We start from the raw sequence: 55,383 nt of genomic DNA, 5'->3' as shown, positions 1-55,383 counted from the left end.
CGCTGGATCAGGTGACGCCGATCGCGCGCCTCGCCGGCGAGCCCGAGGCGATCGTGGTCGCCGCAGCGTCGCCCTTCCGGACGATCGGCGACTTCCTGAAGGCCTTCAAGGACAATCCCGGCGCGCTCGCCGTCGCCGGCGGCTCCACGGGCGGGGCGGACCAGATCACCGCGGCGCTGCTGGCCGAGGCGGTCGGCGCCGACCCGCGGGCCGTCGACTACGTCGCCTTTTCCGGCGGCGGCGAGGTGCTGGCGGCCATCCTCGCAGGGGAGGCGGCGGCCGGGATTTCCGGTGCAGGCGACTTCGCGAAGGAGGTCGCGGCGGGCCGGCTGCGGCTCCTTGCCGTTACCGGCGAACGGCGTGCCGGCGGCATCGACGCGCCGACGCTGAAGGAGGCGGGCGTCGACGTGACGATGCGCAACTGGCGCATGGTCGCCGCCGCTCCCGGCCTCGACGAGGCGCAGGTGGCGCGGATCGCCGCCGACGTGAAGGCGATGGCCGCGAGCGCAAGCTGGAAGGAGGCGCTTCGGCGCAACGGCTGGGACGACGCCTATCTCGACGGCGATGCCTTCCGCGCCGAACTCACGCGGACCATGGCCGAAACGCAGCGGGTGCTGATCGGGATCGGCACCCTCCAGCCGTGAAGAAACAACGAGCCGGTGCGCTCCGGCGGCGCGATCGGCATTGACTTGCGCCCGCCCCGCCGCCGATGGTCCGCCCGCGAGTCCGGGCATGGGGCGAACCTGGATTGCGATCGGAGAAATGCGCGAACCGCCTCCCGGCTCGCCGACGGCCGGACGGTGGAAGTGCGCTCGGGGACAAGGTTGAGCGAATGGATTTTCTGACCGTCGACTCGCTGACGGCGCTGCTGCAGATCGTGATGATCGATCTGGTGCTCGCCGGCGACAACGCCATCGTCATCGGTCTCGCGGCGGCCGGCCTGCCGAAGGAGCAGCGCGCGCGGGCGATCCTCGTCGGCATCATCGCCGCGACGGTGCTGCGCATCGTCTTCGCCGCGACCACGCAATGGCTGCTCGGCTTCGGCGGCGCGCTTCTCGTCGCCGGCGGCCTGCTGCTCCTCTACGTTTGCTGGAAGATGTGGCGCGAGCTGCGCCAGCCGCAGCACGACCCCGACGCCGAGATCGCGGAAGCCGAAGGCCGTGCGGGACGTAAAACTCTTGGCCAGGCGGTCTGGCAGATCGTCGTCGCGGACGTGTCGATGTCGCTCGACAACGTGCTCGCGGTCGCGGGCGCGGCCGGCGAGCACCTCTGGGTGCTGATCGTCGGCCTGGTCCTGTCGATCGGGCTGATGGGTCTGGCCGCCAGCCTCATCGCCGGGCTGCTCCAGCGCTATCGCTGGATCGCCTATGTGGGCCTCGCGATCATCCTCTACGTCGCGGTGAAGATGCTGCTCGAAGGGGTCGAGCAGCTTCGGCCGGGAACCTTCGCCTTCCTGCACTGAGGCGGGGAAGGGGGGCGGCCGCGCCGGGGGGCGGTTCAGCGCGAGCCGATGCCGTCCCAGTCGCGGCGCGCGATGCCGACGGCGCGGAGCGCCCGGTCGGACGGGCGGCGTCCGGCCTCCGCCGCGCTGGCGCAGTCGCGTGCGCCGGCCAGCGTCGTCGCGATTGCGGCGAGGGCGGAGCGGAAGGATCGGGTGGGGCCGGCGGCGGTCATCTGCGTCTCCATGTTTCGATACTTGAGATCGGGCTGCGTGCCGGCTGGTTGAAGGCCCGATCCGGCAGGGCTTCCATGCGCGGCGCTCATGCCTGCCGCAGCAGTGGCATTTTCCGTGCAGAGGTTTATGCGTGGCGCCGAATCGAGGCGAGGCGGGCGCGAGGGTCGGCATGGTGGAGAAGACGGTCGAGGTGGTGCGCGGCGACACGCCCGGCACCGAATGGCGGCTGCCTGTCCTGCGCTTCCGCGCCACGGGCGGCGGCGCGCCTTCCGCCTATCTGCAGGCGGCGCTGCACGCGAACGAGCTGCCGGGCGTCGTCGCCCTGCACCGGCTGGTGCCGATGCTGGCCGAGGCGGAACGCGACGGTCGGCTCCTCGGCGACGTCACCGTCGTGCCGCACGCCAATCCCATCGCCGCCGGCGAGCACCTCTTCTCGGAGCATATGGGCCGCTTCTCGTTCCACTCCCGCACGAACTACAACCGCGACTTCCCGCTCCTGGATACGACCGACACGTCGGGTCTTCCCGGCGACGACGCGCCGGTCGCCGCCGAGAAGCGCCTGAAGGCCCGGCTCCTCAAGCTCGCCCTCGGTGCCGACCTCGTGCTCGACCTCCACTGCGACGACGAATCCCTGAACTACATCTACGTGCCTGCGCCCTTCTGGCCGCATATGCGGGACCTCGCCGCCTCGCTCGGCTCTGAAGCGGTGCTGGCGTGGCGGGACTCGTCGGACGGCGCCTTCGAGGAGGCCGCCTATGCGCCCTACCGCGCGCTGCCGGACGACGATCCCGACTGGCGCCGTCTCGCCGTGACGACGGTCGAGTTGCGCGGGCGCGCCGACGTTTCGCCGGAGCTGGCCGAAGCCGACGCGCTCGGCCTCTACCGCTTCCTCGTCGCCCGCGGCACGATCCGCGACGAAGGCGTCGAGCCGCCGGCCGAATGGCCGGGCGAGGCGACGCCGCTCGACAATGTCGAGATGATCCGCGCGCCGGTGGGCGGCGCGATCCTCTTTCACGCGCGGCCGGGGGACCGGGTGGAGGAAGGGCAACTCGTCGCGACCGTCATCGCCAGCCCCGGCGAGGCGGAGGGCGAGGTCGCCGTCACCGCGCCGCAGGCCGGCCTGATCCTCACCCGGCGCAGCCAGCGCTCCACTCGGGTCGGGGAGGATCTGATGAAGCTCCTCGGTTCGCGCCCTTCCGCGACCGTCAAGAAGCCGGGGGCGCTGGAGTCCTGACGATGCAGAAGATCCTCGTTCTCAACGGCCCGAACCTCAACCTCCTCGGCACGCGCGAGCCCGGCGTCTACGGCACGAAGTCGCTCGCCGACATCGAGGCCGACCTTCGCGCCCGTTTCGACGGTCGCGCCGCGATCGACTTCCGGCAGACCAATCGCGAAGGCCAGCTCGTCGACTGGATCCAGGAAGCCGGCCTGTCGGATGTGCCGGTGGCGCTGAATGCCGGCGCCTACACCCACACCTCGATCGCCATCCGCGATGCCATCGCCGGGGCGAAGGCCATCGTGGTCGAGGTGCATCTGTCGAACATCCACGCGCGCGAGGATTTCCGCCACCGTTCGTTCATCGCCGGCGTCTGCCGCGGGGTCGTCGCGGGCTTCGGACCGCTGTCCTACGCCTTGGCGGTCGAGGCGCTTCTCGTGGATTAAGGGAACGATTTCCTAGGAACCCGACGCACAGGCCCAAATGAGTGAATTTTTCGTCAATTGGCCAAAAAAATTTTTCACGAAGCTTAAGCGATTGTTTCAACGCCGGATGTCCAAGCTCGCCGCTTTCCCGCCGCAATTTCGACCTTGTCCGGACTCGAAGTCGGTCCAGCTTCGCCTCCGTGGGGTTTAGCGAAAAGGGGAATTCGCGATGCAAGAATCGCTAACGAGCATCCTTGCCGACTACCTGACCGGCCGCATTTCGACGGTGGAAGCGTTGAAGCGTTCCCACTGCCAAGCCGTCGACGATCTGGTGCGCGCGGCGCGCATCGAAGGCGACGAAATCTCCCGATTTGCGGTCATCCGCGACCGTGAGCGCCTGCGTCGGGTCGTCCGGAATTAAGTCCTCGCTTACCTTCCTTTGCCACAAGTTCCGCTTGCCAGTTTTTGCAAAGGAGCAACCATGAGCGACGACGTATCCACAGCCTCGGGCGGCCGGATCCGGTCCTTCATCGAGCGGATCGAGCAGCTCGACCAGGAGATCGCCGATCTCAACGAAGGCAAGAAGGAAGTCTTCGCCGAGGCGAAGGGCGAGGGCTTTGACGTGAAGATCCTCAAGGAGATCATCAAGCTGCGCAAGCAGGACCAGGACGAGCGCGACGAGCACGACACGCTGCTCGACCTCTATATGAAGGCGATGGCCGACAGCGAGGAACCGCTCGCCAAGGCGGCCTGACGACTGCATCGAAACGCAATTCGGAAGGTGGCCCCGCCGGTTCGGCGGGGCCTTTTCTTTTCGCGCCCGCCGAACCCCGCCGTTGACGCAAAGCCCGAGCGAAACTAACCCTCGAAACGAGCCCAAGGGGGAAGTGGCGATGAGTGATTCCAAAGCCGATATCGGCGTGATCGGCATGGGCACGATGGGGGCGATGCTGGCCCTGAACATCGCGGAGGAAGGGTTCGCCACTGCGCTCTTCAACCGCACCACGTCGAAGGCGTTCGGGGTCCGCGACGACAACCCGGACCTCGCCGCCAACCTCCACCCGGAGGAAACGCTGGAAGGCTTCGTCGCCTCGCTGAAGATCCCGCGCGTCGTCCTGATCATGGTGAATGCCGGTAAGCCGGTGGACGAGCAGATCGAGCACCTGAAACCGCTGCTCGACGCAGGCGACATCGTGATCGACGGCGGCAACGCCGACTTCAACGACACGGTTCGCCGCAACCGGGCGATGGAGGGTTCGGGCATCCATTTCGTCGGCATGGGCGTGTCGGGCGGCGAGCAGGGCGCGCGGCACGGGCCCTCGATCATGGTCGGCGGCGACAAGGCGGTCTGGGAGCGCCTGCAGCCGATCCTCGAGCCGGTCGCGGCGAAATACGACGGCGTTCCCTGCGTCGCCTGGCTCGGCACCGACGGGGCCGGGCATTTCGTCAAGACCATCCACAACGGCATCGAATATGCCGACATGCAGATGATCGCCGAAATCTACGGCATCCTGCGCGATGGCGCCGGCATGGCCGCCCCCGATATGGCCAAGGTCTTCGCCGACTGGAACACGCGGGGCCTCTCCTCCTACCTAATCGAGATCACCGCGACGGTGCTGGCCGAGACGGACGAGGAGACCGGCAAGCCACTGGTCGACGTCATCGTCGACGAAGCCGGCCAGAAGGGCACCGGCCGCTGGTCGGTGATCGAGGCGCAGAAGCTCGGCATCGGCGCGACGACGCTGGAATCCGCCGTCTCGGCGCGGGGCGTCTCCTCGCGGCGCGAGGAGCGGGCGGAGGTCGAGAAGATTTACGCCGACGCGAAGACCCACCTGCCGGCCTCGACCTTCAAGGCGGATGCCGAAGGCTTGACCGAACTGGAGGAGGCGCTGGAAACGGCGAAGATCATCGCCTACGCGCAGGGCTACGCCATCATGGCGGCGGCCAGCCTCGAATGGAAATGGGACCTGCCGCTCGGCGTCATCGCGCGCATCTGGCGCGCCGGCTGCATCATCCGCTCGAGCTTCCTCGACGACATCGCCAAGGCTTACGAGACGGGCGAGACGGTGATCAACCTCCTGCAGACGCCGACCTTCTCGGGACGCGTGTCGAAGGGGCAGGCTGCGCTGCGCCGCGTCGTCTCGAAAGCCGCGCTCGCCGGCGTTCCGGTGCCGGCGCTGGCGGCGGCCCTATCCTATTTCGACGACTACCGCCGGGCCCGCGGCACGGCGAACCTCGTCCAGGGCCAGCGCGACCTTTTCGGCGCCCACACCTACCATCGCTTCGACAAGCAAGGCCCGCAGCACCACATCTGGCCGGCGGTCTGAACCGCTTCTACTCGCCGCCGTCGATGCCGAATACGGCCTGCGCCGCCCGGATGCCCTTCAACTCGAAGCGGCCGAGCGGCACGGCCGGCACGCCGCACTGGCGGGCGAAACTCTCCGACAGGACGAGGTTGCGCCCGAGCCGGTCGCAGAGCTGCTCGATCCGGCTGGCGAGGTTCACCGCCGCGCCGATCACGGTGAAGTCCAGCCGCCGCGCCGCGCCGACATTGCCGTAGAACACCTCGCCGACATGGAGGGCGATGTCGAGGTCGATCGCCGGCCGGCCGGTCGCGGCACGCAGGCGGTTCAGCTCGGCCGTCGCGACGAGCGCGTGGTGTGCGGCGCGCAGCGCCCGGCCGCAGGCGGCCGTGCCGTCGCCGTCGAGCGGAAACACCGCGAGGAGCCCGTCGCCGAGGAACTTCAGGATTTCGCCGCCATGCTCGGCGATCGGCGCGTCGAGCACGTCGAAATGCTCGTTCAGGAGGCCGACCACCATTTCGGCCGGATGCGCTTCGGAGAGCTCCGTGAAACCCTTCAGGTCGGCGAAGAGGATCGCCGCCTCGATCGCCTCTCCCTCGTTCCGGTGCACCGCGCCGGCGAGGACGCGCTCGCTGGTGCGCGGACCCACATAGACCCGCAGCATCTCGGACGAGATTTCCGAAAGCAGGATGCGATAGACCGCGAGGGCGATCGTCGGGAGCAGTGCGTCGATGACGGCATGGTCCTCGGACGAGAAGCCGTTGGAGCGGCGGGTGGCGAAGCTGAGTGCCATGCCGTTGATGTACGGCTCGTTCGGGAAGGCGAAGAGCCGCAGCGCGTAGTGGCTGAGGCCGTCCGCCGCCAGGGTCGCGAGCAACGGAAAGTCGGCGAGTCCTTCGCCGCCGCCGAGGTTCCAGTTCGCCTGCATGAGGTCGTTCTCGCGGGCGTAGTAGATCGGCGACTTCCGGAACTCCGCCTCGCCTTCCGGACCGTAGGCGGAGAAATCCTGCCGGACCGCGCCGTCGCTGGTCCAGGTGACGCTGGCTCCCCTCGTGTTCGGATCCAGCGTCGGCACGCCGATCGACAGGCGGTCGAGCGGCACGAGGCCGGCGATGCGCGATCCGAGGCCGGCGAGGAAAGCCTCCGGCTCGGTTGCCGACAGGCCCTGGCTCACGATCCAGGCGAGGATGTCCGGCAGCGTCGGCCGCGCCGCGGCGGCGCTCATTCCCGCAGCCGCTCGGCGTGCCAGGCCAAGTGGTCCGGCATGAAGGTCGAGACGAAGTTGTAGGAGTGGTCGTAGCCTTCGCGCATGTTGAGCGTCAGCGGAATGCCGGCCTTGGCGCAGGCGTCCTTCAGGAGCCAGGGACGCAGGCCGTCGTCGAGATTCGAGTCCTTGTCGCCCTGATCGACCAGAAACTCGCGGAAGCGGTGGCCGTCCTCGATCAGGAGCGTCGCGTCGTAGGCGCGGTGCGCCTTCGGGTTGCGGCCGAGATATTTCTCGAAGGCCGGCCGCGACCAGCCCGCCGTGGTCGGCTGCACGATCGGCGCGAAGGCCGAGGCGCTGCGGAACCGGTCCGGGTGCTTCAGCGCGATGGTCAGCGCGCCGTGGCCGCCCATCGAGTGGCCGGTGATCGCCTGCCGTGTCATGTCGGCCGGAAAATTGACGGCGACCAGCGCCGGAAGTTCGTCGGTCAGGTAGGAATACATCCGGTAGTTCCGGTCGTAGGGCCGCTCCGTCGCGTCGAGATAGAAGCCGGCACCCGAGCCGAACCGCCAGTCTTCATCGTCCGGCACGCCCTGCCCGCGTGGCGACGTGTCCGGCAGAACGACGATCAGGCCGAGTTCGGCGGCGGCGCGGCGGTACTCGGCCTTGTCCATCGCGTTCTGATGGGTACAGGTCAGGCCGGACAGGAACCAGACCACCGGCAGCTTGCGCTCCGCGCCGCCCGGCGGCACGAAGACCGCGAAGGTCATCGCCGTGTCGGTGACGCGCGACTGGTGGCGATAGACGCCCTGCACGCCGCCATGCGCCTTCGCGGTGGAGAGTGTTTCCATCGGTTCTCTTTCGGAAGGGGAAGGGATGCGTCGGAAGATTCAGGGGTGATCGCCGCCCTGCCGGGCGATCCATTCGCGCAGGGCGCCGTTGACGCGCGTCTGCCAGCCGCGCCCGCTGGCACGCAGCGCCGCGACGACATCCTCGTCGAGGCGGAGCGTCACGCGCCGCTTCGGGTGCTCGGCCGGCGGACGGCCACGACGGATCAGCCTGCCCCCTTCGTAGAGGTCGGCACGCTCGAACATCTCGTCCGTCCATTCCGGCGCATCGTCGGGATCAACCCAGGTGGCTCCGGACTCTTCGTGCTTCCCGCTCATGGCAATGCCTCATCGAGATCACGTGGCGAGTGTCGCCTCGCGGCGTCCACACGACCATCACGATCCGCCCTGCGAGAGTTCCGTAAGTCTGAAACCGTATCTCGCCGTAGTCGAACCGCTCGTCGCGTAGATTCAGCGTCAGCCCGGCGAAGACCTCGGCCGCATCGGCGAAATCGAGGCCGCGCTCGGCGAGTATGCGGTCGCGCTTGGCAGGATCGAAGCTGATCTGCACGGATTATATGTGCCGACAACAATTCCCGAGCAAGGAGTCCCGAAGCCCGGTGCCCTAGAACGTGACGACGGATCGGATCGACTTGCCCTCGTGCATGAGGTCGAAGGCGGTGTTGATCTCACCCAGCGGCATGACGTGGGTGATGAGGTCGTCGATGTTGATCTTGCCTTCCATGTACCAGTCGACGATCTTCGGCACGTCGGTGCGCCCCCGCGCGCCGCCGAAGGCCGTGCCGCGCCAGACCCGCCCCGTGACGAGCTGGAAGGGCCGCGTCGCGATCTCGCGGCCGGCTTCCGCGACGCCGATGATGATCGACTCGCCCCAGCCGCGATGGCAGCACTCCAGCGCCTGACGCATGACATTCGTGTTGCCGGTCGCGTCGAACGAGAAGTCCGCGCCGCCGCCGGTGAGGTCGACGATCGCCTGCACCACCTTGTCCGAACCCACCTCGTTCGGGTTGATGAAGTCGGTCATGCCGAACTTCCGCGCCATCTCGGCCTTCGCCGGGTTCAGATCGACGCCGATGATCTTGTCGGCCCCGACCATCCGGGCACCCTGGATGACGTTGAGACCGATGCCGCCGAGGCCGAACACCACGACGTTGGCGCCGGGCCAGACCTTCGCCGTATAGATCACCGCGCCGATGCCGGTGGTGACGCCGCAGCCGATGTAGCAGATCTTGTCGAACGGCGCGTCCTCGCGGACCTTGGCGAGCGCGATCTCGGGCAGGACGGTGAAGTTTGAGAAGGTCGAGCAGCCCATGTAGTGGAACACGGTGTCCGTGGAGCAGCGGAAGCGGCTCGTGCCGTCCGGCATGACGCCCTGGCCCTGCGTCGCGCGGATCGCGGTGCAGAGGTTGGTGCGCCGCGACAGGCAGCTTTTGCAGTTGCGGCATTCGGGCGTGTAGAGCGGGATGACGTGGTCGCCGGGCTTCAGCGTCGTGACGCCTGCGCCGACTTCGCGCACGATGCCGGCGCCCTCGTGGCCGAGGATCGCCGGGAACTTGCCCTCCGAATCCAGGCCGGACAGCGTGTAGGCGTCCGTGTGGCAGACGCCCGTCGCCATCACCTCCACCAGAACCTCGCCCGGCTTCGGACCCTCGATCTCGATGGTCTCGATCGTCAGCGGCTTCTTCGCCTCCCAGGCGACGGCGGCACGAGACTGCACGGCTCAGGTCCTTCCCATACGATGAACGGCTCCGGCCGACTTCATGGACGCGGCAGGGCCGGCGCGCAAGGGCCGATCAGCGGACCTCCTTCTCCGCCGCGGCGAGGCCCCATTGCAGGAGCTCTCGCGCCTTCTCGGTGCTCGCCGCCTCGACGTAGCAGCGCAGTTCCGGCGCGTTGCCGGAGGCGCGGAAATGCACGGTCGAGCCGTCCGCGAGAACCGAGCGCACGCCGTCGAGCGCGTCGACCTCCGCCACCACGCCGGCCGGCGCGAGGAAGCTCGCGCGCCAGGCCGCGTCGTTCGCGAGCCGGTCGAGGAACGGGCCGCTCCGGTCGGCCGGCACGTCCTGCAGGCGGTGCGCCGCCGCGTGCCCCGCCTCCAGGCCGTCGACCAGCGCGCCGAGCGAAGCGCCTTTCGCCCTTGCTTCGGCCAGCACGGAAAGGATCGGGAGCATGGCGTCGCGCGTCGGCAGCGCGTCGAGTTGCTGGCCGTCGCGCTCGATCGGCGAATAGAGCAGGAAGCCGCCGTTCGCCTCGAAGCCGGCGATGTCGGTCGCGCCGCGCGCGGCCGCTTCCACCATGCCGGCGATCACGAAAGGCGAGCCGACCTTCGTCCTCACCACCCGGCTCGCGACGCCGGACGTGTCGACGGCGGCGCTGGATGTCACCGGCGTCACGATCGTGCGAAGGCCGAGATGGCGGGCCGTCAGGAGGCCCAGCACGTCGCCGCGCAGGATATGTCCGTGCTCGTCGGCGACGAGCGGGCGGTCGGCGTCGCCGTCCGCCGAGACGAAGGCGTCGAACTCGCCGGAGGCCGCCCACTCGGCGATCTGCCGGACGTCTTCCGGCCGGTGCGCCTCCGTGTCGACGGGTATGAAGCTGTCGGCGCGGCCGAGCGGCGCCGCCGTTCCACCCAAGGCTTCGATGAGATCGACGAGCACGTCGCGCATGACGGTGGAATGCTGGTAGACGCCGATACGGAGGCCCGAAAGCGCATCGCCGCCGAAGAAGTCCGCGTAGCGACGGCGATAGGGCTCCAGCGCATCGAGCGTCCTCGCCGCGGACGTCGCGTCGGTTCGTGCCGGCGATGCCCGCTCGATCTCGGCGAAGCAAGCGAGGATGCCGGCCTCGTCGTCCTTCCCGATCTCGCCTTCGGCCCGGTAGAATTTCAGCCCGTTGCGGTCGTCCGGGATGTGGCTGCCCGTCACCATGATCGCGGGGGCTTGCGCCTTCATGGCGGCCAGCGCCAGCGCCGGAGTCGGCAGCGCGCCGCAATCGACCGCCTCGACGCCGGCGGCTTGCGCCGCGGCGATGCAGTCGGCCGCAATCTGCGGGCTGGACGAGCGGAGGTCCCGCCCGACGAAGACGGCGTCCGGCCGATCGAGGTGCGCGAGGAAGGCACTCGCCCAGCGGAAGCTCGGTTCCCCGACGAGATCGGTGACAAGGCCGCGCAGCCCGCTGGTGCCGAATTTCAGCGACGACATCGGTTTCCAGCCTCCTTGTAGGTTCGGACGGGCGGCGGCGAAGACAAGCTTGCCCGGCTCCCTATCTCATCACCCGGCCGAAACGGGAAGGGGAAGTCGGGACATGAGCGAGACGCACCGCATCGCGGCGGAGGGCATCACGGTCGAGATCGCGGCCGAGGGTGCGGAACTGCAGAGCGTCAGGGATGCGGCCGGGGCGGAACTTCTCTGGCAGGCGGGCGAGGAGTGGCCGCGCCGCGCGCCGGTGCTGTTTCCGATCGTCGGGCGATTGGCGAACGACACGCTGCACGCGAAAGGCCGTGGCTATCGTCTGACCCAGCACGGCTTCGCCCGCGACAGCCGTTTCGAATGGACGGAGCGCGCCGACCGGCGGGCCGTCCTCCGGCTGGAAGGCGGCGAGGCGGCTGGCGCAGCGTTTCCCTATCCGTTCCGCTTCGAGCAGATCTATGCGGTCGCCGGCTCGACGCTGACCGTGACCTCGCGCGTCACCAATCCTGGCGACGAAGTGCTGCCCTGCGGGGTCGGCGCGCATCCGGGCTTCGCCTGGCCGCTGGCGGAGGGCGTGCCGAAGGACAGCCACGTCCTCGTCTTCGATCGGCCGGAAACCGGACCGGTGCTGTCGGTCGAGGGCGGGCTGCTCGCCGCGCCGAAACCTTCGACGCCGTTCGAGGGCGACCGGCTGCCGCTGCGCGAGGAACTTTTCGCCAAGGACGCGCTCGTCTTGCCGGACGTGCAGAGCCGCAGCGTGCGCTTCGCCGCCCTCCGCCGCGACGGCGGGGAGGTCAAGGCGATCACCCTTGCCTGGGACGGCTACAAGGACCTCGGCATCTGGTCGAAGCCGAGCGGCGCGCCGTTCCTGTGCATCGAGCCGTGGTTCTCGATGGCGAGCCAGGTCGGCTGGGACGGCGACTTCGCCGAGAAGCCCGGCATCCTGCATGTGCCGCCGGGCGAAAGCCGCGAGTTCGTCTGGCGCGTCACCGTTTGAGGCGGATGGCGAGCGCGAGGTCGGTGCTGAAGGGAGGCGTCCGGAAGGTCAGGATACCGTTTTCCGCCGTCTCCGACTCGAACTCCGTCGTCGCGCCGCCTTTCGTGTCGAAGGCGGCAACCGAATAGCGGCCGGGACGCTGGTGGCGGAGCGCCAGCCGAACGGGGGAGGCGACGCCCGGGAACAGGCGGCCGTCCTTCCCGATCGGTCCCGTCTGAAGGAGCCAGACCACGGCCTGGTCCTCGTCGCCGCAGCCGAAGGCGGCGACCCCTACGTCGGCGACCTCGACCCTCCCGCCGAGAGGCGCGCGTCGAAAGCGCCGCCAGTCGACGAGACCGCAGAACCGCGCGAGCATCTTTTGCGCGTCGTGCATGCCGGCTGTCAGGCGATGCGGGTGGCGATAGGGCCAGCGCATGCCGCTGCCCGCACCGCCGGATGCCAGATGCGCCCAGCTCATATGGCGGAAGTATTCGTCGTCGAACGGTTCCGTCAGGGTTCGCCGCCGATCGTTGAACGTGTGGATCGGGCCGCTTTCCGAATCGAGGAACGGTCGGCCGTCGCGGATTTCCCCGAGCGCGCGCGTCACGAGCCGTCCGACGGCGAGCGCTGACGCGACCGTGTCCTTCGGCGCGTCGATCGTGCCCGGCTCGTAGAGATGCGTCGTGGCGAAGTCGAGGTCCGGGTGGCGGAAGGCGAGGTCGGCGAGCGCTGCGCCGTGCAGCCCGTCGAGATGCGGGCCGAAGACCGAAACCGAGAGCGGATGCGAGCGGCCGTAAAGCTGCATCTCGAGCCCTCGGACATGCGTCGCGACGTCGTGGACGAAATCGGCGAGCCCGGCTTCCTCGCCGCCGTTCAGGTCGGGATGGATCTCGTTCATGAGATCCCAGCCGAACAGCGCGGCGCTGCCGCCCCAGCGGCGGATCGCGAACTCGAAGCGCGCCTTGGTGAGGCGGCGCGCTTCCGGCGAAGTCAAAAGCTCGCGCAGGCTGGCTAGCGGGCCGCCCTGCCGGCACGACCAGGGATGGTGGGCGAAGCGCCGGCCCATCCAGAACGTGTCGAACGGCGTCAGGAGGATGCGGATCGAGTGGCGCTCGCAGAGCGCGAAGAGGTCGTCCCAGAGCCGCACCATCGCCGGCACCGGCGAACCGGCCGGGCGCTCGAAATAGCGATGCCAGCCTTGCGAGTATTCCAGCATCAGCCGCAGGCTGGTGACGCCGTTGGCGCGAAGCATCGCGAGATGGCGGTCGACGCCGCCGGGATCGCGGCGATGGAACAGGCCGGCGAGGTCGATCCAGTCGACGGCCTCGTTGTGCCCGACCGGCGTCCACGGCCGTCCGTCCTCGGTCTCGAAATAAGGCGCGCCGCCGGAAACCCGCACCCATGGCAAAGGACCCGCCGGGCGGCCGGCGGGTCCTTGTGTTGCAGGCGGTTCCGAAAGGGGCGGAACCGGCTGCGATCCGTCGGCGGTCACTGCGCCGTCAGGCGATCCTCGACGGCATGCGCGGTCGTGCCGAAGCTGCGGAGCATCGCCGGGCGCATCCGCGTCATCTCGTCGATCCGCTTGAAGGTCGCGAGCGCCTGACCCACCACCTGGTCCATGTTGTAGTAGCGGTAGGTCGCGAGCCGGCCGACAAAATGGACGTCCGGATCGTCCTTCGCGAGCATCTGGTACTTGCGGAACATCTCCTGGTTCTCGTCGCGTGGGATCGGATAGTACGGATCGCCTTCGGCCGAGGGGTATTCGTAGGTCAGGCTGGTCTTCGGGTGCGACTGCCCGGTCAGGTGCTTGTATTCGGTGATCCGGGTGTAGACCTCGGTCTGCGGATAGTTCACCGTCGCGACGCCCTGGTGCCATTCCTTGTCGAGCGTCACATGCTCGAAGCGGAGCGAGCGGTAGGGCAGGCGGCCGAAGCGGTAGTCGTAGTATTCGTCGATCGGCCCGGTGAAGATCAGCTGCCGGAAATCGACCTGATCGCGGATGTCGACGAAGTCGACGCCGGTCCGCACCACGATGTTCGGATGGTCGAGCATGCGCTCGAACATCTTCGTATAGCCGTGGAGCGGCATCGCCTGGAACTTGTCGGTGAAGTAGCGGTCGTCGGTGTTGGTGCGGGTCGGAACGCGCGCCGTCACCGACTTGTCGAGCTCGGACGGGTCGACGCCCCATTGCTTGCGCGTGTAGCCGCGGAAGAACTTCTCGTAGAGCTCGCGCCCGACGACGCTCACCACCACGTCCTCGGACGTGCGGATCCTTGCCACCGGCTCGGCGCGGGTCGCGAGGAAGGCCGCGGCCTCCTCCTCCGTCGCGAGCGACAGGCCGTAGAGTTCGTTCAGCGTCGTCCGGTTGATCGGGATCGGGACTTCTCTGCCGTCCACGACACCGAGCACGCGGTGCTCGTACGGACGCCATTCGGTGAAGGCGGAAAGGTAGTCGAAGACGCTTTCCGAATTGGTGTGGAAGATGTGCGGGCCGTACTGGTGGATCAGCACGCCCGCCTCGTTCGGGCAGTCGTACGCGTTGCCCGCGATGTGCGGACGGCGGTCGATCACCAGGACGCGCGCGTCGTGCTGCGTCGCCAGACGTTCGGCCAGGACGCTGCCGGCGAAGCCGGCGCCTACGATGAGCCAGTCGTACACGGTGGCGGTATCCTTACGCAGCGCTGGAGGTCAGCGCGGTGCGGGCGGAGCCGACCTTGCCGATTTCGCGGTTCATCGCATCCCAGGTCATGTCCCAGGACGTGGTGGAAAGATGCTCGTCGACCCGGGCCAGCCAGCTATCGCGCGGCATCGCCTCCAGCCGGTCGATCGCCCTCACGAACTCTTCCGGCGTTGCCGCGATCTCCACGAGCCCCTTCTCGCCGTAGGGCCGCACCACGTCGGTGATCGCCGTCGAGACCACCGGCACGCTGGCCGCGAGGAATTCCGGCGTCTTGGTCGGGCTGATGAAGCGGGTCGACTCGTTCAGCGCGAACGGCATGAAGCCGTAGTCCCAGTTCGCCAGATAGGCCGGAAGCTCGCCGTAGCTCTTGCCGCCGATCCAGTGGATGTTGTCGGCCTTCGGCAGCGTCGCCGGGTCGATCTTCACGACCGGGCCGAGCATCACGAAGTGGAGGTCGGGGCGCAGCGCGGCGGCTTGCCGCACGTATTCGATGTCCATCCGTTCGTCCACGACGCCGAAGAAGCCGACGCGCGGATGCGGGATGCCGGCCTGATCCGCCGGGTCGGGCAGACCTTCGCGGGCCGCAGCGAAATGGTGCTTGTCGATGCTGCTCGGAAAGGCGTGGATGTTGCCGTGCCGGTTCCGCTTCGCCTCGAACAGGCTGTGGCCGCCGGTGAACACGACGTCGGCCCGCGCCAGAAGCCGCTTCTCCAGGTCGAGCAGTTCGGGCGGCGCGCCGAGGAAGGCCGACAGCTCGTCCATGTTGTCGAACACGACGACGTCCGCCTTCGATCCGTCGTTCAGCGCGAAGGGCATGGAGGAATAGTACCAGTAGATGGAGAAGTCCGCCGGGTGCTGCGCGATCAGTGTCTCGATCAGGCGCTGCTGCCCGGAAACCACCGCCTCGTGCGGGGTACCGTGCGGAAAGGCTGGCACGCCGACCACGATGCCTTTCGGACGGCTGCTGAGCCGCATCTCGGGCTCGGCGACGTCGACGAAGATCGGCTCTTCGATGAAAACGACCTGATAGCTGTCCGCCGCGCGGGAAAGGAGGTGCTGAGGCCGCTGGTAAACGAAGTCCCAACGCAGGTGCGAGAAGCACACCAGCAGCGGCTTTGGAGAGTTGGAGGTGTGGGAGTGGAATTCAGTCTGTGTCGAATCAATCTCGACGGCCATGCACCCTCTCAGGCTGAAGATCGCTCGCGTCCCTTACGCGTCAATCCAACTATGCCTCGGAACGTTCCCTGCAAGTTTTTTGTGCTGCACAATTTTCGATTGGGTGGCTGGCATTCCCTTCCTCCCGCATCACCTTCGCCTTCGTTCAGATCACGTTCATGCCTGAGCGACCATTCCCTGGCGAACCGACACGCGAGACGATGATGCTTCCGAGCTTCTTCATGGGCGGCTTCGAATGCTCGACCCATCGCCGCGACGACGGGCGGCGGCTCGACCTCCTCCGCTCGTCCCGGCACGACGATCTGGCGCTCGAGGACTACCGGCTGCTGGTGCGGCACGGCATCCGCGCCGCGCGCGACGGGTTGCGCTGGTATCTGATCGAGCCCGCGCCCGGCCGCTACGACTGGACGAGCGCCGTTCCGATGGTCCGCGCCGCGAAGGCCGCCGGCGTCACCGTGGTCTGGGACCTCTGCCACTACGGCTGGCCCGACGACATCGACATCTGGTCGCCGGAATTCGTCGAGCGCTTCGCCGCCTTCTCGGCCGCGGCGGCCGGGATGATCCGGGAGGAAAGCGGCGCGCCCGGCTGGTTCTGCCCGGTGAACGAGATCTCCTACTGGGCCTGGGCGGGCGCGCATGTCGGCATGATGAACCCGGCCGTCACGGGCCGCGCCGGCGAGCTGAAGCGCCAGCTCGTGCGCGCCGCGATCGCCGCCATCGACGCGATCCGCCGGACGCAGCCCGACGCGCGCTTCCTGTTCGCCGAGCCGGCGATCCACGTCGACGGCGGGTCCGGGCCGTTGGAACATCGCGAAGCGGCGGAGAACTACCGCCTGTCGCAGTTCGAGGCCTACGACATGCTGACCGGCCGCATGGCGCCCGAACTCGGCGGCACGCCGGAGCATCTCGACGTCGTTGGCATCAACTTCTACCCCGACAATCAATGGTATCTCGGCGGCTCGACGATCCCGCTCGGCCACCATGCCTACAAGCCTTTCCGCCGCATGCTGCGCGAGACCTTCGAGCGCTACGGCCGGCCCGTCGTCGTGTCCGAGACCGGCGCCGAAGGCACGGCCCGGCCCGCCTGGCTACACTATGTCGCGGCGGAAGTGCGGGCGGCGCTGGCCGAGGGCGTGCCGGTGGAGGCCATCTGCCTCTACCCGGTCCTCGACTGCCAGGGCTGGCAGAACGAGCGCGTCTGCCCGGTCGGCCTCCTGTCCGAGGCGGACGACGGCGGCACACGAGTGGCCGATCCCGCCTTTGCGGCGGAGCTCGCCTACCAGCAGACGATCCTACCGAAACCGGTCGCCGCCAACGACGCGGCGCTCCCCTCCGCCGCCGTGGGCCGGATCGCCTGACGCCATGACGGACGCCACCGCCGCCATCGACTTCGAGACTTCGCCCGCGACCGACAGCCGGCCGCATCGCGCCGACGTGCCGCGCTTCCTGCGCTCGCCGGTCGTGTTCATCCTCCATTACCTGAAGAACCGGCGCTGGCTGTTCGGCAGCCTTTTCGCCGTGGCGCTCGCGGCGTCGAGCTGCTCGGTCGTGGTGCAATACGGCATGAAGCTCTTGGTGGACGCGATCTCGGGCTCGACCCCGAACCCCTCCGCCGCCTGGACCGCGCTCGCCTTCTTCATCGTCCTCATCGGCATGGAAAGCTTGCTCTGGCGCTCGAGCGGCTGGCTGGCGGCGAAAACCACGATCAGCGTCGGCGTCGATGTTCGGCTCGACCTCCTCGACTACATGATCGGCCATCCGGTCCGTTATTTCCAGGACAACCTCGCGGGCGCGCTCGGGCACCGCGTCACCGCGACGGCCGGCGCCTTCGGCATCCTGGTGAACCGCACCGTCTGGGACATCGCGCCGCCGGTGATCAGCTTCGTCGGCGCCTTCATCATCTTCGCCACCTTCGACATCTGGATGTCGCTGACCCTGGCGGCGTTCGCGCTCGCCGTCACGGCGGGGCTGATCCTGTTCGGCTTCGGCGGCCGCGAGCTCCACCGTGCCTATGCCGAGCAGTCCGGCCATGTCGGCGGCGAACTGATCGACGTCATCACCAATGTCTGGGCCGTCAAGGCCTTCTCTGCCCGGGACCGCGAGCGCTCGCGCCTCGCCCATGCCTTCTCGCGCGAGGCCGTCGCCCAGCGCACGAGCTGGATGTTCACCGAGAAGAGCCGCGTCCTCCACGACATCATGCTGCTCGTCATGGCCGGCTCGATGCTGGTCTGGTCGATGCTGCTCTGGCAGCGCGGCTCGATCACCTCCGGCGACGTCGTGGTGGTCAGCGCCTTGACCTTCCGCATCCTCCACGGCTCGCGCGACCTCGCGATGGCGCTCGTCGACATGACGCAGCACTTCTCCTATCTCGGCGAGACGCTGCGCATCATCGGCCAGCCGCACGAGATCGCCGACGCGCCGGAAGCCGCCCCGATCGTGCCGCACGAAGGCGAGGTCGAGTTCCTCGATGTCGCCTTCGCCTACGGCGAGGGGCGGAAGGTGCTGCGGGACTTCACCTTGAGCATTCCCGCCGGCCAGAAGGTCGGCATCGTCGGCCCGTCCGGTGCCGGCAAGTCGACGATCGTCCACCTGCTCCAGCGCCTCCACGACGTGCAGGAGGGGGAACTCCGTATCGGCGGCCACCCCGTCGTCGGCCTCCAGCAGGACTCGTTGCGCGCCGCCATCTCGGTGGTGCCGCAGGAGGTCTCGCTGTTCCACCGCTCCATCGGCGACAACATCCGCTTCGCCCGGCCGAACGCCACCGACGAGGAGGTGGTCGCCGCGGCGAAGGCCGCCTATTGCGACGACTTCATCCGGGCGCTGCCCGACGGCTACGACACGCTCGTCGGCGAGCGGGGCGCGAAGCTGTCCGGCGGGCAGCGCCAGCGCGTCGGCATCGCCAGAGCCTTCTTGAAGGATACGCCGATCATCATCCTCGACGAGGCGACCTCCGGCCTCGACACGCAATCCGAGATCGAGGTGCAGTCGGCGCTGGCGCGGCTCATGCGCGACCGCACCGTGATCGCCGTCGCGCACCGCTTGTCGACCATCGCGGGCTTCGATCGCGTCGTCGTGGTGATCGAGGGACAGATCGTCGAAGACGGCTCGCCGAAGGACCTTCGCCGGAAGGAGGGCGGTATCTTCGCCCGGATGTGGTCGCTGCAGGCCGAGGGCCTGTCGATGGACGACATCGCCGCAAGCATGATCGAGCCGAGCCGCGAAGGCGGCTATGCCGGCCAGGTCTTCGGCCTCGGCGAAGCGAGGGAGCCGGCGAAGGTTCCCTAGCGCCTGTCAGGCAACCCGTCGGCGGAGGGTCGGCGAGGGATTTTCGTCGTTCGCAAGGCGCCGAACTTAAGTGATGCCGGCGGCATCGGCGAGGCTCGGTAACGTCCCAACGGCGAAAAAGCCTCGCCGAATCGACCCGAACGGGTGTCTGACAGGCGCTATCCGCCCTGCGTCGAGGAGTCCGGCTGCTGGCCGTTCGGGGCCTGATCCGGCACGGCCTGCGGCGGCACCACGGGCGTCGTGTTGGGATTCGGGTCGGGCACCGACGCGCCGGCGTCGTCGCCGGTGGAGGGCGGCGTCAGGACGCCGCCGCACTGCGAGAGTTGTCCGGTCAGGGTCTGGTCGCCACCCGAGCCGGGCTGGCCGGCGCAAGGGTCGGACGCTCCGCCGTTCGTGCTGCCGCCGTTGTTGTCCGGCTGCGCGGGGGAGGGCACTTCGGGAACCGCTGTGCCCGGCGACGGCTGCTGGGCGAGCGCCGCACCGGATAGAGCGAGAATCAACGCCGCGGCCGCTGGGGCAGGGCGCTTGATGCGGAAAGGCATGAGGTTCGTTCCGTTCGTTCGTCGGACTCAACGCCCGGAGGCCCGCGACGCTCCGCGTTCCTCGCCAGAGATTCGGTAGGGAGCCGACGAGTCAGCCGGCGCCGACGCCTTCGGGCGGGGCGGATGCACGCGCGCCGCGCAGCGCGGCGATCGCCGCTCTTGCGGCCTCCCGCCCCGTCAGCAGCGCGCCGTGCGCCGTCGAGAAGTCGCTTCGCGAGCAGGCCTCGCCGGCAAAGAACAGCCGCTCGTCCACCGGCGCGGCCAGCACCGCGCGCATGTCCGCCTTGCCCGGTACGGCATAGGAATAGGACCCGAGGCTCAAGGGGTCGGCCCCCCAGAGATGCATCGGCAGCGGCGAGACGCGGCGGGCGAAATCGCTGCCGAGGAGACCGGTCAGCTCGCCCAGCGCGAAGTCGAGGAACGCCGCTTCGCCGCCGCGCTCCAGTTCGCGCGCGAGCTCGCCGCCAAAATAGCACTCGACTTGCGAATGGCCGAGCGGACGGAAATGGTAGGCCGCCGTCCGCGCCGTGTCCGTCCGCCCGAATGCCCGCATGTCGGCTTCGAAGCCGTCCGCCCTGTCGAGCTGCAGGTAGAGCTTGTCGGCGAGCCCGAGCGGCAGGCCCCGCGCCGCCTCGGCCTTCTCCGGCAGGGGCGGATCGAAGCGGATGCGCTCGGCGGCGAGAAGGTCGCTCGGCAGGGTGACGATCGCGGCATCGGCCGAAACCGTGCCGCGCGGCGTCTCGACGGCAAGCCGCCGGCCGCCGTGCCGGATCGCCGTCACCGTGCAGTCGAGGACGACGGCGAGACCCTCGGCGTAGTGCTCCACCGCCCGGCCGTAGCCTTCCGCGACGCGCCAGTTCACGCCGGCGTCGTCGTACCGGTCGAGGTCGACCGCCGAGACGTGCCGGAACTCCGCGCCGCTGTAATAGGTGCTGATCGCGTCCATCAGCGGGTTCCAGCGGTTGCCGGGTTCCAGGAAGTCGGAGACCGGGCGGTCGGCGTCCTGCGTCCGGATGGTCGCGAGCCGCTCGTCCAACGCGTCGCCGGCGCCGCGAAAGGCGTCGAACTCCGCCGGCGACATGTCGAGCGCGCCGTCGCGCCGCGACCAGGGCGGGCTCGAACGGTTCACCGTGAAGCCCATCGCCTCCACCAGCGGAACCCACGGGTTGCGGGTGCCGGAATGCAGCCAGCCGCAGCCGAGGTCGATCGGCTCGCCTCGGCCGTCCGCTGCCGTGAACGCCCGACCGCCGATCCGGTCCCGCGCTTCGAGGACGAGGCAGGATATGCCGGCCGCCTCCAGCGCCCGGGCGGCCCCGATCCCGGCCGCGCCGGCGCCGACCACCACCACTTCCACGTCATCTCTCATGACGTTGCGAGGTGTGGCGCGGAGCTCCTCGGACAAGCGGGGCAGATGCGAGCGCCCGGCCATCCACGCAGCGATTGACGCTCGGGACATGGCGCTGTTAGTTGTCAGACCAATTCCTCGCGGGATGATTCGCCTCTGGTGACCGAATTCGCTTCGCCTCCGCCGTCGAGCCGCCCGTCGTCCGACGGGATGAACGCGCTGTCGCGGCTGATCGAAAGCCGGAATCTGGTGCCCGGCGATCGGCTGCCGCCGGAGCGCGAGATCACCGAAGCGCTCGGCGTCGGGCGCTCCACGGTCCGCGAGGCGATCCGGCAGCTTCAGGCGCTGGGCGCGGTCGAGACGCGGCAGGGGTCGGGCTCCCGCCTCGTTCGGCCCGTGTCGCCCGCGACCGTACACATGCCGCTGTCCTTCGCGCCGGCCTCCCTGCGGGAAGGCCTGCTCCAGACGCTCGACGTCCGGCGCGGGCTCGAGGTCGAGGCGAGCGCGCTCGCCGCGATGCGCGCGATGCCCGTCGATCTCGAACGCATGGAAGCGAAGCTCGTCGAGATGGAGCGCGTCCACATGGAGAAGGGCACGGCGGGGCGGGAAGACCTCGCCTTTCACCTTTCGATCTACGACGCGACGGGCAACCCGCTGTTCCACCAGCTTCTGGAGCAGATGCGGGAAGCCTTCGAGGGCTTCTTCGCCGAGCCCTTCGACCGGCCGGACTTCGCCCGGCGCTCCTTTCCGTTCCACCGCAAGCTGTTCGAGGCGATCGCGGCGGGCGACGCGGTGCTGGCGAAGGCGAACACGGTCGCCATCCTCGACATCGTCGCAGAGGACATCGTGACGATGGCGCGCTGATGGACGACTTTTCCGAGCTCGACCCGTCCTTTCTCGTCGCCCACGACGGCGAGAACGCCTATTCCGCCGTGGTTCCCCCGATCGTCCAGACCTCGCTCTTCACCTTCGCCTCGGTGAAGGAGATGGAAGACACCTACAGGGGCCTCAAAGTACGGCCGGTCTATTCGCGCGGCCTCAACCCGACGACCCGCGCCTTCGAGGAGAAGCTGGCCGCGCTCGAAGGCGCGGAGGACGCGCTCGGCTTCGCCAGCGGCATGGCGGCGATCTCCTCGACGGTCCTGACCTTCGTCGAGCCTGGCGACCGCGTCGTCGCCGTCCGCCACCTCTACCCGGACGCCTACCGGCTGTTCGAGACGCTGCTGAAGCGCCTGAAGGTCGAGGTGACCTATGTCGACGGGCGCGACGAGGAAGCGGTGGCGCGGGCGCTGCCCGGCGCCAAGCTCTTCTACATGGAAAGCCCGACGAGCTGGGTGATGGACGCGCACGATGTCAGCGCGCTGGCCCGGGCTGCGCGGGAACACGGCGTGCTGTCCGTGATCGACAATTCCTGGGCCTCGCCGATCTTCCAGCGGCCGCTGTCGCTCGGCGTCGACATCGTCCTTCACTCGGCGTCGAAATATCTCGGCGGCCATTCCGACGTGGTGGCCGGGGTCGTCGCGGGGTCGCGCGAACTCGTCGGCCGCATCTGCTCGCAGACGCTACCCTATCTCGGCGGCAAGCTCTCGCCCTTCGACGGCTGGCTGCTGCTCCGGGGCCTGCGTACCCTGCCGATCCGGATGAAGGCGCACGAGGCGGACGCGCTTCATGTCGCGCGCTGGCTGCAGGCGCACGACGCCGTCGAATCCGTCCAGCATCCAGCGCTTCGCGGCAACGCGCTGCCGCCCGGGCTTGAAGGCACATCGGGGCTGTTTTCGTTCATCTTCAAGGAGGGCGTCGACATCGCCGCCTTCGCCGACGCGCTGGGCGTTTTCAAGCTCGGCGTGTCCTGGGGCGGGCACGAGAGCCTCTGCGTGCCGGGCTTGGTGGTGCTGGCGCAGAACCAGGGACCGAACTCGGCGCACGCCTTCGGCATCAGCCCACGCTCGGTACGCCTCCATGTCGGCCTCGAAGGCACGACGGCGCTCGTCGCCGATCTCGAACGCGCCATCCAGGCCGCGACGCGATGACATCAACGGGAAAAGGAGAGGGAGCATGATCAAGACGTTTCTCGCCGGCGCGCTGGGCCTCGCGCTCATGTCCGGCACGGCGCTGGCCGACACGACGCTGAAGCTCGTCGAGGTCATCACCTCGCCGGCCCGCACCGAGACGCTCAAGGGCCTCGTCGCGAAGTTCGAGCAGGCGAACCCCGGCACCAAGGTCGAGATCACCTCGCTGCCCTGGGGCGAGGCCTTCGAGAAGTTCGCGACGATGTATTCGGCCGGCGATACGCCGGACGTGATGGAGATGCCGGACACCTGGGTGGCGCTCTACGCCAAGAACGGCGCGCTGGAGAGCCTGGAGCCCTACCTCGCCAAGTGGCAGTACACGTCCGGCCTCAACGACCGGGCGCTGCAGTTCGGCCGCTCCACCGACGGCAAGACCGCTTACATGCTGCCCTACGGCTTCTACATGCAGGCGATGTTCTACAACAAGAAGCTGTTCAAGGACGCCGGCATCGCCGAGCCGCCGAAGACGCTTCCCGAGTTCCTCGATGCCTCGCGCAAGTTGAAGGCCATCGGCAAGGCCGGCTACTGCCAGCGCGGCGGCCGCGGCGGCCTCAACGACTGGACGATCTTCTCGAACGCCGTCTCCGGCAACAACACCTTCTTCAAGGACGACGGCACCTCGACCTTCGCCGACCCGGACAAGGTGAAGGGGCTCGCCTTCCTGATCGACTACTACAAGGAGGGGCTGTCGCCGAAGGACTCGATCAACTGGGCCTTCAACGAGCAGGTCGCGGGCTTCTATTCCGGCACCTGCGCCATGCTGAACCAGGATCCGGACGCGCTGATCGCCATCGACGAGAAGATGAAGCCGGAGGACTACGGCGTCGTGCCGATCCCGAAGGGCGAGGCCGGCAAGGCCTTTCCGGTGATCGGCTTCGCCGGATGGTCGATGTTCGCCAACTCATCCAACAAGGAGGCGAGCTGGAAACTGATCGAAGCGTTGGAATCGCCGGAGCCGAACGTCGAGTGGAACAAGCGCACCGGCGCGCTGCCGGTCCACAAGTCGGCCGAGAAGGACCCGTTCTACGCAGCCGACAAGTTCAAGGGCTGGTTCGCCGAACTGTCGGACCCGAACACGGTGCCGACCTCGCTGCCGAGCTACCTGGAGGAGTTCGCCTTCTTCAAGGACTCGATGGTCGTCTCCACCGGTCAGCAGGCTCTCCTCGGCGAGATCTCGGCCGAGGACCTCGGCAAGCAGTGGGCGGACTACCTCACGCCCGCGCAGCAGAAGTTCAAGAGCGCGCAATGACCGCCGGCCCTTCCGCCACGTCGGCGGAAGCATGCCTTGCCCCTCTCCCGATTCGGGAGAGGGTGGCCCGAAGGGTCGGGTGGGGGCGTCGCAGAGCACCAACCTTCGCCGTTGCGGCTGCGTGCCCTCATCCGCCTGTCGACACCTTCTCCCGACTTAGGGGAAGGAAGCGCTGCCGCCGCCGTTCTTATCCTCACGCGAAAGTCCGAATTGACCGCCATTTCCGCCGACATCGCCCTCGCCAAGGACCGGCGCTCTCCGATGGAGCGCTTCGTCCACCGGGCGGAGCCGTGGCTCTATTCCGCGCCGGCGCTGATCCTCATCGTCGCGGTGATGTTGGCGCCGCTGCTCCTCGGCCTTACCTACGCCTTCCGCGACGTGCGGCTGCTCAACCCGTTCTCCGGCGGCTTCGTCGGGTTCGAACAGTTCGAGAAGCTCGCGAAGGATGCGAATTTCTGGCGCGCCCTGAAGAACACCGTCTTCTGGACCTTCGCCTCCCTCATCCTGCAGTTCGTCTTCGGGCTGATCCTCGCGCTGCTGCTTGACCGGCCGTTCCGCGGCCGCGCCATCGCGCAGGCGCTGGTCTTCCTGCCCTGGGCGGTGCCGAGCTTCCTCGCCGGGCTCGACTTCGCCTGGCTGTTCAACCCCGTGGTCGGGCCGTTCCCGCACTGGCTCGCGGCGTTGGGGCTCATGGACCAGCCCTTCAACATCCTCGGCGATCCGAACCTCGCGATCTGGGGGCCGATCGTCGCCAACGTCTGGTGGGGCGTGCCCTTCTTCGCGATCACCCTCCTCGCCGCGCTCCAGTCCATCCCGCGTGACATCTACGAAGCCGCTGCTATCGACGGCGCGGGGGCGTTCGAGCGCTTCCGGGCGATCACGCTGCCCTTCCTCGCGCCGACCATCGCGATCACGCTGCTGCTGCGCACCGTCTGGATCGCCAACTTCGCCGACCTCATCGTCGTCATGACCAATGGCGGCCCGGCCGACCGGACGCAGATCGTCGCCTCCTATATCTTCACCACCGCCTTCCGCCGGCTCGACTTCGGCTACGCCTCGGCGATCGCGATGGTGCTGCTCGTGCTACTCATGGCCTATTCGCTGACCATCGTGGTCCTGCGCCAGACCGTGCTGCAGCGGGCCTGAGGCGATGGCCGCCTCCCGCACCCGCCTCGCCGGCACGATCGCGCATCGCCTCGCGATCCTCGCCTATATCGCCGTCGCGCTGTTCCCACTGTTCTGGCTGCTGAAGGTCTCGGTCACGCCGAACTCGCTGCTCTATTCGGAAGGCGTCCGCCTCTGGCCCTCCGAGACGACCTTCGAGCACTACCGCTTCGTCATCGCCAACTCGGCCTTCCCGACCTTCTTCAAGAACAGCTTGATCGTCTCGCTCTCGACCGCCGTCGTGGTGACGCTGGTCGCGGCGCTCGCCGGCTACGCGATGTCGCGCTTCGCCTTCCGCGGCAAGCTCGTCCTGATCGGGCTCCTGCTCCTGACGCAGATGTTCCCGCTGGTGATGCTGATCGCGCCGATCTTTCGGATGCTCTCGCCGCTGGGGCTCACCAACTCGCTCGCTGGCCTCGTCGTCGTCTATTCGGCCTTCAACGTGCCCTTCGCCGTGTTCCTGATGCAGAGCTTCTTCGACGCGATTCCTAGGGATCTGGAGGAGGCCGCGGAGATGGACGGGGCGAGCCGGTTCATGGCCTTCCGCCAGATCATCGTGCCGCTGACGCTGCCCGGCATGGCGGCGACGCTCGGCTTCGTCTTCACCGCCGCGTGGAGCGAGCTCCTCTTCGCGCTGATGCTGATCTCGAAGGCCGACAAGAGCACCTTCCCGGTCGGCCTCCTCACCTTCGTCTCGAAGTTCGGCGTCGACTTCGGGCAGATGATGGCGGCCGGCGTCCTCGCGCTGATCCCGGCGATCCTGTTCTTCCTCCTGATCCAGCGGTTCCTCGTCGAGGGCCTCACCGCCGGTGCCGTGAAAGGCTGACCTCCATGGGCGCGATCGACATCCAGGGCGTCCGGAAATCCTTCGGGCCGGTGGAGGTGCTCCGCTCGGTGGACCTTTCCATCGGCAAGGGCGAGTTCATCGTCCTCGTCGGTCCGTCCGGCTGCGGCAAGAGCACGCTGCTCCGCACCATCGCCGGGCTGGAGGACGCGACTGGCGGCGACATCGTGATCTCCGGCCGGCGGGTCAACGACCTCGCGCCGAAGGACCGGAACCTCGCGATGGTGTTCCAGAGCTACGCGCTCTACCCGCACATGACGGTGGCGGGGAACATGAGCTACGCCCTCCGCCTCCGGAAGACCGCGAAGGACCGGATCGCGGCGGCCGTGTCCGGCGCGGCGAACCTTCTCGGCCTCGGGCAACTGACCGAGCGCCGGCCGAAGCAACTGTCCGGCGGCCAGCGCCAGCGCGTCGCGATGGGCCGGGCGATCGTGCGTGAGCCTGCCGCCTTCCTGTTCGACGAGCCGCTGTCGAACCTCGACGCGCGTCTGCGCGAGCAGATGCGGGCCGAGATCAAGAAGCTGCACGGCCGGCTCGGCGCGACGTCGATCTACGTCACCCACGACCAGATCGAGGCGATGACGCTCGCCGACCGGATCGTCGCGATGGAAGGCGGCACGATCCAGCAGATCGGCACGCCGGCCGAACTCTACGACCGGCCGGCGAACCGCTTCGTCGCGGGCTTCATCGGCTCGCCCGCGATGAACGTCATCGAGGCGATGGTGGAAGGCGGCCGCCTGGAACTGGCGCCCGGCAGCTTCATCGAACCGCCGGCCGCGCCGCTCGCGAACGGCAGGCCGGTCGTCGTCGGCATCCGGCCGGAGCACGTGCTGCTCGGCGAGGGCGCCGGCGACTCGCCGCTCCGCGCCACCGTCGAGATCGTCGAGCCGACCGGGATGGGCGCGATCGTCCACCTGCGTCTCGGTTCGGACGAGACGAGCCACGTGGCCGCCCCGTCGCCGCTGAAGGCGTTCCATCTCGGCCGCGTCGGATGGAAGGTGGGCGAGAGGGTGCCGGTCCGTTTTCCGCCGGAGCATCTGCATCTGTTCGACGCGGCGTCGGGCGTTCGGCTCGGCTGAAGGCTTGCCCCCTCCCGGCTCGGGAGAGGGAAGGGTGCCTACTTGTTGGTGCGGCCCGTCTGCTTCGGGTCGATGCCGCCTTGCGCATTCACGTCGTTCTCGACGTCGCCTTCGAAGGTGGCGTTGCCCTGGATGTCCTCCGGGTCGGCGCCCGCCATCGTCATGCCCTTCGAACTGTTGATGCCGGGATTGCGGTCGAGATCGTCCTGCGGCTTCACGGCGCCCGGCGATCCCGCTTTCAGATGCTTGCTCATCCGTATCTCTCCTCGTGTCGTCGGTTGGGGAATGACGGAATATGACTTGCGTTGCACCGGGCGGGACCCTGTGCCGCACCGGGCGCTGGCACGGGCGAACGAACCGCATTAGAGTGCCGCAAGGGGATGTGCCGCGAGGGGAGCGGATGGCGATGGACCTTGCAGCGGGGATGTTCCGCCGGATCGTCTTCGGGCTGGTGTTCGGACTCGGGTCCGCCGGGGCGGTGCAGGCGCAAGGTCCCGAGCGCACGATCGTTCCTTCGCCGAACGCCGACTATTACGGCCACGACTACGACATCCTGAAGGGCGTCGACCGCAACATCTGCGAGACGGCCTGCCTCGCCGACAACCGCTGCAAGGCCTTCACCATCAACCTATCCAAGGGCTGGTGCTTCCTGAAGGACGATGTCGGCGAGCTTCGCGCCGCGAAGAACGTCGCCTCGGGCCGCATCGCGGAGAACTCGGCCCCCGCGCCGGACCGTGAGGCGCAGGTCGCCGAGCGCCGCAAGGAACTCGGCTTTCTCGCCAAGGGCAGCCTCGACGGCGCCGACCAGCTCCGCGTCGGCCTCGCCGACGAGGAGCGCGACGCTTCGATCGACGACGCGGGCATCATGGGGCAGGCCGACGACGCCCTGAAGATCCTCAGCTACGGCGAGGCCGTCCGCCTCTACCGCGAGGCGCTGAAGCGGGACCCCCTCGACCCGCACGGCTGGTTCGGCATGGCGCGCGCCGCGCTCGCCTTTTCCTCCGACGACTACGAGGCGAAGCAGGCCAACGACGCACTTCGCGATCCGGCCGCGATCAACGGCTATCTCACCGCCGACAACGACACCGACAAGGCCGCCGCGCTCGATCTCCTGGCGCAGGGCATGGCCGCGCGCGAGGACTGGAAGAGCGCCATCAAGGCATGGCGCGCGAGCCTCGCGGTGAAGGAGAATGCGGATGCGCAGAAGCGCCTCGACGAGGCGGTGGCGAGCCACGGCTTCCGCATCACCGACAATTCCGTCGATTCCAACGCCGCGAACCCGCGCATCTGCCTGAATTTCTCCGAGGAGCTGGCGCCCTCCGTCACGGCATCCGAGAACGCCGGCGACTTCGTTTCGGTGGAGGGCGGCGACAGGCTGCCCGTCACGGCGTCCGGCTCGCAGATCTGCGTCGAGGGCGTGCAGCACGGCAGCCGCTACGCCGTCGTCGCCCGGCGCGGCATCCCGTCGGCGAGCGGCGAGCGGCTGGCGAAGAACGTCAGCGTCTCGATCTACGTGCGCGACCGCGATCCGGCCGTCCGCCTGTCCGGCAACGTCTATGTGCTGCCGGCCGGCGGCGACGTGACGATGCCCGTCACCACGATCAACACCGACGTCGTCGAAGCGCGGCTGCTCCGGATCGGCGACCGCGAGCTCGCCCGCACGATCGGCGACGCGAAGTTCCTGTCGCAGATGGCGTCCTACGACGCCGACGACGTGGCCGCGAACCGGGGCGAGGAAGTCTGGAAGGGCTTCGTCGACGTCCAGCGGAAGACCAACGAGGAAGTGGTCACGGCCATCCCGGTCGCGGCGATCCTGAAGGAGCGGAAGCCCGGCGTCTACGTCCTCACCGCCAAGGCGCAGAACGCCAAGGGCAGCGACGAGACGCTGGCGACGCAGTGGTTCGTCCTGACCGACATCGGCCTCACCACCTTTTCCGGCGAGGACGGCTTCCACGTCTTCGCCAGATCGCTCGGAACCGCCGAGCCGGCGGCGGACGTGAGGCTCGAACTCGTCGCCGCGAACAACGAGGTGCTCGGCACCGCGGCGACCGACACCGCGGGACATGCGCGTCTCGCGCCCGGCCTCCTGCGCGGCACCGGCGGCGACCGCCCGGCCGTCCTGACGGCCTCGACAAGCAACGGCGACTTCGTGTTCCTCGACCTGACCGGCTCGCCCTTCGACCTCACCGACCGGGGCGTCGAGGGCAGGGCGCCGGCCGGGCCGCTCGACATGTTCCTGACGACGGAGCGCGGCATCTACCGCACCGGCGACACCGTGCACCTGACCGGCCTCGCGCGCGACGCCAAGGGTGAGGCCGTCGATGGCCTGACGCTGACCGGCATCGTCTCACGGCCGGACGGCATCGAGTTCGCGCGAACGCCCGTCAAGGCGGAAAAGGCCGGCGGCTTCGCCTGGGACGTGGGTCTGCCGGCGAACGCCATGCGCGGAGCCTGGAGCTTCGCGCTCCACACCGACCCGAAACAGCCCGCGATCGCTTCGACCTCGGCGCGCGTCGAGGATTTCGAGCCGGAGAAGATCGACTTCTCGCTGGATGTGGCCGCCAAGGACCTCGATCCGGCGAGCCCGCCGGAGGTGCCGCTCGACGTGCGCTACCTGTTCGGCGCGCCGGCTGCCGATCTCGCAGTTTCCGGCGAGGCGGTGTTGGAGCCGGCCGATTTGATCGAGGGTTTTCCCGGCTATTCCTTCGGCCTCGCCGACGACCAGCCGACCGCGGTGCGGCTGCCGATCGACGAGACTGCGACGGACGAGGAAGGCAAGGCGACCGTCACGCTGCAGCCGTTCGAGCCGCCGGTGACGACGAAGCCGCTCAAGGCCTCGCTGCAGGTGCGCGTCGCGGATGCGGGCGGCCGGCCCGTGGAACGCGACGCCGATCTCGCCCTCGTCGGAACCAAGATGCGCATCGGCGCGAAGCCGCTGTTCGACGGTTCGGTGCCGGAAGGCAGCGAGGCCGCGTTCGAGCTTCTAGCGCTCGACGCGAGGAACGCCCGTGCCGACCTGCCCGCGGTGGGATGGGTGCTGAACAAGGTCTCGACCGATTTCCAGTGGTATTCGGCGAACGGCCGCTGGAACTACGAGCCGGTGACGCGGAAAAGTCGCGTCGCCTCCGGCACGCTCGACCTGAAGGCCGGCGAGCCCGCGAAGCTCTCCATGCCGGTCGAATGGGGCGGCTACGAACTCGTGCTGACCGATCCGTCCGGCCGGGCGCTGCCGACGAGCCTGTCCTTCGAGGCCGGCTGGTACGTCGCGGCGCGCTCGATGGAAACGCCGGACATCCTGAAGGTCTCGCTCGACAAGCCGCGCTACAAGGTCGGCGACAAGGCCGTGGTCCATATCGAGCCGCGCTTCGCCGGCAAGGCGGAAGTCTTGGTGATGGACGAGCGCGTCGTCGCCACCGCCAGCGCCGACATTCCCGCGACCGGCGGCGACGTGACGCTGGACGTCACCCGCGACTGGGGCCCCGGCGCCTATGTCACCGCCGTGCTCTACCGGCCGATGGACCTCGCCGAGAAGCGCATGCCGGGCCGCGCGATGGGTCTCGCCCATGCCGGCGTCGAGCCGGGCGACCGCGCGCTCGCCGTCTCGCTCGACGCGCCGGAGCGGATCGAACCGCGCCGCAGCGTCGACGTCGGCGTGACCGTCGCCGGCGTGAAGACCGGCGAGACCGCCTACGTCACGCTGGCGGCGGTGGATGTCGGCATCCTCAACATCACCGGCTTCCAGCCGCCCTCGCCGCAGGGCTGGTACTTCGGCCAGCGCCGGCTCGGCGTCGAGATCCGCGACCTCTACGGCAAGCTCATCGACCGGATGCAGGGCGCGCCGGGCACCGTGCGCTCCGGCGGCGATGCGGGCGCCGCGATCGCCAGCCCGCCGCCGATGGACGACCTCGTCGCGCTGTTCTCGGGCGTCGTCACCGTCGGGCCGGACGGCCGCGCCACGGTGAAGCTCGATGTGCCGGACTTCAACGGCACGCTGAAGCTGATGGCTGTCGCCTGGTCGAAGACCGGCGTCGGCGAAGCCTCCCGCGACATGCTGGTGCGCGATCCGGTGGTGGCGCAGGTCAGCCGCCCGCCGTTCCTCAGCCCCGGCGACGCCTCGCGCATCGCGCTCGACGTGACCCATGTCGAGGGACCCGCCGGCCGCGTGCATCTGGCGCTGACCGGCGGCGCGGGCGTCGTCCGCATCGAAGCGAATGCCGATGCCGACCTCGACCTGACGGCGAAGGGCCACGGCCGCGTGCTGGTGCCGATCGTGGCGGAGAACAGCGGCGAAGCCGGCTTCGACCTCGCGTTGACGACGCCGGACGGCATGATCCTGCGCAAGAGCTTCACGCTCGCCGTCCGCTCCATCCAGCCGGAAACCGTGAAGCGGAGCTCCTTCCCACTCGCCGCGAACGGCGGCAAGCTGACGCTCGGCCCCGAGCTTCTGGCCGACTTTCAGCTGGGCACCGGCCATGCGACGCTGACGGTCTCAGGGCTCGGCGACTTCGACGTCGCGGGCGTCGTCGCGGCGCTCGACCGTTATCCGTACGGCTGCACCGAGCAGATCACCAGCCGTGCGCTGCCGCTCGTCTATCTCGACCGGACCATCGTCGCGGCGGGTCTTCGCGACCGCGCTGACGAGGTGCGCGAGCGCGTCGACAAGGCGGTGAAGGGCGTGCTCGCCAACCAGGGCGCCAGCGGCTCCTTCGGCCTCTGGTCGCCGGACTACGGCGATCTCTGGCTTGACAGCTACGTCACCGATTTCCTGACGCGGGCGAAGGAGGCCGGCTACGACGTGCCGGTGGAGGGGCTGATGCTGGCGGTCGACAACCTCGCCAACCAACTCGCCTACCAGCCGGAGCAGCCGGACTGGGGGCCTGTCGCCTACGCCTACTACGTGCTGGCCCGCAACGGCCGGGCCGCGATCGGGGACCTGCGCTACACCGCTGACAACGAGGCGGCGAACTTCAAGACGCCGCTGGCGCAGGCGCATCTGGCGGCGGCACTGGCGCTCTATGGCGACCGGGTGCGCGCCGAGATGCTGCTCCGCAAGGCCTCGGCCGGGGCGGTGAACGGGCCGGAGGACAATCCGAACCGCAGCGATTACGGCACGCCGCTCCGCGATGGCGCGGCGGTGCTGGCGATCGGGCTGGAAACCGGCGTCGATGGCGTCGACTTCCAGCCGCTGGTGCAAAAGGTCGGGCTGGAGCGCGCCGCGCGGCGCTACACCTCGACGCAGGAGGATGCCTGGTCGCTGCTCGCGGCCCACGCGCTGCTTGCATCGAAACCACTAAGGCTCACCGTCGACGGCGCGGCGCGGGACGGCGCCTTGGCCATGTCGCTCGACGCGGACCGGCTGGCGCGAGGCACGGAGATCGTCAACCGCGGCGCGGAACCGGTCACGGCGGCGGTGACGCTGGCGGGCGTGCCGCTCGTCGCGCCGCCGGCAAAATCGAGCGGCTACCAGATCAGCCGCTCCTACTACACGCTGGACGGCAAGGAGGCCGATCCGGCGACGATCGCGCAAGGCGCGCGGCTCGTCGCCGTCCTCGACGTGCTGCCAACCGACACGGGCTACGCGCGGCTGATGATCGACGACCCGCTGCCGGCGGGCCTCTCGATCGACAATCCGGCGCTAATCCGCGGCGGCGATGTCGGGGCACTTGGTTTCCTCGAACTCACTGGCGAGGCGGCGCATACCGAGTTCCGCGCCGACCGCTTCCTCGCGGCCGTGAAGAAGCCCGAAGGGAACACCGACCGGATGCGCTTCGCCTATATCGTCCGGGCGTTGTCGCCGGGCGAGTTCGTGCATCCGGCGGCGACGGTCGTGGACATGTACCGGCCGGAAAGCCGCGGCTCGACGGGCGAGGGACGCGTCTCGGTGGTCGGCCCGCGCCGGTGAAGCGCCGCCGCCTCGCCGTCGCGCTCGGCCTCGGCGCGGCGCTCCTAGGCGGCCTCGGATTCGCCGGCAATCGGTGGCTGGAGAGCGCCGTCGCGGCGCGCGCGGCACGGCTCGCCGAGCCTGAGACCGGCGTCCTCGTCGAAGCGAGGGACGGCGGCATCCTGCGCGCCTTCGCCACGCAAGACGGGCGCTGGCGGCTGGATGTTTCCGAGCCCGACGTCGACCCGCGTTTTCTCCTCATGCTGACCTCTTGGGAGGACAAGCGCTTCGCGTCGCACGGCGGCATCGACGCCGTCGCGCTCGGCCGCGCGGTCTGGCAGTCGGTGCGCCACGCCTGGCTCGTTTCCGGCGGCTCGACGTTGACCATGCAGGTGGCGCGCATGGTCGAGGGCCTGCCGACCGGGAGCCTCCGCGCGAAGGGCGAACAGTTCCTCGGGGCGCTGGCGCTGGAGCGGGCGCTCGGCAAGCGCGGCGTCATGAACCTCTATCTCAAGCTCGCGCCCTACGGCGGCAACGTCGAGGGCGTGCGCGCGGCGAGCCTCGCCTGGTTCGGGCACGAGCCGCGCCGGCTGACGGCGGCGGAAGCCGCGCTGCTCGTCGCCCTGCCGCAATCGCCGGAGCGCTATCGGCCCGACCTCCATCCGAAGCGGGCGAAGCAGGCGCGCGACCGCGTGCTGGCACGGATGGTGGCGCTCGGCATCCTGGCGCCGGCCGAGGCCGAGCGCGCCAGCGCCGAGCCGGTGCCGACCGCCCGCCGCGCCATGCCGATGCTCGCCGCCCACGCGGCGGAAAGCGCAAAGGCGGCGAACCCGGCCGCGAAGCGCCTGCCGCTGACGCTCGACCGACACTTGCAGGAAAGCCTCGAAGCCTATGCCCGCGACAAGGCCGCCGGCCTGCCGAAGCCGCAGAGCCTCGCCATCCTCGTCGCCGACCACACGACCGGCGAAATCCTCGCGACGGTTGGCGCGCCCGACATGTTCGATACCGAACGGCAAGGTTACGTCAACTTGACGAAGGCCGTGCGCTCGCCGGGCTCGACGCTCAAACCGCTGATCTACGGCCTCGCCTTCGAGGCGGGCGTCGCGCATCCCGAAAGCCTCGTCGACGACCGCCCGACGGCCTTCGCCGGCTATACGCCGCAGAACTTCGACCACACGTTCGAGGGCGTCATCACGGCGCGGCGCGCGCTGCAGCTCTCGCGCAACCTGCCGGCGGTGGAACTGCTGGCGGCGGTCGGGCCATCGCGGCTCGTCCAGCGCATGCAGCGGGCCGGCGCGCATCCCGAACTCGGCAGCCGCACGCTGCCCGGTCTCGCGATCGGCCTCGGGGGCCTCGGCATCTCGCTGGAGGACCTCGTGCGGATCTATGCCGGCCTCGCCAACGGCGGCGTCGCCAAGCCGCTCCGGATCGACGCATCGCCTGCTGCGATCCTCGGCGCTCCGCCCGCGCGGCGCATTCTCTCGGAACAGGCGGCCTGGTACGTGACCTCGGTCCTCGCCGGCGCGCCGACCACCGCGAAGGGGCCGCCCGGCACGATCGCCTTCAAGACCGGCACGTCCTTCGGCTATCGCGACGCCTGGACGGTCGGCTACGACGGCCGGCACGTCGTCGGCGTCTGGCTCGGCCGGCCGGACGCGGTCCCGGTGCCGGGCCTCGTCGGGCAGGACGCCGCCGTGCCGGTGATGCGCGACGTCTTCGCGCGGCTCGGTCCCGCGAAGCGGCTGCCCGGCCCGCCCCCCGGTATCCTCGCCGCGGCGGGCAGGCGTTTGCCGCCGGCGATGCGGAAGGTCGGCGGCGGCATCGACGCGGCCGGCGCCGACCGGCCGGAGATCGTCTTCCCGCCGAACGACACCAAGGTCGAGCTCGGCCTCGCGGACGGCGCCGCGAGCGACCTGTCGTTGAAGGTGCGCAACGGCACGCCGCCCTTCACCTGGGTCATCGACGGCATGCCGGCGCTCACCGGCCTGTTCGACCGGCAGGCGGCGTGGCGGCCGCAGGAGCCCGGCTTCGTTACCATCTCCGTGGTGGATGCGAAGGGCGCGGCCGCGAGCAGCCGCGTCTTCGTGGACTGAGCGCGCTCACGCTCCCGGTGTGCCGGGCGGCGGCACGAGGCCGTAGGATTTTAGCACCACCGCCTGCAGCACCATGACGACGAGCCAATGGGCGCAGTCGCCGAGGATCGGGCGGGCGGATAGCCGCCGATAGAGCAGCGTCACCGCGAGCGCAGGCAGGACGAAGCCGATCCAGATGACGACCGCGCTGCCGACCGCCATCGTCCACTCGCCGGCCTGGCGTGGCGCGAGAATCAGCGCGCCGGCGAGGATCGAGGCCAGCCAGAACTCGGCGACCAGCGCGACGACGGCGAGCGCCGGCGTGATCCGTCGCTCGGGCATGCCGCCGAGCGATTTCACCCAGAGAAAGCCGACGAGCAATCCCGCGAGCGTCGCCAGCCCGATCGGCACGACATTGAGGATGATGTAAATCATGGCTAGCGGTCCTCTCCGGACGGAGGAAGGCCGGCCGCGGCGCGGACGTTCCGGCACAGGCTGCGGCATTTCCGGTCAGTGGCGCACCGAAAAGGGAGACGAGCATCGATGAGCGGTCCGTGGCCGAGCGAGCCGGAGATCGTCGCCTTTCAACGGCGCTGCGATGGCTTCTATCCGCCGGACGCCGTCTCGGCTCCGGTGGCGCAGCAGCGCGAATGGTACGACGCCCTCTGCCGTGAGTTCGATCCTGGCTGGCCGAAGGGGATCGGAACGGTGGATCGCCCGATCGAGGGGGTACGATGCCGGCACTACCGACCGGCGCGGATCGAGGCTGCCGCCACGGTGCTCTACCTGCACGGCGGCGGCTTCGTGGTCGGCTCGCTGGACAGCCACGACGCGATCTGCGCCGAGATCGCCGCCTCGACCTATGCCGAAGTCGTCGCGGTCGATTACCGCCTCGCGCCGGAGCACCGCTGGCCGGCGGCCTTCGACGACGGCATGGCCGTGCTGCGAGGACTCATCGGCGAGGAGCGGAGCGTGGTCCTCGCCGGCGACAGCGCCGGCGGCAACCTCGCGGCGGGGTTGGCGATCCGCGCACGGGACGAAGGCTTGGCCGGTATCGGGGGGCAGGCGCTGATCTATCCCGGTCTCGGCGGCGACCTCGTTTCGGGCTCCTACGCCGAGATGGCGGATGCGCCCGGCCTCGCCACGGCGGACGTCCGCTACTATCGCGACCTCTACGGCGCGCCGGAAGGCGATCCGGTCGCGTATCCGCTGCGCGCGGCGAGCCTCGCCGGCCTGCCGCCGGCCTATGTGACGGCGGCGCGTTTCGATCCGCTGCGGGACGACGCCCGGCGCTACGCGGCGCGGCTGGCGGGAGCGGGCGTCGACGTCAGCTTCCGCGAGGAGCCGCAGATGGTCCACGCCTGGCTGCGCGCCCGCCACATGAGCCCCGGCGCGCGCGTCGGGTTCGCCGCGCTCTGCGCCGGCATCGCCGCCCTGGCGCGCCGCCCGGTCACATGAGGTCGCGCGGGATCGTCCGGCTCCAGCGCTTCGTGTGGATCGGCTCGTCGCCCTCGTAGGCGACCACCTCGGCGGCGATCACCCAGTCGTTCCGCGTGCAGGACAGGCGGGCGAGGCTTTTCGTCCTGACGCTCCAGCCGTCCGCGCGGCGCATCTCCGTCGTCCAGCGCGAGGTGCCGGTCATCGACAGCGGATCGTCCGGCGCGATCGTCCAGAACTCGTCGCGCACCTGCCTTGTCGCGAGGCCCGTTTCCGGATGCTCGGCGAGGCCGGTATCCTCGAAGACGCGGTAGTTCGTCAGTCCGCGCTGCAGGTCGCGCTCGACGCTGCGGCGCGAGGCGGCCGGCGCGTGCTCGACGTATCTCGGCAGCGGATCGGGATTCTCCGGCTCCGGCACCGGGATCGTCTCGGCTTCCCCGAGCAGCGGCAAGGCGAGGGTCAGGCCCGCCGTCTCGACCACGATGCCGCCCGCATCCGGCCCCGGCAGCACGGTCGGCCAGTAGGCGGTGGACAAGGACAAGCGCAGCCGATGGCCCTTGCCGAATCGGTAGCCGCAGGCGTCGAGGTCGAGCCGCACCTCGATCCGCTCGCCGGGGTCGAGCGGCGAGGGCTCGGCATTGCCGTTCCAGTGCGCGAGGTTGAGGACGCCGTAGGACACGCGCGTCGCCGTGCCGTCGGCATGGACGTCGACGAGCCGCGCGACGAGGTTGGCGGAGGGCGCGTCCGGCACGAGGCGGAGTTCCAGTCGCGGGAAACCGAGAAGTTCGACCGCCTCCGCCAGCGGCGCGGTCTCGAAGACCAGCGAGCCGGCGTCGTCGGCCCGCTGGTCGCCGGGCAACTCGGCGTCGGGCTTCAGCGTGAACCATTCGCCGGCCATGGTGCCGGTGTCCTCTGGCGAGCGGAGGGCGATCCGCTCCGGCGGCGCGCCGTCCGGCTCGGCGACGAGCGAACGGCCTTGGCCGGCGTGGAGCGTCAGGGTTTCGGGCGTACGCCAGCGGTCGAGCCCGACCCAGCGGCCGGGATCGGCGTCGCGCCGGTGCGCCGGCCTGACGCCGTCGAGGATGTAGGCCCGCACTTGCGGCACGTCCTCCACGCCGTTCGGCTCGTCCCGCAGCCAGCGGTCCCACCAGCGGATCGCCTCGTGGAGGAAGTCCATGCGCGGCTTCGGCCAGGCGAAGTGCGGGTACTTGTGCACCCAGGGGCCGACGATCGCCTTCGCCGTGTCGCCGAGGCCCTCGACGGCCTTGAACGGCGTGTTGCGGTAGCCGTCCGCCCAGCCGGCGATCACCAGCGCCGGGACCGGGAAGCCGGCGAAGTCCTCGCGGATCGAGCCGTGCTTCCAGAAATCATCGCGCCGCTGGTGGCCGAGCCACTCCTCCAGCATGAACGGCTCGCCCTCCAGCCGCTCGATCCACATCTCGCGCCACCTGTCGCCGACGATCGCGGGATCCGGCGCGCGCGACTGATAGGCGAGCATCGTGGCCGCCCAGGAGAGTTGTGCCGAGAGATGGCAGCCGTTCTTGTAGTGGATGTCGTCGTTGTAGCGGTCGACCGTCGAGGCGATCGAAATCACCGCCTTCAGCGCCGGGTGCTTGAGCGCCGCCACCTGCAGGCAGTTGAAGCCGCCCCAGGAGATGCCCATCATCCCGACCGCGCCGCTGGACCAAGGCTGCGCGACGATCCAGTCGATCACCTCCAGCGCGTCGGAAAGCTCGCGCGGCGTGTACTCGCCGTCGATCACGCCGTCCGATTCGCCGGAGCCGCGGATGTCGACGCGGACGCCCGCATAGCCGGCTTCGGCGAAGCCCGGATAGGTGGACTCGTCGCGCGGGGACGTGCCGTCGCGCTTGCGATAGGGCAGGTATTCGAGGACCGCCGGCACCGGCTCGTCCTCCGCTCCCTCCGGCATCCAGATCCGCGCGGCAAGACGCGTGCCGTCGCGAAGCGTGATCCACTCGTTCTCGATGACGCGGAAGGCGCGTGTCGGCATACTCGGTACTCTGAAGCGTTCAGTTTCCGGCCGCCGCCATGCGGCGGGCGTTGCGGACGGCCTCGAGCCAGCCGATGCGCATTTCCGGCACGGATTTGAGCAGGAGGTCGGTGTAGTCGTCGAAGGGCGGGGCGAGGACGCGGGACTTCGGCCCGAAGCGCACAAGGCGGCCGCGATGCATCACCGCGACGGAATCGGCGATGGCGCGGACGGTCGCGATGTCGTGGGTGATGAACAGGTAGGAGACGTGCGTTTCGGCCTGGAGCTTCATCAGGAGCTTCAGGATGCCGTCGGCGACGAGTGGGTCCAGCGCCGAGGTCGGCTCGTCGCAGAGGATGACCTCCGGCTCGGCGGCGAGCGCCCGGGCGATCGCGACGCGCTGCTTCTGGCCGCCAGAGAGCTCGGCCGGATAGCGGCCGGCGAATTCCGCCCTCAGCTCGATGGCTTCGAGCAGGCTGGCGACCCGATCCCGCTTCTTTGCGCCCCGCAGGCCGAAGTAGAAGGCGAGGGGCCGGCCGATGATATCCCCGACCGTCTGGCGCGGGTTCATCGCCGTATCCGCCATCTGGTAGATCATCTGGATGCGGCGGAGATCGTCGCGCGAGCGCTGCGACAGCTTTGGCGGCAGCTCCCGTCCGGCGAAGACCACGCGCCCGTGGCGCGGCGGAAGCAGGCCGGTGATGACGCGCGCCAGCGTCGACTTGCCGGAACCGGACTCGCCGACGACCGCCAGCGTCTGGCCCTTCGGCAGGTGCAGCGACACGCCGTTGAGGACGGTGAGGCCGGAAGGGTAACCCGCCTCGACATGGTCGACGCTGAGGAGGCGACCGAGCTGATCGGGCGCCTCGTCCTTGCCGAAATGGCGCATCGAGACGAGCCGCTGGGTGTAGTCCTCCTTCGGTTCCTCCAAGATCTGCCGCGCCGAGCCGTATTCGACGGTCTTGCCGTGCCTGAGCACCATGATGTCATCGGCGACCTGCGCGACGACGGCGAGGTCGTGCGTCACGTAGATCGCGGCGGTGTGCGTTTCCTCGATGGCGCGCTTGATGGCGACGAGGACGTCGATCTGGGTTGTGACGTCCAGCGCCGTGGTCGGCTCGTCGAAGACGATGAGGTCGGGCGAGGGGAGAAGCGCCATCGCCGTCATCGCGCGCTGGAGCTGGCCGCCGGAGACCTGATGCGGGTAGCGCCGGCCGAAGTTCTCCGGATCCGGCAGGCCGAGCGTGCGGAACAGGTCCTTCGCCTTGGCGAGCGCCGCCTCGCGGCTCATGACGCGGTGCTTGAGGCTCGCCTCGACGATCTGGTCCTCCAGCCGGAAGGCCGGATTGAACGAGGCCGCCGCCGACTGCGCCACATAGGCGACCTTGGCGCCGCGGATGCGCCGGAGCCGGGAAGGGCCGAGCCCGACGAGGTTCGTGCCGGCGAGCTCAACCGTGCCGCCGGTGATCGCGACGCTGCCGCGCCCGTAGCCGAGCGTCGACAGGCCGATAGTCGACTTGCCTGCGCCCGACTCGCCGATGAGCCCGAGGACGCGGCCCTTCGCGAGATCGAAGGACACGTCGTCGACGATCGTCACGTCGTGCGGCGCTTCGCCCGGCGGCGAGACATGCGCGCCGATCCGGAGGTTGCGGACTTTCAGGAGCTCGGCCATCAGGCGCGGCCTCCCTTGAGGCTGGCAGTGCGGTTCAAGAGCCAGTCCACGACGAGGTTCACCGATACGGCGAGGAGCGCGATCGCCATGCCGGGATAGAGCGCGGCGGAGACGCCGAAGATGATGCCGTCCTTGTTGTCCTTCACCATGCCGCCCCAGTCGGCGGCGGGTGGCTGGATGCCCAAGCCCAGGAAGGACAGCGTCGAGAGGAACAGGATCGCGAAGGCGAAGCGCAGGCCGAACTCGGCGAGGAGCGGCGAGAGCGCGTTCGGCAAAATCTCGCGAAAGATGATCCAGAGCGTCCCTTCGCCGCGCAGCCGGGCGGCCTCGACGAAGTCCATCACCGAGATGTCGGTCGCGACTGCCCGGCCGAGCCGGAAGACGCGGGTTGAATCGAGGACCGCCATCACCAGGATCAGGATCCACAGCCGCTGCGGCAGGACGGCGAGGACGACGAGCGCGAAGATCAGCGTCGGGATCGCCATCATCAAGTCGTTGAGGCGCGACAGCGCCTGGTCGGTCCAGCCGCGCACGACGGAGGCGGTGAAGGAGAGAAAAACGCCGAGCGAGAAGGACAGGAGCGTCGCGGCGGCGGCGACGAAGATCGTGGTGCGCGCGCCGTAGACGAGGCGCGACAGGAGATCGCGGCCGATATTGTCGGTGCCGAGCAGGAAGGCGCTGCCGCCCTCGCTCCAGGACGGCAGGTCCCAGACACCGCCGACCACCTCCTCCTCGCCGAAGGGCGCGATCCACGGCGCGAAGAGCGCGCAGCCGAAGGCGATCACCAGCCCGGCGATGCCGATCCAGGCGCTGAGCGGAATGGCGCGCAGCTTCATCGCGGATGCCTCAGGCGCGGATTGGCGACGATCGCGAGGATGTCGGCGGCCATGTTCAGGAAGATGTAGACGGCGGCGAAGAGCAGGCCGCAGGCCTGCACCACCGGCATGTCGCGCACCGTCACCGCGTCCACCATGTACTGGCCGATGCCGGGGTAGACGAAAACCACTTCGACCACGACCACACCGACGACAAGGTAGGCGAGGTTCAGCGCCACGACGTTGATGATCGGCGCGACGGCGTTAGGCGCGGCGTGGCGCACGATAGTGCGCCAGCGCGACAAGCCCTTCAGCTCTGCCGTCTCGATATAAGGCGCTTCCATGACGTTCAGGATCGCCGCCCGCGTCATCCTGAGCATGTGGGCGAGGACGACGAGGACGAGCGTCGCGCAGGGAAGCGCGATCGCGCCGAGCCGGTCGCCGAACGGCATCCCGTCGAAGACCGTCGAGGGGAAGGTGACGATCGGGTACTGGATCGCGAAGAGGAAGATCAGCACGTAGCCGATGAAGAACTCGGGGAGCGAGATCGCCGCCAGCGAGAAGACGTTGACGAGCTTGTCCGGCAGGCGGTTGCGGAACAGCACCGACAGTATGCCGAGGCCGATCGCCAGCGGCACCGAGATCAGCGCGGCGAAGAAGGCAAGGAACAGCGTGTTGCCGAGCCGGCGGCCGATCTGCTCGGTGATCGAGTTCCGGCTCGCCCAGGACATGCCGAAGTCGCCCTGCAACGCATGGCCGAGCCAGGCGAGGTAGCGGGTCACGGCCGGCTGGTCGAGACCGAGCTCGCGCCGGATGTTCGCCACCGCCTGCGGCGTCGCCGACTGGCCGAGATAGGTCTGCGCGAAGTCGCCCGGCAGCGCCTCGACGCCGAGGAACAGCACCGCCGAGACGGCGAGCAGCAAGAGGAAGCTGATCACGAGGCGCTGCGTGATCATCGCCGCCAGCGGATGGGCGGCGATCAAGCGCCCGAGCGCCGAGCGGGCGTCGACCGCCGGCAGCGCCGGCGCCGTCGACAGGAGCATGCCGCCGGCCGGACCCGCCGAGGCGATGGGATCGCCGGCCGGTAGGACGGCGGTGCCCGCCGGCCCTTCCGACAGGCCGGGGCCCGTGGTCATCAGCCCTCCAGCCAGACGCGGTTCGCGACGTAGCCGTTCGACATGTCGTTGCCGATGTCGTGGACGTAGCCTTTGACGTTCTTGCGGGCCGCGTTCACGAAGTCGTTGAACATCGGCAGGATGACGCCGCCGTCGTCGCGCACCATCATCGCCATGGTGCGGTACATCTCGCGGCGCTTCGTCTCGTCGAGTTCGGCCCGGGCTTCGAGCAGCAGCTTGTCGAAGTCGGGTCGGAGGAACCGCGTGTCGTTCCAGTCCGCCTTGGAATAGTAGGCGGTGGTATACATCTGATCCTGCGTCGGCCGGCCGCCCCAGTAGGAGGCGGAGAAGGGCTGGGCGTTCCAGACGTTCGACCAGTAGCCGTCGCCGGGCTCGCGCTTCACCTCGATCTCGATGCCGGCCTTGCGCGCCGACTGCTGGTAGAGCACGGCCGCGTCCACCGCGCCGGGGAAGGCGACCTCGGAGGTGCGGAGCAGCACCGAGCCGGAATGGCCGGACTTCTTGTAGTGGAAGGCCGCCTTGTCCGGGTCGTAGCTGCGCTGCTCGATGCCTTCCGGGAAAAGGGCGTAGGTCGAGTTGATCGGGAAGTCGTTGCCGACCTTGCCGTAGCCGCCGAGCACGGTCTTCACCATCGCCTCGCGGTCGATCGCGTATTTCATCGCCATGCGCAGGTCGTTGTTGTCGAACGGCGCGGTGTTGCAGTGCATCAGGAAGACGTAGTGGCCGCGGCCCGACGTGTTCAGCACCTCGACGGTGGGTGCGCGCTTCAGGAGGTTCACCGTCTTCGGGTCGACGCGGTTGATGAAGTGGACCTGTCCCGACGAGAGCGCCGCGACGCGCGCCGTCGCGTCGTTGATGACGATGATCTCGACCGAGTCGACGTAGCCGCGGTCCTGCCGCCAGTCGTTGGCGTTCCGCTCGAAGGTGGTGCGCACGCCCGGCTCGTGCTTGACGAGCTTGAACGGGCCGGTGCCCACAGCGGCGGCGGGATTGTCCATGCCGCCGTTCGGCTGGATGATCAGGTGGTAGTCGCTGAGGAGGAGGGGCATGTCGGCGTTGCCCTCCTGCAGGGTCAGGACGAGGTTGCCGCCGTCGGCCTTGATGTCGGTGATCGACTTCACGACGCCGAGCGCGCCGGATTCCGACTTCTCGTCGGTGTGCCGCTTCAGGGTGGCGACCACGTCGTCCACCGTCAGCTCCTTGCCGTCGTGGAACTTGACGCCCTTGCGGATCTTGAAGGTCCAGGTCTTGGCGTCGGGCGAGGGTTCCCAGGATTCGGCCAGCGCCGGCACGGCCGCGCCGGTCATCGGGTCGCTTTCCACCAGCATGTCGCCCCAGCAGCGGCCGATGCAGAACAGCACCTGCGACAGGTACTTCGCCGGGTCGAGCCCGTCCGTCGCCGAGCCGCCTTCGAGGCCGAGCTTCAGGTGGCCGCCGCGTTTCGGCTCCTGCGCCAGCGCGCTGGTCGAGAACAGGCTGCCGGCTGCGGTGAGCGAGACGCCGGCCGCGATCGCCCGGCCGATGAACTCGCGGCGGTTCATGCCGCCACGCCGGACTTCGTCGGCGAGGAACTTCAGATAGTCGCTCATTCGTCGTCTCCGTCCGGTAGAACCAGGCCGCCCCGGGGCTCAAGTCTGCGCAGTGTTCAGTATTCCTTCAGCCGTCGCAAGCTAGCCGCGAGGGCCGGCCATGGAATTCCACATGCGACACGACGCGGCGCAAACGGAAGTCTTACCCGGAAGAGTATATGGGATGCGGTGGAAGGTGCTTATTCGATAAGCAAAGCGGTGCTGTTCTTGCCGAAGCAAGCATCAAAACGCACCGAACGTCGCAACAACCACGACGGGCACGCTGTCTCGACCTTCGGGGCAACCTCCGCCGGCGGGAGAATGGAATCATTATAGCCAGGCTTGCAAGCCCCTTCCGCCGGGGATGCGCGCACCGGCGCCGCGAAGGCGCGTGGCGCTAGCGTCCGCCGGCCGCCGGCTCGGCCGGCGCCTGCCCCCGCATCGACATCGGCGCGACCGGCGTGAAGTCCGGCCGCCGTTCCGGCGGCAGGGCCGCCTTGCGGGTCGAGCGCCAGAGCGCGTAGCCGCCGTAGATCGCGTACATCATCGCCATCGCGACGAAGAAGCCTTCCGGCCCGAGCCGGTCCATCAGCCGGCCGCCGAGCTGCGGCCCGATCATGTTGCCGACGCCGTAGACGATGAGAAGGCCGCCGGACACCTGCACGAACTCGCCGGGACGCGCCTGGTCGTTGGCGTGGGCGACGCTCAGCGAATAGATGGTGAAGAGCACCGTCCCGAAGCCGAAGGTGCCGACGACGACGCCGATGGGCGTGCGCGGCGCGGCGATGATCATCGCCACCGAGACCGCGACCCCGATCGCCCCGGCGATGCCCATCACGTAGCGCCGGTCGATCCGGTCCGACAGGCGGCCGAACGGGTACTGGAACAGGACGCCGCCGACCATCGCGGCGGTCAGCATGGTGGCGATGCCGGCGGTGCCGAGCCCGGCGGCCTTGCCGTAGAGTGGGCCGAAATAGCCCCAGTTGCCGAAGATCACGCCGGCGACGAAGCAGCCGACCGCCGCGGCGGGGCTCCGGCGGAACAGTGCCCGCGGGTCGATCCGCACCTGTTCCAAGGGGCGCGGCGCGGGCGCGACCGACAGCATCACCGGCATGAGCGCCAGCCCGAAGGCGAGGGCGCTCGCCATGAACAGACGGTCGCCGGCGATGTCGCCGAGCGGCAGGAGGAACTGGCCGGAGGCGATGCCGACCATCGAGACGATCATGTAGGCCGAGAACACGGTGCCGCGATTGGTGTTGTCCGTCCGCTCATTGATCCAGCTCTCGATCACCATGTAGCCCCCGACCATGCCGAGGCCGCAGGCGCCGCGGAACAGCATCCAGGCGAGAGGGTGCGGCGCCAGTGCTAGGAGAAGCAGGAGGCAGGCGAGCGAGGTCTGCAGCGCGGCGAAGACCCGGATGTGCCCGACGCGGGCGACAAGGATCGGCACGAGGATGCAGCCGGCCGTGAAGGCCAGCGCGTAGACCGTGCCGATCCAGGCGATGGAGCCGGAGGACCAGCCTTCCGCCGCGGCGCGCAGCGGCACCAGGGCGCTGGCCAGCCCGGCTCCGACCATCATCAGGAAGGTCGCGAGAAGCAGCGCGCCGAAGGCGGCAACGGATTTCAACATGGGGGATGAGGCACCGGACGAGATGCGGCGAGGATAGCCCGGCCGCGTCCGTCGGGATCGCCGGATCGCGCCGCTCGCGCGCCGCTAAACGGCCTTCGCGCGGCTCAGCGCGCCGAGCGCCCGGCAGTCGGTGTAGATCGCCAGGAACTTGCCGTTCGCGCCGGACAGCCGCTTCGGCTCGAAGCGCAGCGTGCCGGACGGGTCCGGCGCGGCGAGGCCGTCGAACAGCTTCATGCCGCTTTCGCGGCCGTCGGGCTTGCGGAGCCTGACGAGGCCGCAGACGACGATGTCGCCGTCCGCCTTCTGCCGGGCCTCGATCGGCCCGAAGATCGGCGTCCTGCCGTCGGTGAGGGCGGCGGCGAAGGTGGAGCGGATCTCGGCCGTTTCCCGGTCGGTCAGCTTGTAGGCGATGGCCGGGATGTCGGGGTCTGCGGCAGGCAGCGCGCTGCCGAAACGCGGCAGGCTCCCGCAGCCTGCGAGGGCGAAAGCTGCTGTGGCGGCGAGAAGAACGGCGCGGACCGGCATGGGCGGATGTTGATCGCGGTTCCGCGCGGAATGTAAACCCTTCGAAGGGACGCCGTGCGGACAAGATCGGTAAATCCCTGACGCGAGCCGTGAAGTGCGGCCGCGCATCGAGAAGAGGCGGGTACGCTCCGAATGGTCCAGTTCGTCGAGATCGCCGATCCGGACGATCCGCGCGTCGCCGCCTTCCGCGGCATCCGCGAGCGCGATCTCGTGCGCGGCGGGGCGTTCGTCGCCGAAGGCACGGTGGTGGTCGGCCAGCTTGCCGCCTCGCCGTTCTTCGTGCCGAAGCAGCTTCTCGTCCTGCGCAACCGCCTCAACGGCATCGCCGATCTCCTGGACCACCTACCGGACGACATGCCGGTCTTCGTCGCCGAGCGGCCGGTGATCGACGCCGTGGCGGGCTTTGCCATGCACCGGGGCGTCCTGGCGGTCGGCGAAGCGCGGGCGGTGCCGCGTCTGCCGCTTCCCGAGCGTCTGGCCGCTCTGGCGGCGGAGGGCCGGACCGTGGTGGCGGCGGTCGGCATCGCCAACCACGACAACATCGGCGGCATCTTTCGCAACGCGGCCGCCTTCGCCGCCGGCATGGTGCTGGTCGACGAGACGAGCTGCGACCCGCTCTACCGGAAGGCCATCCGCGTTTCCGCCGGCGCGGTCCTGAGCGTTCCCTTCGAGCGGGTGCGGGCGGAGCGACTGCCGGACCTCTTGCGGGAGGCCGGCTTCCGGGCGGTCGCGCTCTCGCCCGGCGGCACGCTCGATCTCGCGGCGCTGGATGCGGTGCGGGAACCGGTCGCGCTCGTCCTTGGTGCCGAAGGGCCGGGCCTGCCGCCGTCCCTGATGGCGAGGATGGAAACGCTCAGGATCGACATGGCGCCCGGCTTCGACAGCCTGAACGTCGCGACGAGCGCGGCGATCGCGCTGCAACGGCTTTATTCGGCGCGGGGCGGCGCGTCCGAAGGCTGAGTTTCGTCGCGGCCCGCCGCCAGGGCACGCACGCGGTCGGCGATGCTTCGATGCGGGCCGGACGGCGTGTCTCCGGCCGGGCGCAGGAGCGGCTCCAGCGGCGAGCCGGGGCCCTCCCGCACCGCCGTGCGATGGATGACGCCGGCCGCGACGGCGGCGATCCGATCGCGGAGGCCCTCGGCCTCCGCCTCGCTCAACTCGCCCCCACCGCGGGTTCGCTCCAACGCCGCATCGAGACCGGTCTCGGCTAGGGCCGATGGCGAGGCCAGCGCGGGAGGGGGCGGCGTTGCAGGTTCGGCCGGCGAGGGGAGGGGCTCCGCCGTCGCGGCGGGAGTCGGGGGCGGCGCGGCGTTTCGCGCGGCGAGCATGCCCGGCACGAGACCTGCCGCGCGCTTCGCGCCGCTTGAGCCCGCCGTTGCCGCGCTCTCGCGCTGGCTGTCGCCGTCGCGGCGCAAGAGGCGGATCAGCGTGTCCTTCTCGCCGCTCGCCCGTTCCACCGAACGCAGCGTGTCGGTAAGCCGCTCGATCTTGGTCTCGGCCGCGACGAGCTCCACCTTCCGCTCCTCGGCGAGGTCGGACACCTCGCGGAACCGGACCGCCAGCGCCTCCAGTTCCTCGGCGTTCAGCGAGCCGTCGCGCTTCGCCTCGTCGAGCGTCTCGCTCAGGGCCCGCTCCTTGTCGCGATGCGCCGCGAAGATTTCGCGAAAGTTGTCGCGCTCGGCCGAGAAGGACGCCATTTCTGCCGCCGCGTCACGGTTGCGCTTGCCGAGCGCGGCGATCTCGACATTGGCCCGGCCGAGCTCGGCCTGCGCCAGCCCGAGCCGCTCGCGCATCGCCGCCACCTCGACCTCGCCGCGCCTGACGTCCATCGCGGCAGCGGCGCGCACCACGTCGAACTCGGCCCGGATCTCGTTGGCGGTCGCCGGCAGCGTCGCGTCGTATTCACGCCGGGCGAAATCCTGCGCTTTCCGCCAGAGAAGTGGCGCGAGGAGCAGGGCCGCGAGCGTCGCCGCGAGCGCTCCCAGCGCGAACACCAAAACGCTTGCGATCATGCGCGTCCTTCGAGCCCGGCGGCGGTTCCGCCGCGAGCCGATAGCATCTGGGAGCCGGGACGCAAACGAAAACGGCCGGCGGATCGCCGCCGGCCGTCCGATGCGGAGTTTCGGCTGTCGTCAGAAGGGGTTCCAGGTCGGCGTCGGCGTGAGCTTCAGGTAGCCGAGATTGATGCCGAGCCGCGCGCCGAGGCCGGTCTTCACCGGAACGAGGATGACGTTGTCGCGCTGCAGCACCGTCATGCCGACGCCGCCGACGAGATAGGCGCTTCCCGTTACGCCGCCGAAGCGGCCGTGCACCGCTTCCACGGAGGGGAGGTTGTAGACGAGCATCATCGTGCGCGCCCCGTCGCCGCCGACGTCGAAGCCGAGCGAGGGACCTTGCCAGTAGATGCGGTGGTCGCCGGCGTTCTTGGTGAACAGCGTGCCCTCGCCGAAGCGCAGGCCCCCGATGAAGGCGCCGGCGGCCTCCTCGCCGAGGATGTAGCCGTTCGGCAGGCCGTAGGTCTTGAAGGCATTCTCGATGACGCTGGCGAGACCGCCGGAGGTCGCGCCGAAGAAGCGGTGCCCTTCGCCGACGATCTCCTCGGCCGTGTAGCCGTTCTCGCCCTGCGCCGCGGCGGGAAGCGCGGCGCCGAGGACGGCGGCGAAAAGCAGGAGCGCGCCGAGGGCGGCGCGGGCGAGGCTGCGGACGATCGATGCCATGAGGTCTGATCCTTGGGCTTCGGGGACGGAGCGTCGGGGTCCAGGCGGCGAGGCCGCACCTGCGGCCGAACCGCAACATCCGGAGCATTTGATCAGTCCATGGTTGCCGAAACCCTAACGCAGCGGGGTTTTCTTCGCTCTCGCTTCGGTTGACGCACGTCGGCCGCCGAATCATTGTCGCCACGAGGCTGCGCCGGCTCGATTCGGGACATGCCTGCGAGCGCCCGCCGGCGCCACGAACGGAAGACACGATGGAACTGCCGCAGGTTTCCGCCCCCGATCTCGCCGCGCTCCTGGCGAGCCGGCTATGCCACGACATCATCTCGCCGGTCGGGGCGGTGCAGAGCGGCCTCGAACTCCTCGACGAGATGCCGAACGACCCCGAGTCGATGGCGCTCGTGCGGAACTCCACCAAGAGCGCGGTGGCGAAGCTGCAGTTCGCACGGATCGCCTACGGCGCTTCCGGCTCCTCCACCGCGCAGATCGATCTCGGCGACGCCCGCTCGGTGGCGGAAGGCTTCATGGACTTCGAGCGCGCCAACCTCACCTGGGAGGGCGAGCGCGCCTATGTTCCGAAGAACATCGCCAAGCTGATCCTGAACCTCATCGTCGTCGCCAACGCTTCCGTGCCGCGCGGGCGCGAGGTGCGCGTCGCGATCGAGGCGCTGGGCGAGGCGCCGCGCTTCACGATCACCGCGACCGGCACGCCGCTGCGCGTGCCGCAGAAATTCCGGGCGCTGCTCGCCGGCGAGCCGCTGCCGGAAGCGATCGACGCCCACGCCATCCAGCCCTACTACACGCTGCTTCTGGCGCGGGAAGCCGGCCTCGCGGTCGAACTCGGGGCCGAGGAGGACAGCGCGGTGTTCCGGGTTTCCCCGGCGTGAACGAGACCTGAGTCCGTTCATTCGACCTTTGCCATTTCCTTGAACGGAAGCGCAACCGCGGGCGGCTAGTCTTCGGGTGAACAGGCTGCCTCGTGGTGCGGCGGCCGATATCCGGAGCGGCACCCTTGACGACCTGCCTCGTGATCGACGACTCGCCTGTCATCCGCAAGGTCGCGACCCGCATCCTGGCGCGCGCGGGCGTAGCGGTGGAGGAGGCCGCGACCGGCGCGGAAGGCATCGCGAAGCTGGCGGCCACGGTTCCTGCCGTGGTGCTCGTCGCCGGCACGCTGTCCGACATGACGGGCGAGGATCTGGTGCGCCGCGTCCGCGCCATGCCGAACGGGGCGGGCGTCACGATCCTCGGCATGCTGGTGGAAGCCAATCTCGGCCAGATGACCCGGCTGAAGCGGGCGGGTTGCAGCGGCTTCGTCTACAAGCCCTTCGACCGCGCCTCGCTGACCGCCTGCCTCGCGCCGCATCTCCCGGCGGTCGCAGAAAAGGCCGCCTGAAACGGCGACGGCCCGCCGGGGGCGGGCCGCGGAAACTCGATGCGTCTCGCTGCCCTCAGGCGGCCTTTGTGTCGACCTCAGGCTCGCGCAGCACGTAGCCGCGGCCCCAGACGGTCTCGATGTAGTTCTTGCCGTCGGTCGCGTTGGCGAGCTTCTTGCGCAGCTTGCAGATGAACACGTCGATGATCTTCAGCTCGGGCTCGTCCATGCCGCCGTAGAGGTGGTTGAGGAACATCTCCTTGGTCAGCGTCGTGCCCTTGCGGAGCGAAAGGAGCTCCAGCATGGCGTATTCCTTGCCGGTCAGGTGGACGCGCTGGCCGTGGACCTCCACGGTCTTGGCGTCGAGGTTGACGGTGAGGTCGCCGGTCACGATCACGGACTGGGCGTGGCCCTTCGAGCGGCGGACGATGGCGTGGATGCGGGCGACGAGCTCGTCCTTGTGGAAGGGCTTCGTCATGTAGTCGTCGGCGCCGAACCCGAGGCCCCGGACCTTGTCCTCGATGCCGGCCATGCCGGAAAGGATCAGGATCGGCGTCTTCACCTTCGACAAGCGGAGCGTGCGCAGGACCTCGTAGCCCGACATGTCGGGCAGGTTCAGGTCGAGGAGGATGATGTCGTAGTCGTAGAGCTTGCCGAGGTCGACGCCCTCTTCGCCCAGATCGGTCGTGTAGACGTTGAAGCTCTCCGACTTCAGCATCAACTCGATGCTTTGCGCGACCGCGCTGTCATCCTCGATCAAAAGAACGCGCATCAGGTCTTCCTCTCCGCGGGGCTCGCCAGCGCTCGGAGCGCGGCGCGTGACCCGTCAGTCGTGTGTCCGTTTCTGAAATCTGACATGCAATGGTTAACAATTTCCCGTGCCGGCTCCGGCTGCGCCGGCATGTTGGATGCGTCGTCCGAGGGCTTGCCGCCAGGGTCGCAGCCCGACGCGCCGCACCGATGGGGATCGGCGGCGCCTCGGGTTTACCTGGCCTTAAATCCTCGGCCTCAAGATTAATGTCGCGAGTAAACGGACGGTTAAACGGTAACGGCGAAGCCTTGCCGGAAACCTTCCGAGCTTGGCCGGCGGCGGAGCCGGCGCCTGTCGCCGTCAGCGGGGAAGCTTTCAGGATGAAGAGGGACAATCTCGTGCGCCTCGCGCGCTTCAAGGTGAACGAGAAGCGGCGGCAGGTGGAGCAGCTCGAGCTGATGATGGCCGAGTTCGCCCGCATGGCGACCGAACTCGACCAGCAGATCAACAGCGAGGAGAAGCGCACCGGCATTACCGATACCGGGCACTTCGCCTACCCGACCTTCGCGAAGGCGGCGCGGGCGCGGCGCGACAACCTGACGAACTCGGTGAAGGACCTGCGCGTCCAGCTCAACGCCGCGCGCCTGTCGCAGGAAGAGGCGGAAAGCGAGCTCGCCAACGCCGAGAAGCTCGAGATGCGCGACGAGGCCTCGGCCGACGAGCGCCGCCACGCGACGGCCTGAGCCGCGCCCGGCGGATGCGGCGGCGGTCCGGTGAATGCCGGGCCGGGACGCGGGGGCGACGCCGGATCGATCAGACAGCGAACAAACGAAAAAGGCCGGCGCGATGCCGGCCTTTTCGTTTTCCGAACGAGCCTCGCTCGGTTCAGTGCAGTTCCTGCTTCTTCCGGTATTCCTGGATCTGCGTGGTGCGGAGGCCGGCGAGGCCGTGGCTGTCGATCGAAAGCTGCCAGGAAAGGAATTCCTCGACGGTCAGCGTGTAGCGCGAGCAGGCCTCGTCGAGGCTGAGCAGCCCGCCGCGCACGGCCGCGACCACCTCCGCCTTGCGCCGGATGACCCAGCGGCGGGTGTTGGCCGGGGGGAGATCGGCGATCGTCAGCGGACTGCCGTCCGGACCTATGACGTATTTCACCCGAGGTCTCACCTGATCGGTCATCGTACTCTCAACAACACCTACAGTACCAATCCTGACTCAACCCTAGAGCGCCGCTTTTAAAAATACGCTAAACCTATTGTAATAACTCGATAAGAATCCTCTCCAACGTCTTAGTTTCGACCTGTTTCGAGTGCTTGGCGAACGCCCGCCGCCCGGCGCAAGCCACGCGCAAGATTTGGTTTTTCGCCTCTTAGCGGCTACATGGAGGCGCCGGTCGAACGGCCACTTCCTTTTCGGAATATTCCCGATGACGAACTCCCTCGATCTCTCGAAGGCGCCGAAGGACTGCCGCGTGGTGGTGGCGATGTCGGGCGGCGTCGATTCGTCCGTCGTCGCCGCGATGCTGAAGGCCGAAGGCTATGACGTCGTCGGCATCACGCTGCAACTCTACGATTCGGGCGCGGTGCCACGGCGTGCCGGCGCCTGCTGCGCCGGCCAGGACATCCGCGACGCCAAGCGCGTGTCGGAAGCGCTCGGCATCCCGCACTATGTCCTCGACTACGAGGAAGCGTTCCGCGCCGCGGTGATCGACCCGTTCGCGGCGAGCTACGTCGCGGGCGAGACGCCGGTGCCCTGCATCAGCTGCAATCAGACCGTGAAGTTCCGCGATCTCCTCGCCGTCGCGAAGGACCTCGGCGCGGACGCGCTAGCGACCGGCCACTATATCGAGAGCCGCGCCCTCGCCGGGCAGGGCGGCCGGCGCGGTCTCTACCGTCCGCGCGACCTCGATCGCGACCAGAGCTATTTCCTGTTCGCGACGACGCAGGAGCAGGTCGATTTCCTGCGTTTTCCGCTCGGCGCGATGACCAAGGCCGAGACGCGCGCCATCGCGGAGCGCCACGGGCTCATCGTCGCCGACAAGCCGGACAGTCAGGACATCTGCTTCGTCGCGAACGGGCGCTACGGCGACGTGATCGAGCGGCTGCGGCCGGGGGCGGGCGTCCCGGGCGACATCGTCCATGTCGACGGGCGCGTGCTCGGGCGGCACGAGGGGATCGTGCACTTCACGGTCGGCCAGCGCCGTGGTCTCAGGATCGCGGCGCCCGACCCGCTCTATGTCGTCGCGATCGACGCGCCGTCGGCGCGCGTCGTGGTCGGGCCCCGCTCGGCGCTCCGGACCTCGCGCCTGACTTTACGCGAGGCGAACTGGCTCGGCGGTCCGCTGACTGAGGCCGGCTCCGACATCTTCGTGAAGGTCCGCTCCAGCCGTGCCCCGGCGCCTGCGCGGCTGGTGGTCGACGGCGGCAGGGTCACGGCGGTGGAACTCCTCGAAGGCGAGGAAGGCGTGGCGAAGGGGCAGGCGGCGGTGTTCTACGACGGCGTGGACGCCGGCGCGCGGGTGCTCGGCGGCGGCATCGTCGCCGAAGCCCTGCCGGACGCCCTCCGCATTCCGGCTGAAGCTCCCGTTCCGCTCGCCGCGGCGGCGGGCGGCTGAGCGTCAGTCCCTCGGCGGCGGCGAGGCCTGCGCCAAGATGCGGACGGTCTCCACGGCTTCCGCCGCACCGGTTTCCGGCTCCGATCGATGCTCGACGCAGTGGAGGAAATGCCGAAGTTCGCGGTCGAGCGGCAGGCCGGGCTCGGTCTCGATGAACTCGGCGTCGGCGTGCCGGAAGCCGAAGCCGCCCGGAGCCTCGCGCCAGACGCGATGCGGATGGAAGGCGAGCTTCTGCCCCTCCGGCGCAAGGTCGTCGAAGGTCAGCATGCCCTCGCTGCCGATCACGGAGAAGCGGCGGTCGCGATAGGGCGAGACGCGCGACACGTGGATTTCGGCGCTAACGCCGCTCTCGAAGCCGAGCGCGATGTCGGCGGCGTCGGTATCGTCGGACAGGACGGTCCGCCGCATGGTCTCGATCCGCACCGGGGCCTCGCCGGCGATCTTGAGGACGAGCGACAGGTCGTGCGGCGCGAGGTCCCAGACCGCGTCCATGCCAAGGAAGCGCCCGAGCCCCTGCCGCATGGCGACGATGTGCCGGACGGCGCCGATCCGCCTCGCCGCGACCTGCCGCGCCAGTTCCTGGAAGACCGGATGGTAGCGCAGGACGTGGCCGACCATCAGGATCCGGTTCGCGCGGCGCGCGGCCTCGGCCGTGGCGAGCGCGTCGGCGGGATCGAGCGCGATCGGCTTCTCGACGAGAACGTCCTTGGCCGCAGCCAGCGCCCGGCGCGCGACGGGACCGTGCACGACGGCCGGCAGCGCCAGCACGAGCGCATCGAGATCGGCGCTCTCGACCGCCTCGTCCGGCGACAGGCCGCGGACGCCGTATCGCTCGGCGAAGCGTGCGGCCTTCGCCGGGTCGCGGTCGGCGACGGCCGCCAGGACCCCGAACTCGGCGAGCGCGCGGACGTGGTTTTGTCCCCATTGGCCGCACCCGACCACCGCGACCCGCGTCGCCACCATTCCGCCGATCCTTCGGATGCCTCGCCCCAACGGGAGCGAGGGTTAAGCCGAGGCCGCCGCCCGATCAAGCGGCCATCGGCGGACAGGCGCGGTCAGCTTGACAGTTGCGCGGAGCGGCACCTATATCGCCGCGTCCGGCGCGGATCGCGCTTCGGGGCGGGGTAGCTCAGTTGGTTAGAGCAGCGGAATCATAATCCGCGTGTCGGGGGTTCAAGTCCCTCTCCCGCTACCACCACACCCCCTGTCATCGTTGAATGTTTCGGTTTTCGACTTCGGCGAGTTTGGCAGGTTGGCCGTCGGGTTTGACGATCTTCGTTCGACGCCTGATCACTTAGGCCACGAACGACCCGACCGTCGCAGTGTCTCTGTTCTTGTCGCATCGATGGTGTCGAGGACTGGTGTCGGGATCGGTGGCCAGACAGGTTCGCCGGTCTCGCCGCGACGGCTGTCGATCCGTCCGTCCTAGATGGCGCTGCGGTGCAGGATCTGCTCGTGCTCGCCGTATTCATCGTAATCTACCACGCCGTCACGAGGCCGCGTCGCGTCTGAGCCGCAAGCGAACGGCTTGTTTTGCCATCCGGATCCTGACCGTTCGTGTCTCGCCGCACCGGCTCGGTGAGTTCTCCATCAATTGGGAGCAGCGATCGTTCTTTTTGTCGAGTTTCTGAGCATAAGTCGCCTTTTCCGTTTCACACCATTTGCGCGTGTGACAACCGCCGAGTTGCGTGGAAGCGGACTTTTCCAGGAAGTCTCAGCCCGCCCGGTTCGTCGCGACGGCGCTTTTTGCTTCTCTGGCATAGCGCTTCCGCGACGCCTTCGGGCAAGAGTTGGGAGCCACGGCCCGTCGACTGCTGCCGTGCCGGGCGCAGGCCGCCCGGCACATTTGTGAACCGTCCGAAACGGCCTTCAGATCACGAAGAAGTCTGCGGCGGTCAGGGCGGCCTGGTTGGTCACGGTCGCGAACAGGACGGCCGC

General features: G+C 69.1%; 50 protein-coding genes and 1 tRNA gene (1 of these 51 only partly in view). 25 read left to right on the top strand and 26 right to left on the bottom strand.

The features are described 5' to 3' along the window. Positions 1-644 carry the 3' portion of a Bug family tripartite tricarboxylate transporter substrate binding protein gene (locus tag F6X38_RS00245; RefSeq protein ID WP_246191148.1) on the top strand. The gene continues 289 nt to the left of window position 1, outside the view, so 644 of the gene's 933 nt are visible here — the last part of the coding sequence; the start codon falls outside the window, past its left edge; the stop codon is at positions 642-644. A 188-nt stretch (positions 645-832) separates the two neighbouring features. Further along, entirely contained in the window at positions 833-1,462 is a 630-nt protein-coding gene (locus F6X38_RS00240; protein WP_150967532.1) for a TerC family protein, read from the top strand. A gap of 35 nt (positions 1,463-1,497) precedes the next feature. Here F6X38_RS00240 and F6X38_RS23215 read toward each other — a convergent pair whose 3' ends face one another. Next, entirely contained in the window at positions 1,498-1,674 is a 177-nt protein-coding gene (locus F6X38_RS23215) for a hypothetical protein (protein WP_161992567.1), read from the bottom strand. Positions 1,675-1,844: 170 nt separating this feature from the next. Here F6X38_RS23215 and F6X38_RS00235 point away from each other — a divergent pair, with 170 nt between their 5' ends. From F6X38_RS00235 to gndA, 5 genes are all read left to right on the top strand, one after another. Continuing rightward, on the top strand, positions 1,845-2,909 hold the full coding sequence (locus F6X38_RS00235; RefSeq protein ID WP_150967531.1) for a succinylglutamate desuccinylase/aspartoacylase family protein: 1,065 nt from the start codon (positions 1,845-1,847) through the stop codon (positions 2,907-2,909). 2 nt (positions 2,910-2,911) lie between these two features. Then, positions 2,912-3,337, top strand: coding sequence for a type II 3-dehydroquinate dehydratase (gene aroQ / locus F6X38_RS00230; RefSeq protein WP_150967530.1), 426 nt, complete (start codon positions 2,912-2,914; stop codon positions 3,335-3,337). Between the two features lie 208 nt (positions 3,338-3,545). Beyond that, positions 3,546-3,737 carry a hypothetical protein gene (locus F6X38_RS23210; protein WP_161992566.1) on the top strand — a complete coding sequence of 64 codons (192 nt, stop codon included), beginning with the start codon at positions 3,546-3,548 and terminating at the stop codon, positions 3,735-3,737. Between the two features lie 60 nt (positions 3,738-3,797). Continuing rightward, positions 3,798-4,070 (top strand): DUF2312 domain-containing protein, encoded by a 273-nt coding sequence (locus F6X38_RS00225; RefSeq protein ID WP_150967529.1) that lies wholly within the window; start codon positions 3,798-3,800, stop codon positions 4,068-4,070. Positions 4,071-4,209: 139 nt separating this feature from the next. Continuing rightward, the gene (gene gndA / locus F6X38_RS00220; RefSeq protein ID WP_150967528.1) at positions 4,210-5,643 is read left to right on the top strand and encodes an NADP-dependent phosphogluconate dehydrogenase; all 1,434 of its coding nucleotides are present in this window, start codon (positions 4,210-4,212) and stop codon (positions 5,641-5,643) included. Positions 5,644-5,650: 7 nt separating this feature from the next. Here gndA and F6X38_RS00215 read toward each other — a convergent pair whose 3' ends face one another. The 6 genes from F6X38_RS00215 to F6X38_RS00190 form a co-directional block, all read right to left on the bottom strand. Then, positions 5,651-6,844: an adenylate/guanylate cyclase domain-containing protein gene (locus F6X38_RS00215; protein WP_150967527.1), complete on the bottom strand. Its 1,194-nt coding sequence runs from the start codon at positions 6,842-6,844 to the stop codon at positions 5,651-5,653. Further along, positions 6,841-7,674 (bottom strand): S-formylglutathione hydrolase, encoded by an 834-nt coding sequence (gene fghA / locus F6X38_RS00210; protein ID WP_150967526.1) that lies wholly within the window; start codon positions 7,672-7,674, stop codon positions 6,841-6,843. The genes F6X38_RS00215 and fghA overlap by 4 nt, the downstream gene beginning before the upstream one ends. A 39-nt stretch (positions 7,675-7,713) precedes the next feature. Continuing rightward, on the bottom strand, positions 7,714-7,989 hold the full coding sequence (locus tag F6X38_RS00205; RefSeq protein ID WP_150967525.1) for a BrnA antitoxin family protein: 276 nt from the start codon (positions 7,987-7,989) through the stop codon (positions 7,714-7,716). Then, complete coding sequence (locus F6X38_RS00200) at positions 7,949-8,221, bottom strand: BrnT family toxin (RefSeq protein ID WP_150967524.1); 273 nt, start codon at positions 8,219-8,221, stop codon at positions 7,949-7,951. The genes F6X38_RS00205 and F6X38_RS00200 overlap by 41 nt, the downstream gene beginning before the upstream one ends. Before the next feature lie 54 nt (positions 8,222-8,275). Further along, the gene (locus F6X38_RS00195) at positions 8,276-9,388 is read right to left on the bottom strand and encodes an S-(hydroxymethyl)glutathione dehydrogenase/class III alcohol dehydrogenase (RefSeq protein ID WP_150967523.1); all 1,113 of its coding nucleotides are present in this window, start codon (positions 9,386-9,388) and stop codon (positions 8,276-8,278) included. A gap of 76 nt (positions 9,389-9,464) precedes the next feature. Continuing rightward, positions 9,465-10,871 carry a phosphomannomutase gene (locus F6X38_RS00190; RefSeq protein ID WP_150967522.1) on the bottom strand — a complete coding sequence of 469 codons (1,407 nt, stop codon included), beginning with the start codon at positions 10,869-10,871 and terminating at the stop codon, positions 9,465-9,467. Between the two features lie 103 nt (positions 10,872-10,974). Here F6X38_RS00190 and F6X38_RS00185 point away from each other — a divergent pair, with 103 nt between their 5' ends. After that, complete coding sequence (locus F6X38_RS00185; RefSeq protein WP_150967521.1) at positions 10,975-11,856, top strand: aldose 1-epimerase family protein; 882 nt, start codon at positions 10,975-10,977, stop codon at positions 11,854-11,856. On the opposite strand, the gene F6X38_RS00180 is transcribed toward F6X38_RS00185, so the two are convergent. The 3 genes from F6X38_RS00180 to F6X38_RS00170 form a co-directional block, all read right to left on the bottom strand. Then, entirely contained in the window at positions 11,846-13,234 is a 1,389-nt protein-coding gene (locus F6X38_RS00180) for a glycoside hydrolase 5 family protein (RefSeq protein ID WP_425482810.1), read from the bottom strand. The genes F6X38_RS00185 and F6X38_RS00180 overlap by 11 nt on opposite strands. Positions 13,235-13,323: 89 nt before the next feature. Further along, a complete protein-coding gene (gene glf / locus F6X38_RS00175) occupies positions 13,324-14,493 on the bottom strand; it encodes a UDP-galactopyranose mutase (protein WP_150967519.1) in 1,170 nt (389 codons plus the stop codon). A 13-nt stretch (positions 14,494-14,506) separates the two neighbouring features. Next, positions 14,507-15,691 carry a glycosyltransferase gene (locus F6X38_RS00170; protein WP_150967518.1) on the bottom strand — a complete coding sequence of 395 codons (1,185 nt, stop codon included), beginning with the start codon at positions 15,689-15,691 and terminating at the stop codon, positions 14,507-14,509. Positions 15,692-15,891: 200 nt separating this feature from the next. Here F6X38_RS00170 and F6X38_RS00165 point away from each other — a divergent pair, with 200 nt between their 5' ends. After that, complete coding sequence (locus F6X38_RS00165; protein WP_150967517.1) at positions 15,892-17,049, top strand: beta-glucosidase; 1,158 nt, start codon at positions 15,892-15,894, stop codon at positions 17,047-17,049. A gap of 4 nt (positions 17,050-17,053) precedes the next feature. Continuing rightward, positions 17,054-18,976, top strand: a complete 1,923-nt coding sequence (locus F6X38_RS00160; protein WP_150967516.1) for an ABC transporter ATP-binding protein — start codon at positions 17,054-17,056, stop codon at positions 18,974-18,976. Positions 18,977-19,134: 158 nt separating this feature from the next. Here F6X38_RS00160 and F6X38_RS00155 read toward each other — a convergent pair whose 3' ends face one another. Both F6X38_RS00155 and F6X38_RS00150 read right to left on the bottom strand, forming a co-directional pair. Further along, positions 19,135-19,518 (bottom strand): hypothetical protein, encoded by a 384-nt coding sequence (locus tag F6X38_RS00155; RefSeq protein ID WP_150967515.1) that lies wholly within the window; start codon positions 19,516-19,518, stop codon positions 19,135-19,137. A gap of 91 nt (positions 19,519-19,609) precedes the next feature. Further along, the gene (locus F6X38_RS00150; protein ID WP_150967514.1) at positions 19,610-20,884 is read right to left on the bottom strand and encodes a flavin monoamine oxidase family protein; all 1,275 of its coding nucleotides are present in this window, start codon (positions 20,882-20,884) and stop codon (positions 19,610-19,612) included. A 189-nt stretch (positions 20,885-21,073) separates the two neighbouring features. Between F6X38_RS00150 and F6X38_RS00145 the strand changes: the two genes are divergently transcribed. The 6 genes from F6X38_RS00145 (at position 21,074) to F6X38_RS00120 (ending at position 27,268) form a co-directional block, all read left to right on the top strand. Continuing rightward, positions 21,074-21,727 carry a FadR/GntR family transcriptional regulator gene (locus tag F6X38_RS00145; RefSeq protein ID WP_150967958.1) on the top strand — a complete coding sequence of 218 codons (654 nt, stop codon included), beginning with the start codon at positions 21,074-21,076 and terminating at the stop codon, positions 21,725-21,727. Next, positions 21,727-22,893, top strand: coding sequence for a PLP-dependent transferase (locus F6X38_RS00140; protein ID WP_150967513.1), 1,167 nt, complete (start codon positions 21,727-21,729; stop codon positions 22,891-22,893). Before F6X38_RS00145 ends, F6X38_RS00140 begins: the two co-directional genes overlap by 1 nt. A gap of 25 nt (positions 22,894-22,918) precedes the next feature. Further along, the gene (locus F6X38_RS00135) at positions 22,919-24,181 is read left to right on the top strand and encodes an ABC transporter substrate-binding protein (protein WP_246191109.1); all 1,263 of its coding nucleotides are present in this window, start codon (positions 22,919-22,921) and stop codon (positions 24,179-24,181) included. 261 nt (positions 24,182-24,442) lie between these two features. Next, positions 24,443-25,327 (top strand): carbohydrate ABC transporter permease, encoded by an 885-nt coding sequence (locus tag F6X38_RS00130; RefSeq protein WP_150967957.1) that lies wholly within the window; start codon positions 24,443-24,445, stop codon positions 25,325-25,327. A 4-nt stretch (positions 25,328-25,331) separates the two neighbouring features. Next, positions 25,332-26,171: a carbohydrate ABC transporter permease gene (locus F6X38_RS00125; protein WP_150967511.1), complete on the top strand. Its 840-nt coding sequence runs from the start codon at positions 25,332-25,334 to the stop codon at positions 26,169-26,171. A 5-nt stretch (positions 26,172-26,176) separates the two neighbouring features. Further along, positions 26,177-27,268, top strand: a complete 1,092-nt coding sequence (locus F6X38_RS00120) for an ABC transporter ATP-binding protein (RefSeq protein WP_150967510.1) — start codon at positions 26,177-26,179, stop codon at positions 27,266-27,268. A 38-nt stretch (positions 27,269-27,306) separates the two neighbouring features. Here the strand turns inward: F6X38_RS00120 and F6X38_RS00115 are convergent, their stop codons facing one another. Then, positions 27,307-27,522: a hypothetical protein gene (locus F6X38_RS00115; protein WP_150967509.1), complete on the bottom strand. Its 216-nt coding sequence runs from the start codon at positions 27,520-27,522 to the stop codon at positions 27,307-27,309. 152 nt (positions 27,523-27,674) lie between these two features. Here F6X38_RS00115 and F6X38_RS00110 point away from each other — a divergent pair, with 152 nt between their 5' ends. Next, positions 27,675-33,170, top strand: coding sequence for an alpha-2-macroglobulin family protein (locus F6X38_RS00110; protein ID WP_150967508.1), 5,496 nt, complete (start codon positions 27,675-27,677; stop codon positions 33,168-33,170). Further along, complete coding sequence (gene pbpC / locus F6X38_RS00105; protein ID WP_150967507.1) at positions 33,167-35,242, top strand: penicillin-binding protein 1C; 2,076 nt, start codon at positions 33,167-33,169, stop codon at positions 35,240-35,242. The genes F6X38_RS00110 and pbpC overlap by 4 nt, the downstream gene beginning before the upstream one ends. 6 nt (positions 35,243-35,248) lie before the next feature. Here pbpC and F6X38_RS00100 read toward each other — a convergent pair whose 3' ends face one another. After that, positions 35,249-35,656, bottom strand: coding sequence for a DUF1761 domain-containing protein (locus F6X38_RS00100; protein ID WP_150967506.1), 408 nt, complete (start codon positions 35,654-35,656; stop codon positions 35,249-35,251). 108 nt (positions 35,657-35,764) lie between these two features. Here F6X38_RS00100 and F6X38_RS00095 point away from each other — a divergent pair, with 108 nt between their 5' ends. Next, positions 35,765-36,679 (top strand): alpha/beta hydrolase, encoded by a 915-nt coding sequence (locus F6X38_RS00095; RefSeq protein WP_150967505.1) that lies wholly within the window; start codon positions 35,765-35,767, stop codon positions 36,677-36,679. Here the strand turns inward: F6X38_RS00095 and F6X38_RS00090 are convergent. The 7 genes from F6X38_RS00090 to F6X38_RS23205 all read right to left on the bottom strand — a co-directional run bounded on the left by F6X38_RS00090 (position 36,672) and on the right by F6X38_RS23205 (position 45,994). After that, positions 36,672-38,669, bottom strand: coding sequence for a CocE/NonD family hydrolase (locus F6X38_RS00090; RefSeq protein ID WP_150967504.1), 1,998 nt, complete (start codon positions 38,667-38,669; stop codon positions 36,672-36,674). The genes F6X38_RS00095 and F6X38_RS00090 overlap by 8 nt on opposite strands. Before the next feature lie 19 nt (positions 38,670-38,688). After that, a complete protein-coding gene (locus F6X38_RS00085; RefSeq protein ID WP_150967503.1) occupies positions 38,689-40,320 on the bottom strand; it encodes an ABC transporter ATP-binding protein in 1,632 nt (543 codons plus the stop codon). Continuing rightward, a complete protein-coding gene (locus tag F6X38_RS00080; RefSeq protein ID WP_150967502.1) occupies positions 40,320-41,156 on the bottom strand; it encodes an ABC transporter permease in 837 nt (278 codons plus the stop codon). The genes F6X38_RS00085 and F6X38_RS00080 overlap by 1 nt, the downstream gene beginning before the upstream one ends. Further along, positions 41,153-42,271 (bottom strand): ABC transporter permease, encoded by a 1,119-nt coding sequence (locus F6X38_RS00075; protein ID WP_150967501.1) that lies wholly within the window; start codon positions 42,269-42,271, stop codon positions 41,153-41,155. Before F6X38_RS00075 ends, F6X38_RS00080 begins: the two co-directional genes overlap by 4 nt. Then, positions 42,271-43,860, bottom strand: coding sequence for an ABC transporter substrate-binding protein (locus F6X38_RS00070; RefSeq protein ID WP_150967500.1), 1,590 nt, complete (start codon positions 43,858-43,860; stop codon positions 42,271-42,273). The genes F6X38_RS00075 and F6X38_RS00070 overlap by 1 nt, the downstream gene beginning before the upstream one ends. Positions 43,861-44,236: 376 nt before the next feature. Beyond that, complete coding sequence (locus tag F6X38_RS00065) at positions 44,237-45,469, bottom strand: MFS transporter (RefSeq protein WP_150967499.1); 1,233 nt, start codon at positions 45,467-45,469, stop codon at positions 44,237-44,239. Positions 45,470-45,553: 84 nt separating this feature from the next. Beyond that, the gene (locus tag F6X38_RS23205) at positions 45,554-45,994 is read right to left on the bottom strand and encodes a hypothetical protein (RefSeq protein WP_161992565.1); all 441 of its coding nucleotides are present in this window, start codon (positions 45,992-45,994) and stop codon (positions 45,554-45,556) included. A 132-nt stretch (positions 45,995-46,126) separates the two neighbouring features. Between F6X38_RS23205 and F6X38_RS00055 the strand changes: the two genes are divergently transcribed. Continuing rightward, the gene (locus F6X38_RS00055) at positions 46,127-46,954 is read left to right on the top strand and encodes a TrmH family RNA methyltransferase (protein ID WP_150967498.1); all 828 of its coding nucleotides are present in this window, start codon (positions 46,127-46,129) and stop codon (positions 46,952-46,954) included. Here F6X38_RS00055 and F6X38_RS00050 read toward each other — a convergent pair. Continuing rightward, positions 46,921-48,006, bottom strand: coding sequence for a hypothetical protein (locus F6X38_RS00050; RefSeq protein ID WP_150967497.1), 1,086 nt, complete (start codon positions 48,004-48,006; stop codon positions 46,921-46,923). The two genes, F6X38_RS00055 and F6X38_RS00050, sit on opposite strands and share 34 nt — an antisense overlap. A gap of 120 nt (positions 48,007-48,126) precedes the next feature. After that, on the bottom strand, positions 48,127-48,711 hold the full coding sequence (locus F6X38_RS00045) for a DUF1134 domain-containing protein (RefSeq protein WP_150967496.1): 585 nt from the start codon (positions 48,709-48,711) through the stop codon (positions 48,127-48,129). Between the two features lie 251 nt (positions 48,712-48,962). Between F6X38_RS00045 and chpT the strand changes: the two genes are divergently transcribed. Then, positions 48,963-49,595 carry a histidine phosphotransferase ChpT gene (gene chpT / locus F6X38_RS00040; RefSeq protein ID WP_150967495.1) on the top strand — a complete coding sequence of 211 codons (633 nt, stop codon included), beginning with the start codon at positions 48,963-48,965 and terminating at the stop codon, positions 49,593-49,595. 125 nt (positions 49,596-49,720) lie between these two features. Continuing rightward, positions 49,721-50,104 carry a response regulator gene (locus F6X38_RS00035; protein WP_161992564.1) on the top strand — a complete coding sequence of 128 codons (384 nt, stop codon included), beginning with the start codon at positions 49,721-49,723 and terminating at the stop codon, positions 50,102-50,104. 55 nt (positions 50,105-50,159) lie between these two features. Here the strand turns inward: F6X38_RS00035 and ctrA are convergent, their stop codons facing one another. Next, positions 50,160-50,855, bottom strand: coding sequence for a response regulator transcription factor CtrA (gene ctrA, locus F6X38_RS00030; RefSeq protein ID WP_150967493.1), 696 nt, complete (start codon positions 50,853-50,855; stop codon positions 50,160-50,162). Between the two features lie 359 nt (positions 50,856-51,214). Here ctrA and F6X38_RS00025 point away from each other — a divergent pair, with 359 nt between their 5' ends. Next, positions 51,215-51,577, top strand: a complete 363-nt coding sequence (locus tag F6X38_RS00025) for a flagellar export protein FliJ (protein ID WP_150967492.1) — start codon at positions 51,215-51,217, stop codon at positions 51,575-51,577. Between the two features lie 142 nt (positions 51,578-51,719). On the opposite strand, the gene sciP is transcribed toward F6X38_RS00025, so the two are convergent. Continuing rightward, positions 51,720-52,010 (bottom strand): CtrA inhibitor SciP, encoded by a 291-nt coding sequence (gene sciP, locus F6X38_RS00020; RefSeq protein WP_150967491.1) that lies wholly within the window; start codon positions 52,008-52,010, stop codon positions 51,720-51,722. A gap of 247 nt (positions 52,011-52,257) precedes the next feature. Here sciP and mnmA point away from each other — a divergent pair, with 247 nt between their 5' ends. After that, positions 52,258-53,445, top strand: a complete 1,188-nt coding sequence (gene mnmA / locus F6X38_RS00015; RefSeq protein ID WP_150967490.1) for a tRNA 2-thiouridine(34) synthase MnmA — start codon at positions 52,258-52,260, stop codon at positions 53,443-53,445. Between the two features lie 3 nt (positions 53,446-53,448). Here the strand turns inward: mnmA and F6X38_RS00010 are convergent, their stop codons facing one another. After that, the gene (locus F6X38_RS00010; protein WP_246191108.1) at positions 53,449-54,408 is read right to left on the bottom strand and encodes a Gfo/Idh/MocA family protein; all 960 of its coding nucleotides are present in this window, start codon (positions 54,406-54,408) and stop codon (positions 53,449-53,451) included. A gap of 155 nt (positions 54,409-54,563) precedes the next feature. Between F6X38_RS00010 and F6X38_RS00005 the strand changes: the two genes are divergently transcribed. Continuing rightward, positions 54,564-54,640, top strand: a tRNA-Met gene (locus F6X38_RS00005). Positions 54,641-55,383: the final 743 nt, after the last annotated feature.

It is taken from the genome of Plantimonas leprariae (assembly GCF_008802405.1).
GTDB classification, from domain to species: Bacteria; Pseudomonadota; Alphaproteobacteria; order Rhizobiales; family Rhizobiaceae; genus Plantimonas; species Plantimonas leprariae.
This window is presented reverse-complemented; position numbering and strand designations above follow the sequence as displayed.

Excerpts from the sequence above, each read along its gene's own strand:
- F6X38_RS00240 (WP_150967532.1), top strand. The coding sequence starts at position 833 with ATGGATTTTCTGACCGTCGACTCGCTGACGGCGCTGCTGCAGATCGTG.
- F6X38_RS23215 (WP_161992567.1), bottom strand. The coding sequence starts at position 1,674 with ATGACCGCCGCCGGCCCCACCCGATCCTTCCGCTCCGCCCTCGCCGCA.
- F6X38_RS00235 (WP_150967531.1), top strand. The coding sequence starts at position 1,845 with ATGGTGGAGAAGACGGTCGAGGTGGTGCGCGGCGACACGCCCGGCACC.
- aroQ (WP_150967530.1), top strand. The coding sequence starts at position 2,912 with ATGCAGAAGATCCTCGTTCTCAACGGCCCGAACCTCAACCTCCTCGGC.
- F6X38_RS23210 (WP_161992566.1), top strand. The coding sequence starts at position 3,546 with ATGCAAGAATCGCTAACGAGCATCCTTGCCGACTACCTGACCGGCCGC.
- F6X38_RS00225 (WP_150967529.1), top strand. The coding sequence starts at position 3,798 with ATGAGCGACGACGTATCCACAGCCTCGGGCGGCCGGATCCGGTCCTTC.
- gndA (WP_150967528.1), top strand. The coding sequence starts at position 4,210 with ATGAGTGATTCCAAAGCCGATATCGGCGTGATCGGCATGGGCACGATG.
- F6X38_RS00215 (WP_150967527.1), bottom strand. The coding sequence starts at position 6,844 with ATGAGCGCCGCCGCGGCGCGGCCGACGCTGCCGGACATCCTCGCCTGG.
- fghA (WP_150967526.1), bottom strand. The coding sequence starts at position 7,674 with ATGGAAACACTCTCCACCGCGAAGGCGCATGGCGGCGTGCAGGGCGTC.
- F6X38_RS00205 (WP_150967525.1), bottom strand. The coding sequence starts at position 7,989 with ATGAGCGGGAAGCACGAAGAGTCCGGAGCCACCTGGGTTGATCCCGAC.
- F6X38_RS00190 (WP_150967522.1), bottom strand. The coding sequence starts at position 10,871 with ATGTCGTCGCTGAAATTCGGCACCAGCGGGCTGCGCGGCCTTGTCACC.
- F6X38_RS00185 (WP_150967521.1), top strand. The coding sequence starts at position 10,975 with ATGAGCGAGACGCACCGCATCGCGGCGGAGGGCATCACGGTCGAGATC.
- F6X38_RS00170 (WP_150967518.1), bottom strand. The coding sequence starts at position 15,691 with ATGGCCGTCGAGATTGATTCGACACAGACTGAATTCCACTCCCACACC.
- F6X38_RS00165 (WP_150967517.1), top strand. The coding sequence starts at position 15,892 with ATGATGCTTCCGAGCTTCTTCATGGGCGGCTTCGAATGCTCGACCCAT.
- F6X38_RS00160 (WP_150967516.1), top strand. The coding sequence starts at position 17,054 with ATGACGGACGCCACCGCCGCCATCGACTTCGAGACTTCGCCCGCGACC.
- F6X38_RS00155 (WP_150967515.1), bottom strand. The coding sequence starts at position 19,518 with ATGCCTTTCCGCATCAAGCGCCCTGCCCCAGCGGCCGCGGCGTTGATT.
- F6X38_RS00150 (WP_150967514.1), bottom strand. The coding sequence starts at position 20,884 with ATGAGAGATGACGTGGAAGTGGTGGTGGTCGGCGCCGGCGCGGCCGGG.
- F6X38_RS00145 (WP_150967958.1), top strand. The coding sequence starts at position 21,074 with ATGAACGCGCTGTCGCGGCTGATCGAAAGCCGGAATCTGGTGCCCGGC.
- F6X38_RS00140 (WP_150967513.1), top strand. The coding sequence starts at position 21,727 with ATGGACGACTTTTCCGAGCTCGACCCGTCCTTTCTCGTCGCCCACGAC.
- F6X38_RS00135 (WP_246191109.1), top strand. The coding sequence starts at position 22,919 with ATGATCAAGACGTTTCTCGCCGGCGCGCTGGGCCTCGCGCTCATGTCC.
- F6X38_RS00130 (WP_150967957.1), top strand. The coding sequence starts at position 24,443 with ATGGAGCGCTTCGTCCACCGGGCGGAGCCGTGGCTCTATTCCGCGCCG.
- F6X38_RS00125 (WP_150967511.1), top strand. The coding sequence starts at position 25,332 with ATGGCCGCCTCCCGCACCCGCCTCGCCGGCACGATCGCGCATCGCCTC.
- F6X38_RS00120 (WP_150967510.1), top strand. The coding sequence starts at position 26,177 with ATGGGCGCGATCGACATCCAGGGCGTCCGGAAATCCTTCGGGCCGGTG.
- F6X38_RS00115 (WP_150967509.1), bottom strand. The coding sequence starts at position 27,522 with ATGAGCAAGCATCTGAAAGCGGGATCGCCGGGCGCCGTGAAGCCGCAG.
- F6X38_RS00110 (WP_150967508.1), top strand. The coding sequence starts at position 27,675 with ATGGACCTTGCAGCGGGGATGTTCCGCCGGATCGTCTTCGGGCTGGTG.
- F6X38_RS00100 (WP_150967506.1), bottom strand. The coding sequence starts at position 35,656 with ATGATTTACATCATCCTCAATGTCGTGCCGATCGGGCTGGCGACGCTC.
- F6X38_RS00095 (WP_150967505.1), top strand. The coding sequence starts at position 35,765 with ATGAGCGGTCCGTGGCCGAGCGAGCCGGAGATCGTCGCCTTTCAACGG.
- F6X38_RS00090 (WP_150967504.1), bottom strand. The coding sequence starts at position 38,669 with ATGCCGACACGCGCCTTCCGCGTCATCGAGAACGAGTGGATCACGCTT.
- F6X38_RS00085 (WP_150967503.1), bottom strand. The coding sequence starts at position 40,320 with ATGGCCGAGCTCCTGAAAGTCCGCAACCTCCGGATCGGCGCGCATGTC.
- F6X38_RS00080 (WP_150967502.1), bottom strand. The coding sequence starts at position 41,156 with ATGAAGCTGCGCGCCATTCCGCTCAGCGCCTGGATCGGCATCGCCGGG.
- F6X38_RS00075 (WP_150967501.1), bottom strand. The coding sequence starts at position 42,271 with ATGACCACGGGCCCCGGCCTGTCGGAAGGGCCGGCGGGCACCGCCGTC.
- F6X38_RS00070 (WP_150967500.1), bottom strand. The coding sequence starts at position 43,860 with ATGAGCGACTATCTGAAGTTCCTCGCCGACGAAGTCCGGCGTGGCGGC.
- F6X38_RS00065 (WP_150967499.1), bottom strand. The coding sequence starts at position 45,469 with ATGTTGAAATCCGTTGCCGCCTTCGGCGCGCTGCTTCTCGCGACCTTC.
- F6X38_RS23205 (WP_161992565.1), bottom strand. The coding sequence starts at position 45,994 with ATGCCGGTCCGCGCCGTTCTTCTCGCCGCCACAGCAGCTTTCGCCCTC.
- F6X38_RS00055 (WP_150967498.1), top strand. The coding sequence starts at position 46,127 with ATGGTCCAGTTCGTCGAGATCGCCGATCCGGACGATCCGCGCGTCGCC.
- F6X38_RS00050 (WP_150967497.1), bottom strand. The coding sequence starts at position 48,006 with ATGATCGCAAGCGTTTTGGTGTTCGCGCTGGGAGCGCTCGCGGCGACG.
- F6X38_RS00045 (WP_150967496.1), bottom strand. The coding sequence starts at position 48,711 with ATGGCATCGATCGTCCGCAGCCTCGCCCGCGCCGCCCTCGGCGCGCTC.
- chpT (WP_150967495.1), top strand. The coding sequence starts at position 48,963 with ATGGAACTGCCGCAGGTTTCCGCCCCCGATCTCGCCGCGCTCCTGGCG.
- ctrA (WP_150967493.1), bottom strand. The coding sequence starts at position 50,855 with ATGCGCGTTCTTTTGATCGAGGATGACAGCGCGGTCGCGCAAAGCATC.
- F6X38_RS00025 (WP_150967492.1), top strand. The coding sequence starts at position 51,215 with ATGAAGAGGGACAATCTCGTGCGCCTCGCGCGCTTCAAGGTGAACGAG.
- sciP (WP_150967491.1), bottom strand. The coding sequence starts at position 52,010 with ATGACCGATCAGGTGAGACCTCGGGTGAAATACGTCATAGGTCCGGAC.
- mnmA (WP_150967490.1), top strand. The coding sequence starts at position 52,258 with ATGACGAACTCCCTCGATCTCTCGAAGGCGCCGAAGGACTGCCGCGTG.
- F6X38_RS00010 (WP_246191108.1), bottom strand. The coding sequence starts at position 54,408 with ATGGTGGCGACGCGGGTCGCGGTGGTCGGGTGCGGCCAATGGGGACAA.